The following is a 54,616-nucleotide window of genomic DNA, read 5'->3' as shown; positions in this document are numbered from 1 at the left end:
GTACGAATCGCTTGTACAATCGAGGGAGCCGCTGACTCCCCTTGTACAAGTACCGGAAATACAATAACATTCCCAATTGGATAACGACGTTTAATCGTTGTTATAATATCACGAATCGCTGCTCCTGTTGGCGACGTAATCACACCTATTGTTTTAGCGTAAGGAGGAATCGCTTTTTTATAAACTTGAGAAAAAAGTCCTTCTTCTTCTAAACGAACTTTTAACTGTTCGTACGCTAAATGTAAATTCCCGACTCCGTCAGGCTGCATGTCTTGAATATAAATTTGATAAGAACCACTCGCCTCGTAAACAGAGATTTTCCCTTTCACGAGTACCTTCATCCCATTTTCAGGTTTGAATTTAATATTACGATTATGGCCCGCAAACATAACCGCTGCGATTCTTGCATTTTCATCTTTCAATGTAAAATACATGTGGCCACGGCTATGATTTTTAAAGTTGGAAATTTCACCTTTTAACCAAACAGACTGCAAATGCGGATCATATTCTATTTTTGTTTTTATATAGCGTGTTAACGCTGTAACGGTTAAATATTGCTTCTCCATTTCTCTCTCCTCATAGCCGACTCAAATTATTTACAAACGACACCTGCACGTTTGGCAGATTCAACAGTATTATGAAGAAGCATTGTGATTGTCATTGGACCAACACCCTTTGGCACAGGTGTAATGTAACCCGCAACATCTAACACGTTGTCAAAGTCAACATCACCACAAAGTTTTCCTGTTTCTAAACGGTTAACACCAACGTCAATTACAACCGCTCCTTCTTTAATATAATCCGCTGTTATCATTTTAGGTCGTCCAACAGCTACGATTAAAATATCAGCTAACTTCGATAACTCTTTCATATTTTGCGTCTTAGAATGACAATATGTTACAGTGGCATTTTCATTTAAAAACAATTGTCCCACTGGTTTACCGACAATATTACTTCTTCCAATTACTACTACATGTTTTCCAGAAATATCAAGATTTGTTTCTTTTACTAATTCTACAATACCATGCGGTGTACATGGAAGGAATGTATCTTGTCCCGTCATCATACGTCCCACGCTGATTGGGTGAAATCCGTCTACATCCTTTTCTGGTGAAATTCTTTCAATGATAGCTTTTTCTTCAATATGTTTTGGTAAAGGTAATTGCACTAATATGCCATTAATACGGTCATCTCCATTTAAGCGATCGATTTCAGCAAGCAAACGTTCCTCAGTAATTGTTTCAGGAAGTTCAATTAGCTCTGAGTAAATCCCTACTTGTTCACAGCCTTTTTCTTTTCCTTTCACATAAGAACGAGATGCTGGATCTTCTCCAACTAAAATAACTGCTAATCCTGGTACAATACCTTGCTCTTTCAACTTCACAACTTCTTCTGTTAATTGTGCTCGTTTTTTCTCCGCAACTTCATTTCCTTTGATGATTACTGCTACCATTTTAAGATTCCCCCTTAAAGAATTTACAGTGTATCTTTTATATTAGATAAAACGCCGTTAATAAAACGACGAGATTCCTCATCCCCAAATGTTTTTGCAATTTCAATTGCTTCGTTAATTGTTACGTTGTGTGGAATTTCTTCCATGTACTTCATTTCATACACAGCTACACGTAAAATACTGCGATCAACAATACTAATACGCTCAAGCTTCCACTTTTTTAAGTTTTGACGAATCGCTTCATCGATTGCTTCTTTATTTTCTACAAAACCTACTACAAGTGACTCTAGAAACTCATTTGTTTCTTCGCCTTCATCCAGCGTGTTTTCCACTGCTACTTTCGGTTCTAATTCACCTGTAATATCCATTTGGTATAATGCTTGCATTGCTCTTTCTCTAGCCGTCCTACGTTTCATTGTAACTCTCCTTTATGCTTCAAGTCTTTCCTTATACTTTGTTATATTATTATAATTTATAAGCCGTCAATTCACTTACTCTTACAGTTTTCATTGATTTTCCAACCTTATAATACAATGATAATAACACAATTTATCGTTTCACACACGGGTTACAAGGCTGAAAAATAATAAAAAGATTAACTTCAAGTTCCATATCTTATCACAATGTACGTTTTTTGGAAAAACGACACATTTCCTTGTTTATTTCTTATTTTTTGAAATAGTATAATAATTAGAGGGTTGTAATTTGTGAAGAAATGAAACGATAAAAAAGATGCCTATGTTACTAGGCACCTTTTCATTCTTACACTGGTTCGATTTCTGTTTTTTGTGTTTCGAATGTTACGCCAACGATGTGAACATTCACTTCTTTTGGCTCAAGTCCTGTCATTGTAAAGAGTGCTTGGCGAATATTGTCTTGAATCTTTTGTGCAACAACTGGAATTGCTACACCAAAATACATTACAACATAAAGGTCAACGATAATATCTTCGTTTGCTAATTCAACCTTTACACCTTTACCATGATTTTTCTTACCTAACTTCTCAACAACATCTGTAGCAAAATTACCGCGCATTGCCGCTACACCTTCTACTTCAGCAGCTGCAATACCTGCAATTACTTCAATTACTTCTGGTGCAATTTCTACTTTACCAAGAGTTGTATCTTGACCCATATCTAACATATGTTCAGCCATGAAAAAAACCTCCTTTAATGTATCACTGCGTCACAAGTTCATGCTCTTCCAAAAATTTCGTATTAAACTCACCTTTTACAAAATCAGGATGATCTAGCAATTGCAAATGGAACGGGATTGTTGTATGTACGCCTTCAATGACAAATTCACTAAGTGCGCGCTTCATTTTTGCAATTGCCTCTTCACGTGTTTTTCCGTGAACAATTAATTTAGCAACCATCGAATCATAGAAAGGTGGGATTGAATATCCCGGATATACAGCTGAATCGACGCGAATACCAAATCCTCCTGGTGGTAAGTACATTTCTACTTTACCTGGAGATGGCATAAATTTTTTGGCAGGGTTTTCCGCATTAATTCGACATTCAATTGCCCAACCATTAAATTGTACTTCTTCTTGCTGTAACGATAACTTTTCTCCTGAAGCAACAAGAATTTGCTCTTTAATTAAGTCCATTCCCGTTACCATTTCAGTAACCGGATGCTCAACCTGAATTCTCGTATTCATCTCCATGAAATAAAAGGTTTTCGTTTTATATTCATAAATAAACTCAACCGTACCAGCACCTGTATAATCAACCGCTACCGCCGCTTTAACTGCCGCTTCACCCATCTGCTTGCGAATATCTTCATCAAGTGCAGGTGATGGACTTTCTTCTAGTAGTTTTTGCAAACGGCGCTGAATTGTACAATCACGCTCTCCTAAATGAATGGCATTTCCGTGTGTATCTGCCATTATTTGAATCTCAACATGGCGGAAATCTTCAACGTACTTTTCTAAGTATACACCAGGGTTCCCAAAAGCGGTACTAGCTTCTTGCTGTGTAATTTGAATTCCTTTTATAAGCTCTTCTTCATGGCGTGCAACACGAATACCTTTTCCGCCGCCACCTGCAGTCGCTTTAATAATAACTGGATATCCAATTTGATTAGCAAGCTCGATCGCTTCTTCGGTATTTTTAATAATCCCTTGTGAACCTGGTACAATCGGAACCCCTGCTTCTTTCATTGTATCACGAGCAACGTCTTTTGTGCCCATCTTTGAAATAGCTTCTGGACTTGGACCGATAAAAATCAAGTTACATTCACGGCATAATTCTGCGAAATCTGCATTCTCTGCTAAAAATCCGTATCCCGGATGAATAGCATCGCAGCCTGTTAACTTCGCAACGCTAATAATGTTCGTCAAATTTAAATAGCTTTCTTTCGAAATCGTTGGTCCTACACAATACGCCTCGTCTGCAATCTGTACGTGAAGTGACTCTTTATCTGCTTCTGAATAAATTGCAACTGTTTCAATATCCATTTCTTTACAAGCACGAATAATTCGTACAGCAATTTCCCCACGATTGGCTATTAATACTTTTTTTATCATCACAAAGACTCCCTTATTACGCTTTTACAAGAAATAGCGGTTGTCCATACTCAACAAGCTGTCCGTTATTAACAAGAATTTCAACAATTTCGCCCTCTACATCAGCATCAATTTCGTTAAATAACTTCATAGCCTCGACAATACACACGATAGAATCTTTCGATACTCTATCCCCAACACTTACATATGGAGGTGTATCAGGCGAAGAAGAAGAATAGAATGTACCTACCATCGGTGATGTGATTTTATGTAGGTTTTCATTTTGAACAGCCTTCTTCTCTTCTTGTTTTGGCGCTTCTGCTTGTGCTGCTGCTACTTTCGTTTCAACTTCAACAGGCGCTACTGGTTGCATAGCTTGTTTTGCTGCAGGTGCTTGCACAGCAACAACTTCATTACCACGCTTTTTCATTTTGATTGTTGTACCGTCTTTTTTGTATTCAAATTCATCAATATTAGAGCTATCAATTAATTTAATTAATTCGCGAACTTCTTGAATTTTAAACATGTAAAATCCACTCCCATACTCTTGTTTGTCCCGTTTTTACAGATTCTCGTCACGAAAACTAGATTGACTGTAAAAATACGATGTATTCTATTAGAAAATATATTTCATTAACTAATAGAAATATTTACTATTTCCATCTTACGATAAATTTTTTAAACATTCCAATTTATATTTCTTTATAATAAATCGAAACTCCTGTAAAAATATTATTCCAATAAAAATTTAATACCTAGTAATAATACCAAGTTTCACACGAAATTGGCAAGACCACTTCTTAAAAAACATTCACTACTTTTTCAAAACGTTACACAGCAAACATGCCATTCCCTCTTCACCACACCTATAGTCAATAACATATTTTTACCAAATATTTTTTTTGTTTACACACCGTTCATCATTCCTTCATATAAGAATAGTATGTTCAAAGTGTAGAAAATATATTGTGTCGAGGTGTGGAAATATGATATGGCTCATTCTCTTTTTACCTGCTGTAATCGTTTGGGCATGCGTTCTTTGCATCCACGTCAAATCCGGAAAAAGTAATCATCAGTACCATGAACCATTAATCTTTTACTCACAACGTGTTTCTCCATTCCGAGCTGAACATAGTAAAAATAATTACAAAGACGCAATAGAAAAAAGCTATCGAAAATGATAGCTTTTTTCTATTCACACGTACTTACATACTCTTTTTACTATTTGCATACCCTTTGCTTAGTAAAAGATAATAATCCGTAGGGAAATCCCTACGGATTAAAGTTTCACTTATTTCGCTGGTGGATCAAATTTCACACCTACATCTTTTGATCCGCCTTCACTTCTTACAAGTTGAATAATTTTATTTGCTTCTTTCTGTGAATGTTTTGCCGCTTTAACCGTTACTCTAATATCAGTACCATCAGCTCTTACAAGAGCATCTGGATATCCTCCTTGAGATTTAATTACTGTCTCAAGTAATTCTTGCTTCGTTTCCATTGTCGTAATGGCATCAAAATTTTCTTTCGCTTTATTCTTTTCTGTTGCTGAAGCTTTTGTTGAACTCATCACTTCTTGTAATTTTGCTTTTTGTTCACTACGCTGATCTTCCATTTGCATACGTAAAGCTGTGAAATTCTCATCACTTGATTGAACTGATACATTGCCCTCTTTTTTACTTGTTTCTTTTTTTGCATTTTCTTTTTTGTCTGTTTCTTTATTCGTTGTTTCTTTGCTTGTATTTTCTTTTTTCGGAGTTTCTTTAGGCGCTTCGTTTGTTACTGCTTTATCAGTACCTTGTTTTTCTTGTCCAATCTTTTCACCTGTTGCTGGCGATGCTGTATTCATTTTGTCAGGAGTTGTCACGTAATACACAGATAGTACAACAACTAAACTTAACATCGTTAATAACCAAACTGTTTGTTTTTTTAACACTTTATTTCCTCCCTATCAATTTTTCGGTGAAACTGAAACGCGATGGGCCGGTACATCTAGCAGCCTTATCACAGCTTCTTTTACCATTGCTTTAACTTGTATATTATCCACTCCCTTTGCTACGACAAGAACACCACGTACTTTCGGCTTCTCTGTTCGTAAAACAACAGGAGTTTCTTTATCCCCTTCACGTATAATGACAGTCTTTTCATCAAGAGACTCGTCCTCTACTTCTCTCTTACCGCCTGTTTTATCTGTTTCACCTGTTGTTTGTGAGCGTTTCACTGTATTTTTTTCTAAAATTTTTTCTTCAGATGAATCTAAATTCACTTTAATCGTTACGTCTTTTACTCCTGCTATTTCTTCTAAAGCAGTTTTTAATTCTTGTTCATACGCTTTTTCATATTTTTCTACATTTGACATACTATCATTACTTTTTTGTCCGAAAGTTGGTACGTCTTTTTCTTGGTTTTGAGTTTTTTGTTCTTTAAATACAGGTACTTCTTCTTTTTTACTTGAAAAGAGACTACTAGAAAACATAAGCAAAATTCCAAGTATGAGTAGGACAAGTAAAAACTTAGGTGTTACCTTTTTACCCTTCTCGTTGCTTTCTTTTTGATCCCCATTCAATAAGTTTCGAAAAAATGAGAACTTCGAATTTTTATCTTTATTGTCCATTTACTCTACCTGTCCTCCCTTCCATTTGAACTTGGATTTGTTTACCCTCTAGTTGCCACCTGCTTGAAAAGAAATCTTTCATTTCTACATTCGTTTCTTCCACTTTTTTTGGAGGCTCTTTCGTGTTAATTTCAATTGGCTTTACTGTTTCGATTGCATCATTTTTACTACGTTCTTTTTCTTTCAACGTCACAACAACAGATTGAATATCTTTCGCTGACTTTACTTCTTCTATATTTTCTGCTGCGACTATTTGTATTTCAGAGACAGCCATACCATACTTTTTCTCAAACTCTTTTCCTACTTCTTTTTTCATTTTGGTAGCCATCTCTTCTAAACTATATGCACGTGTTAGAGCTTGTATTTCTTTTTTCTTCGAATCTATTGAATTTTTTACAGATCCTTCTGCTACGTACTTTTCTTCATTAAAATTTGCAATTACTTCATTTACATCTGTCTGCAATAGTTTAAAAAGGGGTGTTAAAATTAATACGACTAACAAAAGACTTACAACAAATTTAACGTATTTTTGCAAATTCGAATTTGGAAGAATAAGATGAATCATTGTCGCTAAGAGCAAAAAAACGATAATATTTCTGATCCACTCTGTAACAAATTGCATACTCTTCACCTCCTACCGCATCATAAGTGTAATATTCCCCGCAGCAATAATAATTGTAATACTTAAAAAGAACATAAATGATACGATAGCTAAGCAAGCAAATACGTAAATGATGCTTCTTCCAATAATGTCTAAACATTGAATAATTGCTCCGCCGCCAACCGGTTGTAATACTGCTGCTGCGAATTTATAAATAAATGCAATACAGAAAATTTGAATCGCAGGAAAAGCAACAATTAAGCATAAAATGACGAGCCCAATAATTCCGACTGTGTTTTTCAATAATCCTGATGCGCTAATAACAGTATCTGCCGCTTCCGTAAACATCCTTCCAACTACTGGAATGAAGTTTCCTGTTACAAATTTAGCAGTTTTCACAGCTATGCCATCAGCAACGGCTGTCGCTGTTCCTTGTACAGATAATACCCCTAAAAAAATCGTTAAGAAGATACCGATAATCCCAACGCTAACGTTTTGCAGAAGCTTGGACAATTTTGTAACTTTATATTGATCACTCATTGTACTTACAATACTTAATATCGTTGCCAGTAATAAAAGCGGTAGAACGATATAATTCATAAGAAGCCCGCTTGTATTCATTAAGAAAATGATAATCGGATGAAAGAAAGATACAGATACAACCCCGCCACCAGTCGCTATAAGCGCCAATAAAATTGGCAATAGCGCTAATATGAAATCTACCATTGTTTGTATCGTTTCTCTTGCATATGTCATAACGACATAAAAACTATTTAAAGCAAAAATAATAAGTACCATATATACAACAGCATCAGCAATTTTACTTACACTACTTTTTGAAAAAGCGGATTGCAGTGATTGCAACAATGCACTAAAGATTGTGAGCATAATGAGTGTGCCAAGCAGTTTTCCATTAGCTGCAAGCTCATGAAATAAATATTTTAATAACCCTATCATCCACTCTTTTAGAGAGAATTCTTTTTCTCCCTTTACAAACTCCATAAAACTCCCTTTTTGACTCTCTGGCAAATAGCCACCATATTTTGTAACAAGCCCGTCCCAAAATTGCTTCACATCTTCAATTCCGAGCTTATCCAATTGTTGATCAACGACGTTTGTTTCTACAGGAGAAGCTTGTACAACAACCGGTAAAGAAAAGAAAAGGAAGCAAGCAAATAGCAGCTTAGCTCCAAACCTCCTCAACATTCACTCCCCCTTATCCCGTCGGTAAAAATCCGAGAATAGTTTCAATTACAACCGTCAAAATAGGAATTGCCATAACGAGAATTAAGATTTTCCCAGCAAGTTCAATTTTCGAAGCGATGGCACCTTGACCAGCATCTTTTGTAATTTGAGCTCCAAACTCGGCAATATAAGCAATTCCAATAATTTTTAGTAACGTTTCCACGTAGACGTTGCTAACTTTCGCTTCACTCGCTACTCTCTCAATCATTTGTAAAATAGAATGAATTTGATCGATTAAAATAAGAAACATCACGCTACCTACGAACACAATAAATAAAGATGTAATACTAGATTTATGCTGGTTCAAAACAGCAGCTAAAAACGTAGCAACGAGGCCTAATCCGACAATTTGTATAATTTCGATTCGAACCGCCTCCTTTACTGGAAGAGAAAGACACTTTTAATCTTGTCGAATAGCGTATTAATTAAAAATGCAACATGAAATAAAATGACGACAAAACCGACAAGGATAACCCAATTTGCAATATCCTCACGCTTCAATTCTTTTAGTACAGTATGAATGAAAGCTAAAACAATGCCGATTCCGGCGATTTGAAATATTAATCCAACATCAATGGACATCGCCTTTCTCCCCCCTATAGCAGTAAAATTACAATAAGTAGCCCTGCTAGTACCCCTAAGCTCTTAATCATTTTTTCGTATTGCAGTTGTAAAGCTTTCGCTTCCTCTTCTTCTCTCTCCAAATGTGTAATACATAAGCGAATATGTTTTTGTTGTGATTCACGATCATGTTGCCCGAGCGTTTCACCAAATTGCTGCAGTATTTCATACTCGGTTTGTTGAAAAGCCGTCAACTTCCAATTCTCTTTCAAACTATCTATCCAAGCTTCCCTTACTGTTTGTTCTCCACTTTCTAGTTTTTTAGCGAAACTTTGAAATATCCAATTTAATGGCTTTGGCATTTGTTTAACTAATCGCTCGGCAGCCTCAGATAAAGGTGTGTGTCCATACATAATTTCTGCCTCTAATGATTGAAGTGCTGATTTTAATAACCTAAGTTGCCTCGGTCTCTCACTGTATCTTTTAGCGTACGAAAACCCGAAAAAGGTGCTGACCGCAACGATTAACACTGCACCAAATATTTTCACCATACGCCCTCAGCCTTTCTATTTGATAACACTGGTTTTCCATATTTATCTTTCACCTGCATAACCGTTCCTGGACCCCTCGCTTTTGACAACTCCACAAACCTATCAAATATACCAAGCTCTAGCACTGCCTTGAGCGATGGACGTCTCACAACATCCTCATAGGAAAATCCGTGTGCGCTTATAAAAAGCTGGACACCTGCATGCACTGCCTCCATAATTGCTTCACTATCTTCTTTACGGCCAATTTCATCTACGATCAAAATATCAGGACTCATAGAACGAATCATCATCATCATTCCTTCTGCCTTTGGACATGCGTCTAACACATCGACTCGGGTACCAAAATCATATTGCGGGATCCCTTTCACACAACCAGCAATTTCTGACCGTTCATCAACGATCCCCACTTTACAGGAAGGAATTTCCGAAGCACTTACCCCTTGACTCATGCAACGTGCTACATCTCTTAAGAGTGTCGTTTTTCCCGTTTGGGGAGGGCCAATTACCATCGTGTTTAACCACCTTTTTTCATACAAATATGGCAAAAGCGGTTCAGCAATCCCTATTTTTTGACGAGCAATACGAATATTAAAGGAAGAGACATCACGAATCATTTTCACTGCGCTTTTTTCTGTAATGACTTTTCCTGCTAACCCGATTCTATGCCCTCCGCGAAGCGTCACATACCCACGTTTTAATTCCTCTTCCATCGTATAAATTGAGAATTGACTTAACTTATTCAATAAGTAAATAGCATCCTCTGCAGTAGTGATATAGTCATAAAAAAACACCTTTCCGTGTGCAATACACTCTAGCGGCCTTCCAATTCGAACGCGAATTTCCTCTAAAGCATCGTATTGCTTACATTCTTCAATTAAGTACTTCATCGTTTTTGGTAAAACTTCTAATACCTCTTTCATCGGCTTCTCCCCACTATACTCGACTTACTATTTCAGTAATGCGATAAAAATACAGCAAATTCCAAGCGCTAGAAAAAAGAGCTTCAAGAAAGAAATTTCACTTGCTACACTCGCTATCCCAATTGTCATTGTTAAAATTAATACGGTAGGTCCAACAAACGCCAACATACCATTTATAAACAACGCTTTCTTCGCATCATTCACATAAAGCATAAGCAAAGCAGCAAATATCTCCGCACTACCTGAAAATAATCGAAGTGCCCCCATAACAAGCACGGATGTTTCCATTGCCGCTAGCCACTGTTTCATTCTTCCACCTTCTCCCGTAACAGTTACTAACTTCGTATTCTAAAAAAGAATATATTTGTACAACCATATGCAGAGGTTGTCTATTTCAGAAGTAAAAACATAATTTTTCTCTAAAGTCTGAATTACAATCTGAATATTCATATTATTTCATGGTATATTATGGTACATTTAGTTTAAAAGAGGTTTAAACCATGCAGCACGTCACTTTATTACCACTAGATTTATGCTATACAAATGTGATTTTCGAGCTATCAAGTGATCCACATATAAAAAATGCATTGGGGATAACGGTAGAAAATATCGAAGACACGAAAACATTTCTTCTTTTCGCAATAGAAGAAGAGCGTCAAAAGAAATCCTTATCGAGAATGATTGTGAATGAAGAAAATGAAATAATTGGCCTCACCACACTTAAACATATTAATAATGAGAAAAAGCAATCTCACATTGGTAGTTGGCTCGGCTATCCGTACTGGGGAAAAGGCTATAACGAGGCTGCTAAAAAAGAAATCTTTAAAATCGCCTTTTTAGACTTACAACTTTCCTACGTATTTGCTGGTGCTAAAACGAATAATATCCGCTCTTTAAAAGCACAAGAAAAACTACCTTATATTTCATTGCATGTGGAAAACAAGTTTCCAGACGAACACGCTGCACTAGAGAAAGAAGTAAAGTCACCTTGCTCTCTGCATGTCGTGTCACGTGAAAATTTTTTAAACTGGTTGAAATTACAGAATGAGGGGGAAAAATATGAAGGCATTGAAAGTTAGTTTAACCGTTGTAGTAGAATTAGCTCTTATTTATCTTTTTTCATTATTGGTCGGTTGGTCATTTATAGAGACCTTTTTCCTTGGTAGTTTAGCAATATTTGCAATTATGTGGTTAATTATTATGAGTAACCATAGAAATAACATTACAGATCACGCAATAAGTAAAACATTAACTGGCGTTGAGACTGGCGAAATAAAACCATTTCAAATTGTTTTGACTCCATCTATTATGGGTACTCTTTCACTTGTTTTAGTCAGTTTTATAATAACAGCTATTTACTATCTACCCTATTTCCTATAAAAAAAGCACTCGTGAATTATCACGAGTGCTTTTTTACTATGCACGAGAAACGTATTTACCTTCACCAGTGTTGATGATAAGCATTTCGCCTTCGTTAATGAAGATTGGTACTTGTACAACAAGACCAGTTTCTAATGTAGCTGGTTTTGTTACGTTAGAAGCAGTATCACCTTTAATACCAGGCTCTGTTTCTGTAACTTGTAATTCAACTGTGTTTGGAAGTTCAACACCAAGTACTTCGCCTTGGTAAGTCATGATTGCTACTTCCATGTTTTCTTTTAGGAATTTAAGCTCGCGCTCGATTTGTTTTTCACCAAGTTCGATTTGCTCATAAGTTCCGTTATCCATAAATACGTGAGCCTCACCGCTTGCGTATAAGTATTGCATACGACGGTTTTCGATGTGTGCTTTTTCTACTTTCTCACCTGCACGGAATGTTTTCTCTTGAACAGAACCTGTGCGAAGATTACGTAGTTTAGAACGAACGAATGCAGCACCTTTACCTGGCTTTACGTGTTGGAAATCAAGTACTTGCCAAAGGGCATTGTCCACTGAAATTGTTAAACCTGTACGAAAATCGTTTACTGAAATCATGTAAAAAAATCCTCCTGTGTATTACAAAATAATAAGTTCTTTTGGTGATTTCGTAATTACTTCATTACCTTCACTTGTCACAATGATATCATCTTCAATACGTACGCCGCCAATACCTGGAATATATATACCTGGTTCTACTGTTACAGCCATACCTGGTTCAAGTACTGTATGAGAACGGAACGCTAAACCTGGTGCTTCATGGATTTCAAGACCTATTCCATGACCAGTAGAGTGTCCAAAGTATTCACCATATCCTTTTTCCGTTATGTAGTCACGCGTTAGCGCATCAGCCTCGCGACCTGTTAAACCAGCTTTAATACCGTTCACACCACGTAGTTGTGCTTCTAAAACGATATTATAAATTTCTTTTAATTTATCAGATGGTTCACCGACTGCAATCGTACGAGTAATATCAGAGCAATATCCTTTGTAATAAGCGCCGAAGTCTAATGTAACGAAATCTCCTGTTTCTATCACTTTTTCAGATGCCACGCCGTGCGGTAATGCCGAACGAAGACCTGAAGCAACGATAATATCAAACGAAGAAGATGTTGCTCCTTGTTTTCTCATGAAAAATTCAAGTTCATTTGACACTTCAATTTCAGATACTCCCGGGCGAATGAATGATAGAATATGCTCAAAGGCAGCATCTGCAATCTGTGCAGCTTCCTTTAATATCTTAATCTCTGAATCAGTCTTTATCAAGCGTAACTTTTCTACAAGTCCAGAAGTCGGGATAAATTCAGCATCAATCGCTTCCTTATGCACTGAATAAGAACTATATGTAAGAGTATCTTGCTCAAAACCAAGCTTTTGAATTCCAAGCTCTTTCACTTGCTTTGCCACTTCATCAATGATCAATCCTGCGTGCTGTACAACCTCATATCCAACCGCTTGTTTACTTGCCTGCTCGACGTAACGGAAATCTGTAATAAATTGAGCACGATCTTTTGAAATAAGAACAACGCCTGCTGTTCCTGTGAAGTTAGCCATATATCTACGACTATGTTCATTTGTTAACAAAATACCGTCAATACCAGCCTCATCAAATGCACTTCGTAATCTTTCAATTTTCTCCATTACTTTATGCCTCCCTCAATTTCTCCATTAATGCAAATAACGCTAACTTATAGCCATAAAAACCAAATCCTACAATTTGACCTGCACAAACAGCTGCCGTCACAGATTCATGACGGAACGATTCACGCTGATGAATGTTAGAAATATGTACTTCAATAACAGGAATCGAAATGCTCGCAATGGCATCACGAATCGCATAGCTATAATGCGTAAATGCTCCCGGATTTAAAATGATCCCTTCATATATATCTTCCGCTTCATGAATAATGTCGATAATGGCACCTTCATGATTCGATTGGAAACATTCTAACTCCACTCCCATTGTTTCTGCTTCTTGCTTCATATCTGCTTCAAGTGTCGTTAGCGTGCCCTTTCCATATACATTTACCTCACGAACACCGAGGCGATTTAGGTTAGGACCGTTTACGAGGAGTAACTTTTTCATATTCTTAAAACTCCTTAATATTAAATATCTATACAATATTTTAACATAGGAGTTACTTATTTGAATAGTTCGTCTTCTCTTACCCTTCTTGTTCTGCTTTATTGCTATTTACTGCGTAAGAAACAGAATATGCTATAAACACACCATACAATATAAAAATACATATTGTCGTCACAATTGTCTCTTTTGGTAAATGGAGCGCACTTTTAATAACAGGAGCCATTAAACCCATCCCCAAAAACAGTAGTGCCCACCAAAATAGCCCATAAATAATTCCCGCTATAATCCCTTCAAACTTTGCAAAAAATGCTTTATACAAAAAGGCAATCAAAATTGAAAGAAGTCCCATACACACTATTCCGAACACATTGCCCCATACACCCTCTTTCCAACTTCCAAACGCAAATGGTAAAAGGAAATAATTCGGGCCCGCCTCCGTGAATGAAAATATATGAAGGAAATACCATACCCCGCCCCAAAAGATTCCACCAAACAAACCAATCTGCACAAAATTCCTTGTTCCTAATTGTTCTTGACTCACATCGACACCTCCGCTCAATAGTATGCCCGAAACTATTTTGAAGCATGTTTAAATCCTGCGAAATTTGTCTATAAAAAGAATAAGAAATGTCCGACTCTCATAACATTTTCCCTTGTCATCTACTTGTATTTGCCGATAAAATAAAGGAAACTCGGTGATTGTCTTATTTCAAAACGACAGAACCCAGTATGACAATTGCCTCTTTTTCTACATAAGAGAGAAACAAATACAGGTTGGTGTTAACATGGCAGAAGAGTCAAAACAAATATATGGCGGGCAAGCGGTCATAGAAGGAGTTATGTTTGGCGGTAGAGAATATACTGTTACAGCGGTTCGTCGTAAAGATAAATCGATTGAATTTTATCGATTACCACGCGTTCGTAATAAAGTACTATCTACCCTAAAAAAAATTCCATTTTTACGAGGGATTGCCGCTATTGTGGATGCAAGTGCGAATGGAGCAAAGCATTTAAACTTCGCTTCAGAACGATTTGACGTCCACCCAGAAGATGATGAACAAATTGCAAATAAAAAAGAAGAACAATCAAAATTAACGATGGTATTAGGAGTTGCAGCTGTTGGCGTTTTATCTTTTATATTCGGTAAAGTCATTTTCACAGCAGTTCCTGCACTATTAGCTGAATTAACAAGACCGATTTTCCCGTCTCATACTGGGCAAATCATTGTCGAAAGTGTCATTAAGCTCATGCTATTATTGAGCTATATATACTTTATTTCTTTAACCCCACTTATTAAGCGGGTATTTCAGTATCACGGTGCAGAGCATAAGGTAATCAATGCTTACGAGAATAACCTTCCTCTGACTGTAGAAAACGTTCAAAAGCAAACTCGTCTCCATTATAGATGTGGCAGTAGCTTTATTATATTTACAGTCATTATTGGAATGTTCGTTTATTTCCTAGTCCCTACAGATCCTCTTTGGGCACGAGTTATAAACCGAATTTTATTAATTCCAGTTGTACTTGGTATTTCTTTTGAAGTACTACAATTCACAAATCGATTACGAGATATTCCCGTATTACGCGTACTTGGATATCCTGGATTATGGCTACAACTATTAACAACGAAAGAACCAACAGATGATCAAGTGGAAGTAGCAATTGCATCGTTTGAAGAATTATTACGTTTAGAGAACAAACAATAATTATTTAAAAATGGTGTTCAACTCCTTTCCTCATCGTTAATATACTAATTTTAATATACGTTTTTAGGAGGTGTCCCTTATGAACGGTCGTTCGTTTACTTTCGCTATATTTGTGCTTATTATCGGATTGGCAATATTCGGCCTTGTTTCATCTGTTATTACAAATCCCATGGGTGTATTAAGAAATATCGGGTACATGTTACTTGTTGTTGGTATCTTTTACTTGCTATACAAGATGTTTACAAATTCCAGTGGTTCTGCAAATTCACAAAGCTCATATAAGCGTGCGGCAAAACAATCGAACCGCAAACATGGGAAACAAAATGTAGCACCCCTAGGCAATTCTCTCTTTAAGTCAAATACTTCTAATGACAAAAGTAAAAAAGGGAATTCTTCCACTTTGAAACGAAAAAGAAAACAGTCTCATTTAACTGTCATTGAAGGCAAAAAAAGCAAAAAGAAAGACCGTGCTTCCTTTTAGGAAATACGGTCTTTTTTTATACTTTGAAGCACTTCTTTTAAACTTTTCTCTCTCATACTTTCAATTCGAAGATGATGATTTTCAAATGGTAAATTCCGTGTCACATCATTAGGTACAACAACGCACGTTAATCCCGCTGCAACTGCTGCTCTCAATCCATTTAATGAATCTTCAAATACAACAGCTTCAGACGGCTTAATTCCTAATTCTTCTATTGCAACTCGATAAAGAGCTGGATCTGGTTTTACCTTCTCAACATCTTCTCTCGTTTTAATCACTTCAAAATATTCTCGAATCTGTAGCTCTTCTAAAAAATGAATAACCCATTCTCTAGACGAACTAGAAGCCAGTGCGATTTTCAATCCCATTTCTTTCGCTTCTTCTAAATATTCTTTTACCCCGTCACGAGCTTCTGGTATTCTCATTTTCTCTTTATGTAAAGTTGCCACTTTTTCTTTTAATGCATTTTTGTTAAACTTCTCTTTTAATTGATCATTTAAATATGTATAAAGTACCTCATCTGTTGTTCCAATACATTTCGCAAATTCCTCTAAAGGTAGTTCCCCGCCGTATTCACGAACAGCATCTCTGAAAGAGTGAAACCATATCGTTTCTGTGTCCACAATTAATCCATCAAAATCAAAAATAATTGCTTTCATAATTCTCCCATCCTTTTCGAATTGAAATAAAAAAGGAAACGCCATACGTTCCCCTTAATTACTTTTCTCTTCATTTGCTCTTTGAACACCACGAAGTGTTTCCACTCGGACTGCATCTTGTTCAAAGTATTCCACTAAATCACCAATGCGATCAATTGCTTCCCAACTTAAATGATGTTCAATTCCTTCTACATCATTGTAAATTTTACTTTCATCCACACCGATAATACGCATAAATTGCTCTAGCAAGTCATGACGATATACGAGACGTTCTCCGATTTTTTTACCTTTTGTTGTTAATACAAGCCCTCTATATTTTTCATAAATTAGATATTCATCTTTGTCTAATTTTTGCACCATTTTTGTTACAGAGGATGGATGTACACTAAGCGCTTCAGCAATATCAGATACGCGGGCGTAACCCTTTTCATCAATCAACAAATAAATTTGTTCAATATAATCTTCCATACTAGGGGTAGGCATCGGTTTCCTCCATCCAAGTTCATTTTGCTTATTCCGTACGAAGCAATCAATAAAATGATACACCAGAAAGAATAACGTGACAAGTTGAAAACGAGCCTAAATATATAAAACAAAAAAGAATCTGTATTTGCATACAGACCGCCCTTAAGTAAAATATTGTATTTCTGCATTAGGAAAAAACTCATTTATATAACCTCTTATCGTTTCTTCCAATACTGCTGCATCATCCTTTTTATATACATATTTTCCGATGGTTTTGGAAAACGATGCTGAATCAATTCAAACGTTAAATTTGGTATTGTCATATCTTTGTCGCTCAAATAGTTTACGGTTCCTTCTTCCCATTCTTCATGCATTTAAATTGGCGCAACTATAAAATCAAGTGGATATTCAAGTGCCTTTCGTTCAAAGTAAACGAGCTTTGGCATAAATGGTCTCATATGCTTTTCGCCCTCTCGTTAGTATGGGGGACATTAAAGTTTTCCCCCCAGTAACTTGCGTTGCAAGTTACTGGGGGTTATAATTTGGATAACAGCTACCTTGCAACGCAAGTTACCTGAGTAAAAGGTGGTGAAATCATGCACAGCCAAATGTTAAAAGGTGTACTAGAAGGTTGCATCCTATACATCATTTCACAAGAAGAAGTGTACGGATATGAACTGAGCACAAAATTAAATAAACATGGCTTTACATTCGTAAGCGAAGGAAGCATCTATCCGTTATTATTACGTATGCAAAAAGAAAAATTGATCGAAGGCACATTAAAAGCTTCCTCACTCGGTCCGAAGCGAAAATATTATCACGTAACCGATAAAGGATTAGAACAGCTTGAAGAATTTAAACAAAGCTGGGGGATGGTTTCAACGACCGTAAACAATTTATTACAAGGAGAGTGATGGGGATGAAGGCGAAAGATTTAATCGAATTAAATAACCAAAAGCGTAAATTATTAACTACAGAAAATGAAATTGCCTATAGTGACATGTTAATATACATCCGCTTAGCTAAAGTGCCAGAATACCACGCAGAAGAACTGCTAATTGAAATTCTAGATCACCTTATTGAAGCCCAGCAAGAAGAAAAAAATGCTTATGATATTTTTGGAGACGACTTACAGGCGTACTGTGACGAGTTAATTGCCGCCCTACCGAAGCAAAGTTTATGGGAACAATTATCAATTCCTTTATTTATAACTTGTTACCTGCTAGCAATATACTTTGCTATTTCGTCCGTAATTGCATTTGTATTACCCTTATTTGCAGATAAAGCACGTTTTAAATTTGTACACATTGATTTCATTTATCTGCTTGTATTTACATTATCCGTACATCTTATGATACGTTTTGTCTTCGATTTTATTAACACTGATTTATTTAAAAATAAAACAACTATTTGGAGGCATATAGGAAGCTTTTTAATACGTCATAGCCTATGGATGCTATTAATCGGTATTTCCTTTTTATTTATAAAAAATCCCTATACTACATTACAAGTTTCACCTTGGACCGGTACTTTGCTTGCCATCTCTTGCTATGTACTATATAAACTTTTCTTCAAAAAAGAATACTTGGACTTTAAAAAGGAGTGACGAGGTCATGACTGAAAAAGAAATGGTTCAGTTAAACAATAAAAAAAGAAAGTTATTAACACCTGAAAACGAAGCTGCTTATGGTGATATGCTTATTTATTTACGCCTTACTAGCGTTCCACAAAAACAAATGGAAGAATTACTTTTAGAAATATTGGATCATCTTTTAGAAGCGCAAGAAGACGGTAAAACTGCGCATGATATTTTCGGAGAGGATTTAAAAGCTTACTGCGATGAATTAATTAACTCTTCGGAACATCAAAATTCTTTCCAACAAGCTGCCGTTATTGGGTTTGCAGTTAGTTTATTATTAGCTGTTCAAATTGGATACGATACATTCACTACTCTTATGCAAAAACTATTTTCAAATACAAACACTTCAGGAATTCCATTTAGTATTCCCGGAACAATATTATCTGCTATTGTTTTAACAATTGGTGCTTTCATAACTTTTTCTTTATTTAGACGTTTCTCTTTTACAATATTAGTTTCCTGGAAACAAAAAGCACTTCTCTTATTATCGGTATTTATACCTTTTGTCTTATCAGTTTTTGCAAACGTATTTTTCAAAACAAAACCATACTTATTTTATAACTTGTCTATTTTGCAAGGTGCTCTTATTACACTTTCTTTTTATATTTTGTACAAATTTTTATATAAAACATCTAAATTTTAACAGCCCTTCAAAAGGCTGTTTTTTCTTCTGTCTAATTTTACAAATTGAAAAATTTCATAAAGAAAATAAGAAAAATGCAAAATAATTAAAGTTAATTGTTGACGTGATGCTTTTATTATCGGTATCATAAATCTTCGTGAGCAATTATTTTTCGTTATACGATTTTTTTATTATTACTGAATTTTTGAGAGGAGAAATTAGATGTCAGTTAAGAAGAAAACGCAAGTACGCACCGGCAAAATGGTACGTGAACTAATGTTAGCAGACGAAGATGTAAATGCTTCGCTAATTATGGTATATAGTGAAAACGGTGTAAACGCAGAAATTAAAATCGAGGGCTTAACGCCGAAATGTAACGAAGAATTATTTTTGAGCGGAAACGTGGATTGGAACAAGAGTGTTATTTATAAAATTGTTGATTTCACTGGAAACGCTGAAGTTGGTAAAGTTACATTAACAGCGATGAACAAAAACAATGTTTCTCTAGAAATTGAACGCGTTATGTGGAGTAAAGAAAATAAAGAAGCTGCCGAGCAAGAAGAAACACAGGTAGAAGCAGCACCGAAAAAAGAAGTAGTTGTAGAAGCTCCAAAAGCAATTACGCCTGCTCCTAAGCCTGTTACGCGTGTGGAAACACCTGCTATGGCACCTAAGCCTACTCCGGTACCGACACCGAAGCCAGTAAGCGTAGAAGCAGCTGTAGAACTAGTTACTCCAGCGCCTGTAAAAAAAGCAGTCCCTACTCCAGTTACAAAGCAAGAGACAGCACCGGTTGCTCCTGCAAAACCGAAGCAGCCTGCTTTGACTGAAACAAATTCAAAACTACAAGAAAATTATGTTAAACTCGTGAAAAAGACAATTGAAGTTTGTCAAGATTACGAGCTTGGCATCGACATAGATGATTCTATTGAAAGCTTAAAAGAAGAACTACAAAGCCAAGGTATTAGCGTTACATTTGACAAAGAAATTATGGACGTTGTAAGTCGCCTTCGTTCTTTACAAGATAAAGGAATCAAAGTAGAAAAAGTACTTAATTTACTATAAAAAAATAAGAGGTGGCTATCGCCACCTCTTATTTTTTATAATTCCACTCATTACTTTCATACTTTTCTTTCGCTAACGTTTGAACTTCATGTAACTGTTCTTCTGTTAATTCATATGGAACAAGTTCTACATCCAATCCTTTTTCAAAGCCAACTTCAAACGCTTTAATTAACTGTTCTATCGTAAATGTACGGTCTGTTAATTCATTAATTGCTACTGCTTTAGAAGAGAACATACTCTTCATACGTTCCTTAACACGTTCATTTGGGAATAAAAATAGATCATATAGTTCATCTAAATCAATTTCTAATGGAATCGATCCATGCTGTAAAATAACACCTTTTTGACGTGTTTGAGCACTACCAGCAATTTTTCGTCCTTCCACTACAATTTCATACCAAGATGGTGCATCAAAACATACGCCTGAACGTGGATTTTTTAAATTTTCACGATCTGCTTCTGTTTTTGGAACTGCATAATATGCTTCTAACCCTAATGCCTTAAAACCATCTAATAAACCTTGCGAAATAACACGATACGCTTCTGTAACTGTTTTCGGCATATTCGGATGATCTTCAGACACAATAACACTATACGTTAACTCTTTGTCATGTAGTACACCCCTGCCGCCTGTTTGACGACGAACGAATCCATATTTCTTTTCGTTAACTACATCCATATTAATATCTTTTTCAACACGTTGAAAATACCCAACTGTTAATGTTGGTACTTCCCATTCATAAAAACGAATTGTTGGTGGCATTTTCTTTTCACTTTGCCAATTTAATAAACATTCATCTAACGCCATATTAAATGCCGGTGAACATTGACCAGAGTTAATATAACACCATTTTTCTTTTCCCATCCTGCACCTCATATAACCAATTATTTTTCACATTCTCTAGTCTACCAAATTCGACAAAATTTGTGAAAGAATACGAAATTTCTTCTTATATGCAAATGAATCTGTTGCATAAATACATAAGGGCATTATAATATTGAAAGTAGGATAAGAAAAAAGGGAGCGATAGAATCGTGTCAACAACTTGGATTATTTTATTAGCCGTAATCGTAGCATTTATCGGCTACACTGTATGGATGTACTTCTATCAGAAAAAATTAATTAAAACTCTTACAGAAGAAGAATTTCGCGCTGGCTACCGTAAAGCACAGCTTATCGATATTCGTGAAGCAGACGAATATAACGCAGGGCATATTTTAGGTGCACGTAACATTCCGTTATCACAAATTCGCCTTCGCCATAAAGAACTTCGTCAAGATCAACCTGTTTACTTATATTGCCAAAGCGGATTCCGTACAGGTCGTGCAGCGCAATACTTAAAAAAACAAGGCTACAAAGATTTCTACCAATTACAAGGTGGATTTAAATCTTGGACAGGCAAAATTAAAAAGAAATAATAACATACAAAAAACTAGCTGAATAAATCAGCTAGTTTTTTCATTTCATCTTATTCGCAATGTATAATAAATTCTGCTTGATTACCTTTTCATCGTTCTCTTCTACATTCCGATACAGCAGTTGATATTCAATTCCTTTCTCTTTCCATATAAGCGTAGCAAATTCGTCACCACGTTCATAATCATCTTTATTTTTAAAATAAGCAGACGTTCCATTATTCAGTTTCATTTGTTCTTGAAATCGCTTCTCTTCCACAAGATCCGGAAAACTATAAGGAAAGTTCGCGACATTTAACTCAATATACTCATTTCTACCTGACTCCTTCTGTTTATATTTAATCGTTAAGACAATGTTCTTTTTCCCAAGCGTTCTTACTTCCCCCTTCACATCACTTGTAATGTCGTACGGTAAAAACGTTGGAACTTTAAACTTCACCGGAAAATATTTTGGAAGTTCCTTTAGCGGAATAGGATCCGTAACACGATCCATAGCTCCTCCTGTTGTTCCCACAAAGTGTTTTTCTTCTTGCATCGTTTGCTGAAACGAACACGAACTAAGCATGAAACTAGAAAACACGAAACAAATGATTCTTTTTTTCAATTTGTTTCCGCCCTTTCATACCGCTCTCTTAACGAACGAAGCGTTGATATTCTCTTCATATTCGCTTTGTCACCAAACTCCACCTTTGAAAACTTTCCACGTTATTCTCACACATTTTGACAACACTTTTTGCAAACAAAAAAGACCCCTATCATTCTTACGCCCAAGTGAAAAGGTTACGCGAATAAAAAGAAGTCTTATTAATACCATAGTTTGTGAAAAGCTTTTCAGGTCAAGATTTTTTCTTTCTTATTATTTTCCCTTTATAATAAGGGAAAGAGGTGATACATATGGCCAATATAAAACAAATTGCTAAAACTGCTGGTGTATCGATATCAACTGTTTCTCGTGTCCTGAATAATCACCCTTACGTAAAAGAAGAAAAGCGTAAGCGTGTTCTAGATGCTGTTGAAGAATTAAACTACGCAAAAAATATAAATGCTGTCCATTTAATAAGAGGGAAAACATATACAATTGGCGTTATGCTTCCTTTCATTAACCTCCCCTACTTCAGTACGATTATTGAAGGAATCGGAAACGAAGCGTTAGCTGCCGGATATCACATTAATTTATGTCAAACGAATTACGATAGCATTGAAGAAATTCGTGTTCTTGAAATGATGAAAATGAAACAATTTGATGGGATGATTATTTGCTCCCGAACGAGCTCTTGGGAACAAATCGAACCTTTTGCAAAATTTGCCCCTATTATTTCATGTGAAAAAATGAAGCATCCCCTCATTTCATCCATCTACGTAGATCATTATGAAGGTTTCCGTCTCGGTACTACCTATTTACTAAGTAGAGGCCATGAAAAAATCGGAATTTGTTTAGCAAGAAAAACAAGTGTAAATTCCATGGAGCGCGAAAAAGCGTTCGCCGATACACTTCGTAACGAAGGGAAAACGTTGCATCCTGAATGGATTTTCCACCAATGCTATACAATGCAGGACGGAGCACAAATACTCCATCATATTTTAAATATGAAAAATCGTCCAACTGCTATTTTCACAGCGAACGATCAAGTTGCAGCTGGTTTATTAACAGAGGCTCGAAAACATGGTATTCGAGTACCTGAAGACCTTGCTATCCTTGGATTTGATAATCATGAAATTTCAAAGGCATTAGAAATTTCCACAATTGAACATCCCGGTCTCGCAATGGGCTCACATGCTTTTTCTTTATTCCATAAGCAGATCCAAAGCGAGCAAATTGTCGGCAGTGCAAAAGAACTTTCATTCCATTTAATTGAGCGAGAGACTGTCTAAAAAGAGCGTTACCTATAACGCTCTTTTTCAACTCTTCACCTATTGACATTATATTTTTCATCCCCTACCTAACGAACGGTAGGTAGGGGATGAAAATGACAGCAAACCGCATTAAAGCTGTAGCACTTTCTCATTTCGCACGCTACGGCTATGAAGGAACTTCATTGGCAAATATTGCTCAAGAAGTTGGGATTAAAAAACCATCGATTTACGCACACTTTAAAGGAAAAGAAGAGCTATATTTCATATGCTTAGAATCTGCTCTTCAAAAAGATTTGCAGAGCTTCACAGGCGATATCGAAAGCTTTTCCAATTCGTCCACTGAAGAATTGCTTTTAAAATTATTAAAAGGGTATGCAAAACGATTTGGTGAAAGTGAAGAATCAATGTTTTGGTTACGAACTTCTTATTTTCCGCCTGATGCATTTCGCGAACAAATTATTAATAAAGCAAATGTACACATTGAAAACGTCGGAAAACTTTTATTCCCTGTATTTAAAAGAGCAAGCGAACAAGATGAGCTGCATAACATTGAAGTAAAAGACGCCTTAGAGGCTTTTCTATGCTTACTCGACGGTCTTATGGTTGAACTATTATACGCAGGTTTAAATCGTTTTGAGACACGTTTAGACGCTTCTTGGAAAGTATTTTGGCGCGGACTTTCAAACTGACGGATTGCCCTTTGCAATGCGTCGTTTTTAAGCCCTTTACCTAACGACTGGTAGGAAGGAGAAATGACATATGGCATGGATTTATGTAATCATCGCTGGTATTATTGAAATCTTTTGGGTGATTGGACTAAAAAAAGCAGAGGCACCACTTGAATGGGCTGGTGTTGCTCTATTAATTACAATTAGTTTCGTCTTATTATTTAGAGCTTATAAAGATTTACCTGTCGGCACTGTATACGCAGTCTTTACAGGAATCGGAGCTGGTGGAATCGTTCTTACAGAGATTTTCATCTTCGGAGAACCTTTCTCTATCGTAAAAGTTTTATTAATCGGTTTAATCTTCTTCGGAGTAATTGGTTTAAAACGAGTAACAGAAGAAAAAGAAGCGAAGGAGGCCGCATAAAATGGCTTGGGTATTTTTAATTCTAGCTGGTATTTGTGAAATTATTGGTGTACTCTTTATGAAAGTAGCCACTGAAAAGAAAGGCTGGGCACCAAAAGTTATTTTAATCGCTAACTTCGGCGTAAGCTTCTTCTTATCTCTTGCGATGAACACATTACCGATGGGAACTGCTTACGCAATTTGGACTGGAATCGGAACTGCTGGAAGTGCACTTCTAGGCATTCTCATTTTCCGAGAATCAGCGGATTGGCGTCGTCTTGCTTTCTTAAGCTGCATTTTATGCGGCGCTGTTGGCTTAAAACTATTAAGCTAACGTGAGGTGAATGTCATGTGGAAAGAACAAGGAAAGAAAATATTAGCATGGATCACACTTTGTATCGTCATTCTATTACAAATAAGTTTTCATATAATAGAATCATTGTTTCATAAAGTATTATCCATTCTCACATTCCTTCCTAACATGACACTTGAAATTATATCGATTGTTTGGTCCATTATCGCCTCCATTGCAATCGTCATTATATGGAGTATCGCCAAACTATGGAATAAGTTATTTAAAAAGGACAGTACTTCTGAAAAAGAGTAACTGTCCTTTTTTATATTCATTCAGACTTTCTGTAGAAGTTAGATGTGATAAGACAAAACAGACCAATTATAACAATACTTATACCAATTCCTTTATGCAAATTAGGAAACGGTGATGGTATGTCTGAATAAAAATTTGATAACAAAAGACCTATTGACAAAAATAATACTCCTATTTCAAATAACAATTTTCGTTTCCCCATTGTTCCCCCTCCAATTTTTTTCATACATTCCTTTCTTTTGGACATACTACCCAAAAAAAGGAGTGGATAATATGCAAAATTCTATACATAAGCAAATCCTATTTTTATTTTTCCTATTTCTTATTCTCATCATCGTTTTCAGCTTTATATTACATACTCCGAAAGATGTGCCAAATAGCGTTTCTTTTTATAAACTACTGCTCTCGTATTGTCGTTATTGAAGAAGGTGCCTTTTATAGGGCACCTTTTAAAATTCTCTCTTCTCATACAATTTCACTGAAACGAAGATAGATGCTATGAGCATACATATTGAACCAATGAATAACAAGGTATTATATAATTGAATTTGTTCCAAGTTGATTTGAAACAAAGTTTCTAAAATAACAATCGGCGCCATGAATATTACTATTGTAATAAGAATAGTTTTTTTATATCCTAACCAAAAAGATATTGGTAGAACAAAGCTTAAATACACTAAAATAAAGCTAATACTAGCAAGCAATGTCGTTTCAATAAATTCAAATAGGTTAATCCCATTCTTCATTCCCATCGTGAAACAGCTGACCGTTACACTTATAAAAAGAATAATAATTGCTACTATATATTTCGCATACACAATTTGTTTTCTCAATATTGGTAAACTATTTACTATAACTTCACTCTCATTTTTACTATCTGCTTCAAATGTTTTTACTGTTGCCCCAATTGTAATAATTACTGACATAATGATGAATAAATTTTCCGTATCTGTTAAGGCCATATAAAAGAAAACAGGATACAGTATGTACCAAATTAAAAATTTCCATTGAATGATGAAATCTTTTAAAATTAGTTGCTTGATCATGTATTACACCTCCTAATATGAAAATGTCCCTTCTATAACTCTGCCTCCTGAAACATTTTCATTGAGAGGAACAATGATACGAATATACTCACTAATACTCCGACACCAAGAACACCCATTGCTTGTGTAGCCTCTTGAGAGTGAAGTACTTTTAACATAATTGTTTTATCACCAAAAATATTGCACATAAGACCAATCATACCCATTAAAGGAAAAAGCATAATCAAATTCAAGACAGTAATAACTTTATATCCCCCAATGTAATTAGTCGGTATCGTTACTGCACAATAAATCAAAGTTGCTACTATTGCTGAAAATATTGCATATCCAGGCATAACTATATCTCTGTTCAATAAAATATTTCCTAATATTACGACTATAAAAGTTACACTCAAACCAGCCATAATAAATAATGTGCTTGAAATATATTTAGCTATAATTATCTCTTTTCTCGTTATAGGCAAACTCACTAATACTTTTTCTGCTTTACTTTTCTCGTCATAATAAAAAGAAATATATATAATCGTACTACATGTTATAAATACTCCTATTGCAATCCCCATTGGTTCGACGGAATTCTTAAAAATAGATAAAATGGGGATTAAAAAATAGAAAGGAAACATCTTCTTCTGTAAAAAAAACTCCTTCAAAATCAACTGTTGCATATGAATTCTCCTCTCTATAAATCACGCGTTTCATAAATTTTAATTGTAAGAAGCATAGAAACGATATAGACACTAGCTAGTGTGATTAATCCAACTATAAATATGCCAAAATGTAATGGATTCATAATCCAATCAATGAATGATGCCGTAGCACTTTCTCCGTCACCAATAAACATTCCAACAATAACACCTATTCCAGCGGCTCCACCTGTAAATATTCCACGTACTACTTTTGATTTTGTCCCATAATAACTCGGGAATAATGCTGTAATATAAACTAAAGAATATACAGCACCTCTGACTACTACATACCAAGGAATTTCAATATACAAATTGGGATGATAAGCTCCAATATCACCAATGACAGCGATACCTCTTATAAGAAAAACAACTAGCGTAGTAGAAATCATGCCACCTACAATAAATATTACACCCGAAATATATCTAGCAATAATGATATCCTTTCGTCCAACAGGTAAACTATTTATAATAACATCACTTTTATTTTTTTCATCCATCGCTATTAGTATCATAGAAGATGATATCGTTATGAGTAAGCAACTCATTGGAAATAACAATTCACCATCTGGATCTAATCCAAAGAAAACAAGAGGCATAATAAAATACACTAACCACATAACCCGAAAAAAGAACAAATCTTTATAGATTAGCTGACGCATAGACACCTCTCCCTTTCGCAGTGTAAACGATAATGTCATCTAATGTAGCCTTTTCTAGTACAACCTCATTTCCAAACCAATCGATAATTCCTTGTTTATCCTTCGCTAAACCTTCAAAACCAAACTTATTTTTTCGTAATCCAACAAATAGTTCTTTTCCTTCTCGGTCTAATAAATCATTACTTCCTTTTACGATTACGTAGTTCTCCATTAAGTCTTCTTTTTCACCAGTAAATATAATTTCTCCATCATTGATGAACGTAACATAATCTGCAATGCGCTCTAAATCTGTTGTAATGTGCGTTGAGAATAATACGGATACTTCATCTTCCATTACAATTTCTTGCAACATATCAAGTAATTCACTTCGAACAACTGGATCTAACCCTGCTGTCGGTTCGTCCATAATAATAAACTCTGCGTGGTGCGAAAGTGCGATTGCAATCGCAAATTTCATTTTCATTCCTTTTGATAATTCTTTAATTTTTTTATACTTTGGAACTTGTAATCTATGCATATACGATTGATACTGCTCTTCGTCCCACTTTTTATATAACGGTGCAATAATACGCTTCATTTGTTCACACGTTAAATCTTCGTAATAATGATTTTCATCATATACAAAGCCGATATTTTGTTTTATTTCCTTTTCAGCTTTCTTATTGTCCTTGCCAAAAATTTTTATATCTCCGTTATCTTTTTTAATTAAATTCATAATCATTTTGATCGTCGTACTTTTCCCGGCCCCATTCGGTCCGACAAACCCCATAATATATCCGCGTGGTAACGTAAAACTTATATTTTTCACTGCGAAACCTTCATAACTTTTACAAACGTTTTTTAACTCTAACATCTCTCTCATTCCCCCTTATATAAAAACGCAATCATCTGCTGTAATTCTTCAAGTGAAAGCTGCAACGCTTTACTTTCATTCACAATCTCTTCCGCTTTACTTTCCAATAGGCGAAGCCTTTGTTCTTTTAATAGTTCATTATTTTTACGTGAAACATAAGTCCCCTTCCCAGCAACAGTTTCTATATATCCTTCTTTTTCAAGCTCCTCGTATGCACGCTTCGTTGTAATGACACTAATTTGTAATTCCTTCGCTAAGCTACGAATAGACGGTAATTGATCTCCACCCTTTAAACCGCCATTTAAAATAAGCTGGCTTAATTGTTTTCTTATTTGCACATAAATAGGGTCTTGGGAAGAATTCGAAATAATAATATTCATGTTTTCCTCCAGTTTGTGTATATACTGTGTATACCTTATATATACAGTATATACACACCATCCTATTTTTGGCAAGAAAAAAAGACCAACATTTTCCTGTTGGTCTTTCGTATATGTATCACTTTTCAAAGCGATCTAACATCTCGTCTCTCATTCCGAAACTTACTACTGCAATTCCTATATACATAAACAGAAGGAATGCCGGATGAACTGTGTTGTACCAGCTGCTGTCAACGATTAAGTAAATCGTTAATGCCACAACAAGAACAAACGCTAAGATAAACATATAAAAGTGTCTTGTACTACCCATGATAAACTCCTCTCTTCTCACTTCACCATTCAACAGTTTATTTTATCGAATAATTCGATATGACTCAAGGTTAACTTTCTGTTATGTAATCAAGTTCCACCTTTACAATGTCCTCACATGCTATTGAAATGATTGTTCCTTGTTTATCAATCGCCGTCACTTCTCTATTATCCATTACACGATTTGCTACTCTTTCTAACACTTTTCCTTGGTCTCGATAGCAAAATTCTTTTACATCTTTAATTGTTTCTCCATTTTCTAAATGGTATACCATTCTATAACATCGATATCCCACACTTTCACCCCCGTCTTGTTCGTTTTTTCACATATACATAAAAATGAGTAATCTTTGCCTCATCACATCTTCTTAATTTCAATAAAATTCTAACAAAAATAAATACTTTTATCAAACCGACTTTTTCAACAAAACTACCTATAAAACTACACCTTTACACCATTAGGAAACAAAAAACATATTTTTTTAACATTTTCTTCACTATTTCTGCATAAAGTGAAACTTTAATCAGTGGGGATTTTTGTTCATCCCCACTGATTATTAGTTGAACCAATCGGGCATTTACGGACAGTTTATCTCCCACCTGTCTTCTTTGCAGCAGCTAAGTTTTAAGTTGAGAGTTTACTGTCCGTTAATGCGGGACAAATTATCCATACAAAAAAAGAACCCGCCTCAGCGAGTTCTTCTTTTGTTATTTTAATCAAACTTGTACAGGAGCTGGCTTCGCATAACGTAAAACTGGTTTACGTGCAGCCATCGTTTCGTCTAAACGTTTAATGACTGTCGTATGCGGTGCTTCTTGTACAACTTCTGGATTTTCTTCTACTTCTTTAGCGATTTGAATCATCTTATCAATGAAACCATCTAATGTTTCTTTTGATTCTGTTTCTGTCGGCTCAATCATAATACATTCTTCCACATTTAATGGGAAGTAAATTGTTGGTGGATGATAACCGAAATCAAGCAGACGTTTTGCAATATCTAATGTACGTACACCAAGTTTCTTTTGACGACGACCTGATAATACAAATTCATGTTTACAATGTCTATCGAATGGAAGATCGTAGAATGGCGCTAATCTTCTCATCATATAGTTCGCATTTAATACAGCATACTCAGTTACTGCACGCAATCCATCTGGACCCATAGAGCGAATATACGTGTATGCACGAACGTTAATTCCGAAGTTACCATAGAATGGTTTCACACGACCAATTGCTTCTGGACGGTCGTAGTTGAAGTGATAACCATTTTCGGTTTTCTCTAAAATCGGTTTTGGTAAGTACGGAATTAAATCAGCTTTCACACCTACTGGACCAGAACCTGGGCCACCACCGCCGTGAGGACCTGTAAATGTTTTATGAAGGTTTAAATGCACAACGTCAAATCCCATATCTCCTGGGCGTGCTTGGCTTAATACCGCATTTAAGTTTGCACCATCATAGTATAATTTACCGCCTGCATTATGGACGATTTCTGCCATTTCTAAAATATTTTCTTCGAATAGACCTAATGTATTAGGATTTGTTAACATAAGTGCTGCTGTTTCTTCGTTTACAACACGTTTTAAGTCTTCTAAGTCAACAAGGCCATTTTCATTTGATTTTACTGTAATTGTTTCAAAACCAGCTACAGTTGCAGATGCTGGGTTCGTTCCGTGAGCAGAGTCAGGCACAATTACTTTCGTACGGTTAAAGTCACCATTCGCTTCATGGTATGCACGAATTAACATTAAACCTGTCCATTCTCCGTGTGCACCAGCTGCTGGTTGTAAAGTAACAGTATCCATACCTGTAATTTCAATTAAATGCTCTTGTAAGTCGTACATTAATTCCATTGCACCTTGTACTGTCTTTTCATCTTGCAACGGATGAATATTTGCAAATCCTGCGAAACGAGCTACACTCTCATTAATTTTCGGATTATATTTCATCGTACAAGATCCAAGTGGATAGAATCCAGAATCCACACCGTGGTTACGGTTTGAAAGTGCTGTATAGTGGCGCATAATATCAAGTTCAGATACTTCTGGTAGCTCTGCATCTTCTACTCGAATATAATCGCTCTCAAACACATCTTCTAGTTTCACTTCTTCTACATCTAATTTGGGTAAGCTATATCCTATGCGTCCTTCTTTACTCACTTCAAAGATAAGTGCTTGGTCTTGGTTCTTCATTGGATAGCCCCCATTTCGTTTACAAGTGTGTCAATTTCCTCTTTTGTACGAAGCTCAGTTACTGCTACAAGCATATGGTTTTCATGCTCTTTATAATCACGGCCTAGATCGTAACCACCGATAATATTCTTTTGTAATAATGCATCGTTTACTTCTTTCACTGGACGTTTGCAATCTACAACAAACTCATTGAAGAATGGTCCAGCAAATGTTACTGTGAAGCCTTTCGCTTCAAATTGACGTTTTGCATATTGTGCTTTAGAAATGTTTTGACGTGCCATTTCTTTCACACCTTGTTTGCCAAGTGCCGTCATTGCAACAGAAGCTGCTAGTGCATTTAACGCTTGGTTTGAACAAATGTTAGATGTCGCTTTATCACGACGAATATGCTGTTCACGTGCTTGTAACGTTAATACAAATCCACGTTTACCATCTGAATCTACAGTTTGTCCAACAAGACGTCCTGGAATTTTACGCATAAATGCTTTCGTTGTTGCAAAGTAACCACAGTGCGGTCCACCAAACTGCGTTGGAATACCGAATGGTTGTGCATCACCGATTACAATATCAGCACCAAATTTCCCTGGTGGTGTTAATGCGCCTAATGATAATGGATTTGAAGAAACGATAAATAATGATTTTTGTTGATGAACGATTTTTTCAATATCAGCTAATTTTTCAACTTGTCCGAAGAAGTTTGGATATTGAACGATTACACAAGCAACTGTATCATCTACTTCACTTTGTAATACGTCTAAATCTGTTACACCATCTTTATGATTAATTTCAACAACTTCAAGATTTTGACCTTTTGCATACGTTTCAAGTACTGCTCTTGATTCTGGATGAACCGCGCTAGATACAAGAATTTTCTTTTTGCGAGTATGGCCAGCTGCTAACATTGCCGCTTCAGCTAAAGCTGTCCCCCCGTCATACATAGAAGAGTTTGCTACATCCATTCCTGTTAATTCACAAATCATTGTTTGGAATTCAAAGATTGCTTGTAATTCCCCTTGTGAAATTTCCGGTTGGTATGGTGTGTAAGCTGTATAAAATTCTGAGCGAGAAATAACATGATCTACAATTACTGGAGCATAATGATCGTATACGCCTGCTCCTAAGAAAGAAGCGTATTCTTTTAAGTTAGCATTTTTACTAGCCATTTGAGATAGCTCTTTTAAAAGCTCTGGCTCTGATTTTGCTTCTTTAATTTTTAAATCCCCTTTAAAACGAACACTCTCTGGAATATCAGAGAATAATTCATCGATCGTTTGAACGCCGATCGTTTGTAACATTTCTTTTTTGTCTTCTTCTGTCATTGGAAGATAACGATGCAACATGAAATCTACCCCTCTCCCCGTTACTTTGAACGTTTGTAAAATGGTGTTGGAACAACTACTGCTTTGACGCGTTTATTACGAATTTCAATTTCTACTTCTGTATCAACTGCTGCGTATTTTACATCAATTAGTGCTAAACCAATGCTTTTCTTTAACGTTGGAGATTGTGTACCACTCGTTACTTCCCCAATTTTTTCTTCACCAATAAATACAGGGTAATGCGTACGAGGAATTCCACGTTCGATTACTTCGATGCCGACTAATTTACGAGGCGCACCGTTTTCTTTTTGCTCTTTTAACGTTGCTTTTCCAAAGAAGTCTGCTTCTTTATTTGTTTTTACCGCAAAGCCAATTCCAGCCTCAATCGGTGTAATATCTTTTGATAATTCTTGTCCATAAAGTGGTAATGTTGCTTCGAATCGAAGTGTATCACGAGCACCTAAACCACATGCTTTTAAGCCCTCTTCTGCTCCAACTTCAAGAAGTTTCTCCCAAAGTTTTGCAGCATCTTCACTCTTACAGTAAATTTCGAATCCATCTTCACCTGTGTAACCTGTACGAGATACAAGTGCTGGAATTCCATCTACAAGAATATCGTTTTTAAATTTAAAGAACTTAATTTCTTTCAAATCTTCTGACACAACTTTTTGTAAAATGCCTTCTGCTTTTGGTCCTTGAATTGCAAGCTGTGCAACTTCACTAGAAACATTGACTACTGTCGCATCGCCAATTACATGACTTGCTAACCATTCGTAATCTTTCTCGATATTTGATGCATTGATTACTAATAAATAGTCTTCTTCACCACGTTTGTAGATTAATAAATCATCTACTGTACCACCATTTTCGTAGCACATAGCTGTATATTGTGCGCCCCCTACCTTTAAGGTAGATACGTCATTTGTAACAACACGTTGTAAAAATGCTAAACTATCTACACCTTTTACTTCAACTTCTCCCATATGAGACACATCGAACAAACCTGCAGCTGTACGTACAGCTTCGTGTTCTTCTTTAATGCTTGAAAATTGAACTGGTAATTCCCAACCACCGAAGTCGATTGTTTTTCCACCATACTTCGCGTATACATCAAATAACGGTGTACGTTGTAATGTAATCATGCTCTCTCCCCCTTATGCTTTGACAAATCAATAAAAGTTGCTTCCCTTTTCTAAACATTTTCATTCTGAAAAGATAGGATATACGGAATCTCATTATATTTTTTTATGAAAGCGTAAATAAAAAATCACTTTCTTGGATAAAATACGAAAGATTCCACACATTTCACACCATTATCCTAACATCATTCGCTATATTTCATCAATATTCTAGCATAAAAAATAATTTAGAATTTTTTATGTTAAAACACAATAAATACAGCTTTTGAGATTTAATACTTTATTATTGTCTATCATATAGCCTTTAATAACGATAATTATGCCTTCTTTTAAGGCAAATCATCATACATTAAAAAATAATTACTTTAGTTTATAAAAGGTGGGAGAGTTGTAATGAATGTCGATATTTCCGTAGATCGGACATGGCAAAACAATTTTTTAAATAGAATTGACGAAGATGGTCCTTGGACAAACTGGGATTTATATCACTTAGCTTATGAAACAGAAAAATCGTTACTTGTTCCTACTTTTGATGGACTACAAGCACCGAAACATTTATCCCATTTCACACCGCTTCCGCATCAATTAGAAGTCGCTCAAAATGTGATTGAACAAATGAACGGTAAAGCGATTCTAGCAGATGAAGTAGGCCTTGGAAAAACAATCGAAGCTGGACTTATTTTGAAAGAATACATGGTCCGCGGGCTTGTGAAAAAGGTACTTATACTTGTCCCAGCTTCTCTCGTATCACAATGGGCATACGAACTGAATACAAAGTTTTTCATTCCCGCTGTAGCACAAAAGAAAAGCTACTCATGGGAACAAGCTGACGTAATCGTATCATCAATTGATACTGCGAAACGTTCACCACATCGCGATATCGTGTTGAACTTGGAATATGACCTTATTATTATCGATGAAGCACATAAACTGAAAAATAATAAAACAAAAAACTATGAATTTGCACAACGATTAAAAAAGAAGTTTTGTTTATTACTAACCGCTACTCCTGTTCAAAATAAGATTGATGAAATTTTTAACCTTGTTTCTTTATTAAAACCAGGACATTTAGGCAATCAATCCAACTTTGAAGAATATTACGCTTCCAAAAATCGCTCAGCCGAATCAGATGAAGACTTAAAAGCTCTCATTAATAAAGTAATGGTGCGAAATAGACGACATAATACCGGTATCGATTGGCCGAAGAGACATGTACGTACAATTTTTGTTGAGTTTAATGAACAAGAACAAGCTCTATATAATGATATCGAAAATTGGCGAGGACAAGACGCCTTCACATCTGCTTTCTCATCGTTAACTTTAAAACGGGAAGCGTGTAGTAGTCGTGAGGCTGTTTACTATTCATTGAAAAAGCATGTAGAAAAAAAACAGAAAGAAAACGAACATTATATAAAAGATCCACATATCGATGTGCTAATGGACAAAATTAATCATATTCCTTTCAACTCAAAAGCAAATAAAGCTCTTGAGCTTATAAAAGAAATTGACGATAAAGTCGTTATCTTCACAGAATATCGAGCGTCACAAATGTACTTACAATGGTTTTTACAACAACACGGTATTTCTTCCGTTCCATTCCGCGGCGGGTTTAAACGCGGGAAGAAAGATTGGATGAAGGAGCTTTTCCAAAACCACGCACAAGTATTAATTGCAACTGAAGCTGGTGGTGAAGGGATTAACTTACAGTTTTGTAGCCATATGATCAATTATGATTTGCCATGGAATCCAATGCGTCTTGAGCAAAGAATCGGACGTATTCACCGTCTCGGTCAAAAAAATGATGTTCATATTTATAACTTAGCTACAAAGCATACTGTTGAAGAACATATTCTGAAACTGTTATATGAAAAAATCAACTTATTCGAGCGTGTTATTGGTGAACTCGATGAAATTTTAACGAGAATTAATATGAAAAACATCGACGCGCACATTCAAGAAATTTTCGCGCAATCAAAGAGCGAAGGTGAAATTAGAATTAAGATGGAAAACTTAACATCTATTATCGACTTTGCGAAACGAAATGAAGCTGAGGTGCAAGGCTATGCAGCAACATGAAATTCATAATTACTTATACAATTTCTTTGAGGCGAATAACTGTGAAATTTTAGAACGTTCTCCTCATTTATTAGATGTACAGTTAACAATTGAGATGGATAAATTATTAATGAATCGCCCTTTTTATTGGCACTATCTTGAGAAAACAGGAGGCGTACCGAATCCGATGCGCCTTACTCTTATTACAAATCCAGAAAATGAAGAAAATGATGGTGAGCTTATTCACTACGGTTCACCACGTCTACATCAAATTTTCCAAACGACAAAAGAATTAGGCTCATACATACGTTTATATGAGGATGTAAGACATAATGGGTCAACACATACACCGCTCCACCCTTGGCTCGGTATTAATATAAAAGTTTCCTATCAATGTGATCGAAAAAAAGACATCCTTCACTCGATTGGTATTCATCTCATTTCTGGAACAATGATGGCAAACTTTCATGAAACATTAACAAACATTAAACTTACACCAAAAATACCTGATTTTTGTTTTACGCTCTCGCCCATCATTAAACCTCAAAGTGGTTTACAACGCATAGAAGACGCTTTAAAAAATATAATTGCAGAAGATGACCATACGTGGGCAAAAGAAGCAAGAGTGCGTTGGAATCATGATTTAGACCTTTTAAACCGTTTTTATGAAGAAAGTGACGAACTTCCTGAGAGCTATGAAATTGAAAAACAAGCTCTGCAAGAACAGTATGAACCACGTATTACAGTGCAAATTATTAACGGTGGACTCTTTTATGTTACCGCGAATCATTTTCTATCGAAATAAAGCTCCTTCTGCTTTAGAAGGAGCTTTATTTCGAGTTATTCTCTATCCTCATTACGCTCTTGTTGTTTTTGCTTTGCCATGCGTTTTTGATACGCACGATCCTTCGCGCTCACATGATTTGCATCAGTTGGAAGATTTTCTTTCGAACGTCCAATTCCATTGCTCATCTTTCCCACTCCTTTTTACGTTTTTCAGAATACATGTTTATTTTCAGCTAGAGTTACAATCCTTATACAAAAAAATAAGAGCAGCCATTGGCCACTCTTACTCGCTCACATATTTTTGAAACATATCATGGATGCCTTTATTTACTAGGTTCGAGATCTGCTCGTCAGATTTATTCGGATAACGATCACGCAATCTGATAGATGCCTTCACCATTAAATTTTCTAATACAGAACGGCCACCTTCTCCATAAATAATTTCAGCATATTTAACAAGCCTTCCATCCTCTACTGTTGCTGGATTATGATTGAAGAAAAATTTACTCATTGTCTCCACCTCTCTATTTTGATAACGTTTACATTTATATAGATTATTTATGTTATTTATTTCACAATATTGTATGCATGTATATTTAATTAGTTTCATTATAAAGCAACATATCGATAGTAAATATGTGATTTTCCGTCCATTTTGTGAACAAATTAAAAATGAAAGCGTTTCCTTTATTATATACTAAAAAAACTTACTACGCTAGGGGCAATTTTTTTCAATCTACTCTCCCCTCGAAAATTGATATATTTTTTCTTTTCCCATTAAACCTTATACAATTTTCAGAAATTATATTATAAAATATATGTATGACTTAAGGAGGCTTTGTATGAATCAAAATAAAAAAGCTATATTAGATCTTGTCTTTTATCTCGTAATCCCATTCCTCATTTGGAAATTTGCAAAACCTTATATCGATCCTTATTACGCGATGTTACTTTCCTCTGTTCCGGGGATTATTTATACACTGTATACCTTTAAAAAAGAAAAACAGTTTAACGTGACAGGGTTCTTTATTTTAATTACACTCATTTCTAATACAACGGTAGATTTATTATCTGGGTCAGCTGAACGAATGTTGTGGAATGATGCATATTATCACATCGTACTCGGTATTATCGTCATATGTACAATTTTTATAAAGAAACCACTTATGTTATATTTCGCTGCGGATATTGCCGCACTGCAAGGCCATGACCGTGATAAAAGTCGTGAGCTTTATCGTGATAGTCGTATTTATCCAGCACTACAATATTTAACGCTATTTTTCGGTCTACAATTCATATTAAAAAGCTTCTTAAAAATTTATTTCATCTCTGTTTTCGGTGTAGATGGCTATGGTGAAATGAGAGCGATTATGACCGCTGTTGGATGGGGCATTTCCATTTGTATCGGAATTGGATTTGTTTGGGTAAATAATAAAATACATGCCGTTACGGAAGAACAAGAATCCGTGCAGTAAATAAAAATCCCCTAGTGTAATACGACACTAGGGGATTTTTGGTTTGTTAAACATATGACTAAAATTTAACTTGATTTTTTTCTTTTACTTTTTACATTTCGGTAAAACAAAGCAGCACTCAGCGGCATAACACCAAACCACTTATTCATAAATGGCTCTTTTTCAGCACGGCGTTGTTCTTTCTTTTGTTTTCGATCTTCTTTTGGAGCATCCATATACGACACAAACTGCTGCGTCACAAAGCGAACATAATCATTAGTAGACATATTATCATCACCTCTACTTGATTAGTATGTCCACTTTTTTATACATTAATCTTTTCCTTTAATTCATTCATAATTTGCTTTACAGACTTATTTGTCGTATCGATATGAATATGAGCCTCTTCATAATAAGCTCGGCGTGATTCAAATTTCTTTACGAATGCATCTATATCTTTCTTTTGAAATAGTGGACGTGTCGTATCTTCACGAAGCCTTTCTGCAATTACATGCGGATCACAATATAAATACACGACAGTTCCGTTCTCTTTCATCCACTTGCGATTTTCCGCTCGTTCAATAATTCCCCCACCAGTTGTAATAATAACATTATGGACTGGTAGCGCACGTAACATTTCGCTTTCATATTCCCGAAAAGCCATTTCGCCTTCTTCGGCAAAAATTTTTCGAATTGCCTTCTCTTGCTTCTCTTCGATTTTTTGATCAGTATCTACAACATCCATTTGAAGTTCTTTACTTAACGCTTTTCCAATTGTTGTTTTCCCTGCTCCCATGTAGCCGGTTATGTATATAGATTTCATTTCTTGTCCTCTCAATCGTCATTTATTAATTGTTATTATAACGAAAGATGCTACTTTGTTTAATAAAAAAACGTTTTGTTCTTATACTATGAAGAACAAAACGTAACACTCGCTTTTACTTATAAGTGCCTCTTCTCACCCACTGCGTTGCAATCCATTTCTCGCCTTTCGTTACAGGTGCCCCTCCGTGTAACGTAAGCTCGTTTAATGATTGATCTTGATAAAAATACTCAAAGTATACTGCCATTCCCTTTCTAGGGTGTACAGAAAGATTTAATTTTGGGAAGTACGTTTCTCCGCCTTCTTCTACATCATTTAAATACATTACAAGCGTACTAATACGATTGTTAGCAGCTGATCTACTATGTTCCGCAAAATAATCATAGTGTGCTTTATATTGTTGATCCACTTCATAATTTAAAATGTGCAATCCTTCACCATGCGACGCAGGAACATTCATGATAGATGAAATTCGTTTTTCAATCTTTGAAGTAAGTTCATTGTCTTCCAAAAATGCACCGCTACTTGTTCGAATATCATTTACATCACGTGCTGAACCAACTTTAGAACGTTTCATTTTATTTTTAGACATTTCAATTAATTCATCACACTCTTCATCACTTAGTACATTTGCTAATACGACAATAAGAGGTTCTTCGAATTTTGAAATAATGTGTATTTCTCTATCTTCTGTCATAATCGTATTTCCTTTATGATCAAAAATAGTTTGTTCCTTATTTTCACCTATTTGATTGTTGTTTGTCATTTCCCTATTCTCCCTAAAAATAATGATTGGATAGCATGAATATATCATATTCTTTCTACCTTTCTCTTTTTTGAGAAAATTTAAACTTTTAATCATTATATTTATCCATTTCTTCTAAAAAATCAATTCAATTTACAATAGGAAATCCTGGTTTATCTATATATATATTTTACATATTATCCTTCTATCCAATCGACTATTTTCCCATCCTTTTTTCTATACCGAAAACTCACCGTATAGAAAGCTTCCTGTTTGAGTGTACACTGCAAAGCAACGAGAATTAAATCATTTTCAAAGACATAATTTCCACTCGCTTCTCCCTTTTCATACTGAAAGAAAAATGTACCTTCTTTTTCTTTTTGCTGTAAGTCTTTTTTTATATCTGTAATAGATCGGTTAAGTAATTCATCCAATAAAAATTTTTGTTCTATTCCTATATAAAAATTTTTATCTGTAAACAACATATTTGTTTCGTATATAAAAAAAGAAGTTAATAAAATAAGAAAGATAATCGTTCCAGGCATTGTAAATCCCTTTTGCTTTCTCATACGTTTATTCCTATTTCGCTATATCGCATAACTACACCTTCATATATTTTCCCACTAGTATCTTTCACATTTATAATGAGTACATGAGGTGTTAGTTTGTAAGAAACCGTTCCAATATTTTGTAAAACGACTTCCCTCCCGCGCCTATTTACCTTTCTTATAAGACGACTATTCTCTTTTTCATACGATACTTCACTCCCATTACGCGATCGGAATTGTAAAATACTTTCTCCATTTTCAAATGCTAGCTGTTCTCCAGATGATACTTCACGAAACTCCAATTGCATTTGCCCTAAATATAGATACATCCCTTTTATTTGTTTTTTTATCCTTGTAAGTACCTTGTTATATCAGTGTTTTCCTTCATAACCTTTTCTAAATGTTTTATATCTTTTTCTACAAAGTGGGGCAAAGGTGGGGCGCAACTAAGAAAAAGGGGGCAAAAGAGCTGGGTTTTCATTCAGCTCTTTTTTATTGGAATTCTGGGACAACATACACTTTCACATAAACACCATTCTTCATTGCAAACTGTTCTAAAGTTTTTTGCCTGTATTCCGTTACGGTAAAAAAATGAACGATTGGCACCTTACCATTATACTTCTCCTTATAATAAGTAGTAAATTCACCATACCTATTCATTTTCTCACTGTTTATGTTCATCATTTGAGTGCGATCTATTTCCACAGCATTTAAAATTCCTTCTTCATCTCGGAATTTAACATCTGGAATAATTGTCTTCTTTTTATCATCTATTTTATAACGTATAGGTGTTTCTATCTGCCAGTCATCCGGACAGAACAGATAGAGCCAAGCTTCATTTCTCATAAGGCTGTGTGCTAGTCGAATTGTTGGTACTATTTTTTCTGTATCATCGAATAGCGCACGTCCTTTTTTATTTAAGTAATATACATATTCTTTTTTATACACTGTACTATTAACGAACGAGCCTAAATCCTTTAATATACGGTTTGCATTTCTAATGCCCCCTAAATCATGTATAGCCATTAAATGCCTACGTGTAGCAAATTTCAACTTTCTAATCGAGGTCAGAATCATCATCTGACGATTCAATTTGATGTGTGTTTGTATGTTCATGTTTCTCCACCTCATATTGTTTTAGTACATTCCACATCGTTTCATTAGAAATATAAGGCACTTGAATTTCTGTTAACCTATCCGTTTTAAACAAAGCGCGTCCAGGTATACTTTTAATCGATTCCAATCCACATTCATCTATAACCACTTGAGAAGCTGTCTGTGTTGGCAATCTAAACCCTAACTTCGCATCTGAATTTTGCTTAACTTGTCGCGGTAATGTGTCTCCAGTTGGATATTGTGTACAAAAAATCAATCTGAAGCCAAGCGCCCCGCCAATTCTTGCAATATAAGAAAGCATTCTCTGACAAGCAATTAACAACTTTTGTTGCTCTTTACTCATACTCTTATCTGGACAAAGCTCAGCACCTTCATCAACTATGATAAAATGTCGTTCTTTTATATTTGTTTCTACAACGTTTGTATAGTGCCTTTCCTTCATATAGCACATTTTTTCTTCCATCTTTTCAAGAATTGTATTTAAAACTTGAAACGCTTGAATCGGCTTTTCTGCTATAGACTCAACTTGCTTTAAATTTTGATATGGCCCGAATTCTAATCCACCCTTTAAATCAACAATGTATAAATGAGTATGGTCTGATTGTGCTGTAATAAGAGATGTCATTACATTCTTTAGAAAAACGGTTTTCCCCATACGTGTCAAACCACCTAAAGTCATGTGTGGTGTTTTATCAAAATCATGATAAATTAATTCTTCTAAACTTTGCCCTATAGGTACAAGCCATTTCCCTTGTTCAATTAATGTTTCAGACCATCTCCACTTATTAGGTATGTCTTTATGAAATACTCGAATGCTTAATTTATAATTATCGTAATGGATCCGAACAGGTTTGTTTAATCCCTCGCTTACAACGTCCTCAACCTTTTGAATAATTTTGCTTGGCATACCTACAGGTAAAGTGTAAATATATGTTGTGCTGCGATCATCATCAATTTGTTTTTGAAACGTAGGATAATGCAACTTATCGTCCCTTTTAATAGCAATCCCACTCACCTCAAAAAAGACTTGAATCTTCTTTTTGTCATCATCTTTTCGTTTGAACTTATCGCTTACTAATGCATAAGTTAGTGCTGCCGTGGGAACCAGTAGTAACTCCAACATAAACATTTCCCCCTTACATATCCTATAAGGATATCATTGCACTCTTTTGGAATATGACGGGACAAGGCTTTCTTTATACCTTCTCTGTTGTCCCACCCTTCCATATTGTATTCCTTCATAGAAACACCATTAGCACATAACGTAGAAGATATAAGAACGAGCCTGTGAGCGTTGTGTACAAGGTAATACGTGGAAGCCAATGTGGAACACTCTTCCCCATTTTTTCTGCTGCCTTCATCGCGATTACTGACAAGCCTGTTGCTGTCCAAATGATTACCGCTTCCCCTGCAAGAGTCATGTTTATTCCTCCTCTTCCTTTTCACGAAAGGCAATACCTTTTCTCGTTAGGACGACATCATAACAATCCATTAGAATTTCCCAGTTTAAAACATCTTCTTCCTCTCCATATAGATCTTCTTCTAATACCTGAGACAAACTGAAATATCCTTTATATTCTTTTCGATCATAAACTTCATGGTTTTTCATGTGAGTTAAAATTGATTCTGTCTCTGCTCTTGATCTGGATTCATTGTACATTAAGCGTAATTCCTTTGACGGATGAAGATATGAAGTTGTGTTCAGATGATTATACTGCCAACGCATGTAATTCTCTCCCTTCTTGATGTCCTTAGTTCCACTTGGTATTCCTCGTGGTCTTGATATAGGTATATGAACTAGAAGCAAATACATTGCCTGTCCACCTTAAATTTATTTTTTAAAAGGACAAAAATGATTTCAGACGAATATACATATAGGAGGTGGTATAATGCTCCATAGTAATTTGAAACAAATTGTAGATGAGAAAGGATTAAGATATGGATTCATTGCGAAGAAAGTAGGCATAGCAAATTCCACAATGACAAATTTATTACAAGGTGGATCGCCTACGCTTTTAGTAGCAATTAGAATAGCAAAGGTTCTTGAAAAGAAAGTCGAAGATATTTGGTTTGAAGAAAACATTTAATACAAGAAGGTGGAATCTTTCATGAAAAAAGGACAACAAATTGTATTATGTCCACAATGTGGAGGGAATAAGGTAAAGAGTCCTGCATTAGCATTCAAAGAAATGCTTTGGATAGCTGTATTTTCATGCATTACCATTATAGGAATACCTATTGGAATAATTTTATTTTTCGTAGCTTTGAGATTTAAATATACAAAAATGAAATTAAAATTCAGATGTGTTGAATGTACACATGAGTTTCGAGTTGAAGAGAGTACCTTTAATGAATATATCAAGGCCATTAGTTGATTTCTATTCCCAATAAAAAATTTTGTCCATTTATATAGGGGGAACTATTATGAAGGTCATTCGATCTATTTTTAACGCATATCGTATATTCGGTAAAATATTGAAACCTGTATTACGCGCATTGAATAAGAAGTAAATTAAAAAAATCATAGAAATAAAAAAAGAACCGTCAAAATGACGGCTCTTTTTGTTTACAAAATTATTCTTTTGTATAGTAATACTTTAATCCTTTAGCATCTAACCACGCTGTTGCTTTATCTAGCTCGCTACCTTGACGATAATCCGACTCAAAATAAACAAGCCCTTGACGATCTCCGCGAGAAACAATTTTTGAAGTGTATCCAAGCTTATCCATCATTTGAATCATTTCAGGAATTAAATTCACACCAAATTCGTAAGTAACCACCTTATTATGTTTGTTCACGATAATCTCCACTCCTTCTTCTTTATACGATTTATTTGTAAACCAATCTAACGACTTACTTCCAATTAATTCATTTAAATCACATTTTCCAATACCAGGGACATTTCCTGTTTCAGTGTATTGCCAAATATCACATGGATAAGCTGGTCTATTTCCACCATAACGAGGAATCCACACAAAGTCTGATTTTACATTTGCCATTCCGAATGGAGCATACATATGATGGCCAACATATAAACCAACTTTTTGAGCACCTAATCGGCGTAGTTCATCGATAAACGCTTGCGTGCCCGCTCTCATATCATCCATTGTTTTTACTTCCACGTCAGCGACCCAGACTGTTGCACTCTTGTCTCCACGATTCCAGAAGTCTCGAGCTTCTACACGTGCGTCATTTTCAGAAACGAAACGACAGAATGCATAGTTCCCAAAAGGAATCCCATGTTGTTTCATGGCTTGTACATATCCTTTATATAATGGATCTACATAATTCGAACCATCTTGTACGCGCGCAATTATGAAATCAATGTATTGTTTTGCCACAGGCCAATTAATATCACCATTCCATTTTGAAATATCTACAATGTGTCCCATTATTGAACATCTCCTTTTTTCTCTTCTTGTTTTTGTTTGCCACCTAAAATTTCAACTGCATTTGTTAATGGTTGTGGGAGTGTTGTACCCATTCGTCCAGCATTTTCTAAAAGTGAAAGCAATTCATTCCCCATGAAAAAAAAGATTGTCGCTTCACGAATTGCATTGTTACTTCCAAGTACTGTATCGAGCTGGGCGGCCGCACCGACCAAAATAAAAAGCACCACCTTTTTGGCGATGCCTTTGAAACCAACTTTGCTTTTTAATTCTCCGTTATAACCTGCTGCAATCATGCCAGTTAAATAATCAATAACTGCCATCGTCACTAAGACTTTCAATGTTGCATCCCATCCTCCCAAAAAATACCCACAGAAGCCACCAAACGTAGCTATAAATGTTTTCAATAATACATCAATACGATCCATCTTTCCCTCTCCTTTTTAAGCTGCAAAGCAACTTGGGTCCATTCCAAATATCTCTGCAATATCTTCCTCACTTCTATCTTTTAAATAAGATTCAGTTGTGGAAATATCAGAATGGTTAGCGAGTGATTTTAGTTTTTCAAGTGGTACTCCTTGTACTTTCAAATTATCTAATCTGCTATGTCGGAAACAGTGAGGATTCATTTTAAATTCCTTCCCTTCCTTTTCGTTTAGCATCTTAGCAAATATGTCGCACCAATAATTAAATACACTCTTGTTCAATCTTTTTCTCTCCCCATTCTTATAAACACGCACAAACAAATCTGGAATAGTATCCTTACCTCGCTGATTTATATATAAACGAATGCATTTCTGCACCCGGTGATTGTAATATAATCTAAACTTCTTACCGCGTTTTCCTCGTACCACATTTGTATAATATTGTTCTGTCAGCCCTTCTTTTTGAACCTGGTATACCTCATTCTTTCTAGCCGCACTGTAATATGAAAGTGCTAAATACGTTGCCAACATATATTTTTCTTGCTCAAGTAATTCATCGATTAACCAATTAATCTGATCCTCAGTAATAAATGTAATTTCTCTAATCGGGTTCTTAGGTAAACCACGGACCCGTGAACCTACATTAAATTCATAATCATAGTCATCATCATCTGCACAAAACTCAAGTGCTGAACGTAAAGCGCTCATCAATCCATTTACACGCGCATTAGACATTCCCATCTCTTGAAAAATAATAGATAAGTTTCGAATGTCTTTACGTGTTAATTCAACCAGATTTTTATTTTCAAAGTGTTGATGTATTAGAAACAAAATAATTCGCAAATCCCAATTGTATTGCTGTAAAGTGCTTGCCGCTTTCCCTTGTGCTTTCTTTTCAATAAGAAAATCTTTGACTAGGTTTTTATTTTCTTGGCTAACATGCTTTTCATAAATTACTTGATCTACTATTCGTTTCACACTGATCATCTCCTCAAAATAAAAAGAGAAGTGAAATCACTCCTCTTGATTGATGAATTGAATCAAAGCCCTATTTTATACAAAATAAAAAAGCCTGCTTATGCACGCTTAATCTGTAATATCTAAATTAAAAAGCTCATCGCAATATGAATGACATTTCCATTTTGAACACCATTTAAGAAAATTCCACCATCACTTTTCTGTAACTTCACAAACTGTTGGTCCATTGCCATATGCAAGTGCTGGGAAAGCAATATTTTGTACAGGGCGAAATCCAGCCGGAAGGGTTGCAAATATTGTTGTATTTGCTAGATATTTAACTGATCCAATAACAGATATTTGTTCCCCACTTCTCTTGTACTTCATTATCCTATCAGCAATGGTCTCTACACCAGTTGTAGGAAGGTTAATCCAATCTGTATCGGTTGCTTGTCTAATGGTTCCATCGGTTCGAATTTCAACTCGCTTTGTCCAATCCCACGATTCTTCTTGTTCTTTAGTTGAAGGGGCAATAACAAGTTGTCCTTGTGCGCCTTTATGGAGAACTGTTTTGAATGAACGACTTCCAATGACAATAGCATTATCAGTATTAAAATGAGTTGTTCCCGTATACGCCCCACCTGTTTTAGGTACAACCTCTTTCTCTAATACCATACGAGACCACTCAGACCACTTACCACCGTTATTAATTCGAATGTATGTATCATTCCAATTTCCTAACAGAGTAGCTTTTTGAACAAGAGCTGCATTTGTGGCGGATTCTACAGCAACAAAAAACGTATAGATGGAGGCGTTAGGTGTATTTTTAAGTTGACTTCCAACATAAGTTCCAGTTTTTAAAATGGTATTCAAGTCCGTATTAGCAGCTAAATCAATAGAAGTTCCATCATCATCCGTAACCTTCCATAACTGATACTTCTGTCCTGTAACCGCTGCTGTTAATTCATTTACGCGTTTATTTGCTTCATCAATTTGCTTTTGATACCCTTTAATCATTTCAAGAGCCTTATCAAACTCAGAAATATAGTTTTCTATTTTGATATTACCTTCTTTCACATCTCGCCTTAATGTAATACGAATGTCTGGTGTACTCATTCGTTCTGTACTTTTTTCCATCACAAAATAAGCTGTCCAATCATCCGATATGGAAACAGCTTGCGAGGACAATGTGTATGAAAATACGCCATTCTTTGCATCAACTATTTGAGCATCATCTCGAACAAACAGTCCGACTTGATTAATCGCTTCGTACTTCACTGCATACCCTGTTAAATCAACAATTTGCCCCTTTTCTCTTACGTATACTGTAATTTTCAAGCCGTTTTTATCATTTTGTCTCGAACGAATTGTTTTGGTAAACACAGGATCTGCTAAATCTATAATAATTTCCTCATTTCGCATGACTACACCTCTCTCTAACTATTCCTTTTCACGCGTCTAGGCGGTCTTCTTTGACGTTTTACTTTGTTCCTGTGTTTTATATTTCCTTTAGGCTTTATTGGCTCTAATTCTTCGATTCTAGCATCTGTTTTGGCTACATACTCCTGAAATGCTTTAACAGTCTGCGCAATCATCCCATATAAGCCAACACCATTTTCTTTTGATTCATCCGGAAGCACAACTCCATAATGAGTTGTAATATCATTTGTTGTAAGGATTGGATCTCCTTCTTTACGTTTCATACGCATATCATACAACTCGGCTACTTCTGTCTTAAGGTTGTACTGTTTAATTTCCCAGCCCATTACCTTCTCTAACGCATCAAATTTAATATCACGTATATTTGTTTTATATTTCTTTTTAGAAGATACTTTAAAATCTGCTGCTAAAACACCGTTGAAATAAGTTCCCCCAGCACTTTTCACTTGCACATAGGTATTTTCATAATTTCTGTTGTTCCGTAATAAGATGTTCTGAAATACGATGTCACTATCTCCACCAGGTGTCAACTTCAAATCAACAACTCGATCTCCATTTTGGCGGAAATTAAACCCTTCTTTTGCAGTGAAATAAGCACCACCTGTTCTGCTTTCCAGAAAAAGATTATTTTGGCTTCTCAAAGAAGCATAGGATGCTTTTGACTCTAGTTCTAGGCTTTGATCCGCTCTTAATTCTGCATGTCCATTTTGATTAAACGCAAGGGCCGCTGAAAAATAGACTCTGTTTGGATCACCATTTAGGTATCCATTCCATTTAGATATTCCGATTCCTCCTGACTTGGGAGAACCTTCGAGTTGGTAAATTAACACTGCACCCTGCGTTGCTGTTATATCATTGTTGCCACCTAATACAATAGTGGGTTGCATGATATTACTTTGATTTATATAATAGCCCATGAAAATCCGAGTGATATACGATTCCATTAACCTAATAAACTGTTTGGAAATAGAGACATAGTTAGAATCATTGGCAGTTCTAAGAGTAGTTCCTGTTATTTCTCCGCCTCGAATCAAATTTCCATTCAATACTCCAGTGGTAATAAAATCCGCAACAATACGCCCATCTTTTGTCATTGCTATTTCATACGGACCATTTACCCCGTTTGATGAATACCCTAATCCGTTTATGTTCCACTGCCACACTTTTGAAGCTGTCATTTCATTTTTGGTATCCATAATTAAAATTCGGTCTGGATATACACGTACATTTCCACCAAATCCCGAATTGATTAATTTTGTGGCATTTTCTTTCGCTGCATCCAGTAAAGATCCTGGCATATTGGATAAATCTTGTTGGATTTGATCTACCTTACCAGCCATATCTGTAAAAGATTCTTTAAAGTTTCCAATGGTTACATTGATATATTCCTTTTTAATCGGATCATATTTATACGCAATAACTTTTGCTTGAATATCAATACCATCTTCCTCATGTTTAACTGTAACAATATCGCCCATCCAGACACGCTGCAAAATTTTATATTCTTTATACTCCTCTGTTTGAGACAACTCTTGAAATTCAACCTTATATGTCGCTTTTGGTTGATCGACCATCTGAATATCAAACATAGCTTTAGCGGCTTGACGTAACCTGTTATACGCTTCTTCTACAGGTAATGCGTCTTCATCATTTGCATTTTTACCAATAGCTGCTTTTATATGATTAAATTCAATAACTCGTATTCTCGGATGTGGATACTTATGAATCAGTGGACTATCTACATATTTTTCTGGTAATAACAATCCGTCAAACCCTTGTGGCAAATTCTGGTAGTAGGGCTTTTCCAGTCCACACTTCCTTCATAACCTAACAAATCTTTTTTATGCCTGATAACTACCCCACGGTTAGCTCCTCGGTTTTTCAACATCTTCACATCAAAGTTATCCCTTTTTAATTCACCACCCCATCGATTTACGAATGAATTATCTTGGCTCGTATCCAACATTGCTTCAACTGGATTCTTTCGAACAATACGCGCGGTGGATATATTGGTTATATCTGAATAAAAAGTAAAAGGATGCTTATATTGACACCCTGATGACAACCTAGCCATAGCTGCACTACCATTTGTGGGCTGAATAAATATATCTTCAATCAAATTTTCTGTTAAATCATAAAAAATATGGTAACAAACCGCTTTGATTTCTCCCATACTCACTTTAGGAGTTACCACGCGAAATAACTGATCCCCATCAGGAGTAGGAACTTTTATGATGCTCATCCCGTCAATTTTCGTTCCATATGGAGCAAATAAAGGATAATTAAAATTAAAAACAAATAAACCGTTGAGTTCCTCCTCAACAGTTGCACTATAAATATGTTTATCTAAAACACCAATTCCATTATGCGTAAAATCTGTTTCATTTGGTTTATATAAAGTAATCATTATTTATATCTCCATCTTGGCTGAATTGAAATAAATTGAATAGCCCCTGACCACTCTATTTTATTTACTCCTATTTGAAATTCTGGAAAATCACCAATCATTTTATCATTCATTGGCACTGTACCACTGTATGCCTCTAATAATTCTGAATCTACTACAACAGAACCATTTACATCTTTAATCTGAAAAGAAACATCATTAATGGAAATTCGAAATGTACCATTACCTGCAACGAACAACATTGGAGCCGATTCCATTGTACCCGGATTATAAATAGATCCAGGAGTACTCAACATTATGTTTACATCTTCTGTATACTCAAAAGGATCAAGCGTAAAGTCGACTTCAAACTCACCGTGTTCTTCAATTTCATTTGCAATATCACCTATTACAACATGTTTAATTTTTCGATACACATCATCATCTGTAAAATATAGTGTCTTGCCATTCATCAACCAAGCCTTCATGCGCCGAACTAGTGGCTTAATATTCTCTTCTTCAAGCATATTGAACTTTATTTTTAAAGGGACGTTTTTAAACGCCCCTTTTTTTGTAAGTGAACCATGTCTACCCGGCACTTCAATATGTTCTACTTCCTGTTCTGCTGTAGGAATAATAGGGCGTTCTACCATACATATTCCATAGTCACTTGCTAACTGATTATCGATACCTATGTCTAGCAATTTAAGTCCTCCCTATTCCTATTTTTACATTACGACCACGCTCAGCAAACCAATCATTTGCTTTTTCAAACATACGATCCACATCACGTTCATTATTAATTGTGTTATAAAAATTAATTTCTACAGGACCACTGTCAATTTGTTGAACAATCGGTTGGACTGCTCTTGTCGCTAGCGTAGACAGATTAGAAGCAATGTTATCTTGTTTATTTATTCCATATAAATTTAACTTTTTAAAAGTATCATCAACCATATTTGAAATGTTATTAAGTGCGGATTGTAACACATTACCTTTGGTTGACTTTTGGTTTGGAGCATTATAAAAATCTTTAAAAATCTGCTCTCTGAAACCAGCTACTTTCTTACCTATCTCCAACCACTTTCCAGACTCTACAAATTCCTCTTCTAATATCTTTTGAAAAGGATCTCCACTCTCTAATACACTACGAATATAACGAGCAACAGGATTATTTTCGCTCATACCACTATTAACATCATAACCTTCAAGCTCTTTACCAACTTGTTTAAGTGCATCCCTCATGTCTACGGGTAAATGGGTAATCCAATCATTAAGATAGTCACCATCTTCCAATATTGCCTCAAAATAACTCCGAAGAGGATTATTATTATTCATGTCGTTTAAAGTGGAGCTATTGAAAGTATTTAACGTAGTTTCTAATACCGTATACACTGAATTTGCTAAGTTTTTAGCTGCCGCAAGAACTGTTGACATTGATTGTTCCATACCAACAGCAAGCCCGGCACCAACTTGTTTACCAACCTGATCCCTCATTTTTCGAGATGGACTATGGATGTCGAAGAAGGAAGTAAAACCGTCAAGAATATCGTTACCAATAGATTTCACCTTATTTAACACTTTACCAGCCATGCTACCTAGACCATCTATCAATCCACTTATGATATCTTTACCTATCTTGAATAAATCAATCTTCTTTAATGTATCAACAATCTTCGGTACAATATCTGTCACGATTGTAGAACCTAATTTTCCAACCATACTCACAATACCTTTTATTAAAGCCCAGATCAGTTGAACACCAGCTTCAAGGATTTTAGGTAGATTCTTAATTAACTCTCCTGCTAAAGTAACAATTAGCTTTAATGCTGCTGCAATTAATTCCGGTATCACCTTTACGATCCCAGCAATCAACATAAGTAAAATTTTCACTCCAGCTTCCAGTATCTTCGGCAAGTTTGCAATTAATGTGGATGCATTTTGACAATTAAATCTAATGCTGCATTAATAAGCTGTGGTAACACTTGTACGATACCATCAATAATGGCCATTAAAATCTTTACACCGGATTCAATTATTTTAGGTAAGTTTGTTAATAAAGTATCCGCCACTTTGGTGATAAGATTTATCGCTAAATCAATAAGTTGCGGTAGCATTTTAATGATTCCGTCTATCAAGCTAGTTAAAACCTTAACACCAGCTTCAATTATCATAGGTAAATTCGCTGTAATGGCTTCAATTAAAGTTGTAATGACTGTAATAATTGCTAAAGCAATCATAGGTAAAGCTTGTGTGATTCCTGTGATTAATGAAACTAATAAATTTATTCCCATTTCAATTAGCTGGGGTAAAAATGACATAATTCCATTAATAATAGTTTGAATAATCGTTACAGCTATTTGGATTAACTGTGGAAGCATCTGCATAATTCCATTTATTAAAGTTAGAATCAATTGAAGTCCTGTTTCTATCAGAGTAGGTAAGACTTGTACAATCCCAGAAATTAAAGTTTGAATAATTTGTATTCCCGTTTGTATAATCATAGGGAGATAGGTAGCAATCATCTGCGAAATTGTATTTATAATCCCAACAATGGCTTCAAGCACAATTGGAGCCGCTACAACCAAACCATTCACAAGGCTTGAAATCATTTGTGATCCGGCTTCAAGAAATTGCGGTAATGCTGTTGTTACGAAATTGGCTATATTAGTAAAGATATTCGTAATAGTTTCAAGGATAATTCCTGAGTTTGCATTCAAATACTCTGCAATCGCTGGCAAATAACGAGATACAGAGATGAGAACACCAGGAAGCCCACCAATAATCGCTCCCGCTATAGTAGGGCCAATGGTCTTAAAAATTTCACCTAACTGGCTAAAATCTCCCGAAAAAACAGCTTTTACTGCATCAAAAAGATGAAGGCACGCTTCGCGTATCTTACTGACTGCCAATCCTATTATTTCAGCCGCATTTTGAAATCCTTTTGGTAAATGAGTAATCCAATCATTTAAATAATCTCCATCAACAGCCGTATAAAATAGATATTTACCTAGTGAAGATAATGCGTGCCCAAAGTTTTGAACACTTTCAATTACACCATTTATGCTATTTTTGAATCCTTCATTGGTCTGCCACAAATTCCGCATCCAAATAACCAATCCGGTAATAGCTGCGGATGCGGCTATTACTCCCCCAACTACCAATGCAACTGGACCAGCAACAGCCCCCATACTTACGCCAAATATACCAGCTATACTGGATAAGGTGACAAACACTGGGGCTAAAGCCATGCATGCTCCAACAAGTATTCCAAGCGCTGTTACAATTGTTGTAATAGCTGCTGCTAATGCTGGATGTTCTGAAACAAAGCCCGCAAAAGCACTAATTACATCAGCAATGACTCCCAAAACAGGTTCAAGTGCCATTTTCAAGTCGTTCATAGCTTTTTGAAACTTTACAGCTGGGCTGGCATCCATTTTCTTAATCATTTCATTTAGCTGTTCTTGATTCTTGTTCAAATCTATAACTTTATCTTGAGCACCAATAAGTGTATTGGTTATATTCTGGCCTTGATCTTCATACATCGTTCCGAAAAGCTTAACACCAATCTCATTTCGCTTTGTTTCATCTTCAATACTAACTAGCGCTTTCGCAATCTCTGTCATAGCTGCCGAACCTTCTTTACCGCCTTTAGCGACAGATTGCCCCCACTTTTCTAACTGATCAGCCGAAATTTTAGTGCCTTCAAGAGCTTCTTTCATAGACTTGTCGACACCTTGACCAAATTCAGCCGCTTTAATACGCCCTTCTTTCAGTCCATCTAAGAGATTATCAATCATTTGTATTCAACGTGATTCGCAACGTCACGCCCGTTCTTATGAACTGCTATACGTCACCGTATAGATTAGACTATATCTTCAACTACTTGAGTTGCTCCCCGTTTCGAGTGTCATTTGCTTACACCCTACGTCTCTCGACTAGTCGTTGCACGTTCCTTAATTAAAAGGCTTCGCTCAGTATTGTCTCATTTGAGAGTTCCACTGAATTAAAGGAGTTTTTCATTGTATGTCGCCATACAAGGGAACTATAATCTAATTCCAGGTACCTGTATCAACACCAGCCTCCATAATCGCTTGTACTTCTTCAGCATTGTAACCTGCTCGTGTTAGCTGCCCGCCATATTCAGCGATAATGTCCAATTGCTCAGGAGGAAATCCGATTTTTAACAGCCGATTCGTTAACCCTAAGGCCGTATCACTAGTTATCCCTAATTCATTACCAATTTCATTCGCTTCTTGAATTAACTCAGTAAAATCTATTCCTGCATAAGCACTTGCAATGGCTCCTGCTCCTTTTACAATGGAAGCATTAGCCTTATCGCTTACAGTTTGATTTAATGCCCATT

General features: G+C 35.7%; 70 protein-coding genes and 5 pseudogenes (1 of these 75 cut by a window edge). 21 read left to right on the top strand and 54 right to left on the bottom strand.

Annotated features, from left to right (window positions below; all coding sequences use genetic code 11):
• The 6 genes from xseA to accB all read right to left on the bottom strand — a co-directional run.
• Positions 1–566: the 5' portion of an exodeoxyribonuclease VII large subunit gene (xseA, locus tag QCI79_RS30170; protein WP_000415249.1), read on the bottom strand. The gene continues 793 nt to the left of window position 1, outside the view; only the first 566 of its 1,359 coding nucleotides appear in the window; its start codon is at positions 564–566; its stop codon lies off the left edge, out of view.
• A gap of 26 nt (positions 567–592) precedes the next feature.
• Positions 593–1,453: a bifunctional methylenetetrahydrofolate dehydrogenase/methenyltetrahydrofolate cyclohydrolase FolD gene (folD, locus tag QCI79_RS30165; RefSeq protein WP_000226732.1), complete on the bottom strand. Its 861-nt coding sequence runs from the start codon at positions 1,451–1,453 to the stop codon at positions 593–595.
• Between the two features lie 23 nt (positions 1,454–1,476).
• On the bottom strand, positions 1,477–1,869 hold the full coding sequence (gene nusB, locus QCI79_RS30160) for a N utilization substance protein NusB (protein ID WP_000830247.1): 393 nt from the start codon (positions 1,867–1,869) through the stop codon (positions 1,477–1,479).
• A gap of 346 nt (positions 1,870–2,215) precedes the next feature.
• Entirely contained in the window at positions 2,216–2,608 is a 393-nt protein-coding gene (locus QCI79_RS30155; RefSeq protein WP_000807630.1) for an Asp23/Gls24 family envelope stress response protein, read from the bottom strand.
• Between the two features lie 22 nt (positions 2,609–2,630).
• Positions 2,631–3,983: an acetyl-CoA carboxylase biotin carboxylase subunit gene (accC, locus tag QCI79_RS30150; RefSeq protein WP_000592870.1), complete on the bottom strand. Its 1,353-nt coding sequence runs from the start codon at positions 3,981–3,983 to the stop codon at positions 2,631–2,633.
• 16 nt (positions 3,984–3,999) lie between these two features.
• The gene (accB, locus tag QCI79_RS30145) at positions 4,000–4,488 is read right to left on the bottom strand and encodes an acetyl-CoA carboxylase biotin carboxyl carrier protein (protein ID WP_000472859.1); all 489 of its coding nucleotides are present in this window, start codon (positions 4,486–4,488) and stop codon (positions 4,000–4,002) included.
• 460 nt (positions 4,489–4,948) lie between these two features.
• Here accB and QCI79_RS30140 point away from each other — a divergent pair, with 460 nt between their 5' ends.
• Positions 4,949–5,143, top strand: coding sequence for a hypothetical protein (locus tag QCI79_RS30140; protein WP_002101315.1), 195 nt, complete (start codon positions 4,949–4,951; stop codon positions 5,141–5,143).
• Between the two features lie 110 nt (positions 5,144–5,253).
• On the opposite strand, the gene QCI79_RS30135 is transcribed toward QCI79_RS30140, so the two are convergent.
• From QCI79_RS30135 to QCI79_RS30095, 9 genes are read right to left on the bottom strand one after another with little or no spacing between them, the layout of a single operon-like run.
• Positions 5,254–5,898 carry a SpoIIIAH-like family protein gene (locus QCI79_RS30135; RefSeq protein WP_000914710.1) on the bottom strand — a complete coding sequence of 215 codons (645 nt, stop codon included), beginning with the start codon at positions 5,896–5,898 and terminating at the stop codon, positions 5,254–5,256.
• 15 nt (positions 5,899–5,913) lie between these two features.
• The gene (gene spoIIIAG, locus QCI79_RS30130) at positions 5,914–6,576 is read right to left on the bottom strand and encodes a stage III sporulation protein AG (RefSeq protein WP_000368890.1); all 663 of its coding nucleotides are present in this window, start codon (positions 6,574–6,576) and stop codon (positions 5,914–5,916) included.
• Entirely contained in the window at positions 6,566–7,198 is a 633-nt protein-coding gene (gene spoIIIAF, locus QCI79_RS30125) for a stage III sporulation protein AF (protein WP_001161026.1), read from the bottom strand. The genes spoIIIAG and spoIIIAF overlap by 11 nt, the downstream gene beginning before the upstream one ends.
• A gap of 12 nt (positions 7,199–7,210) precedes the next feature.
• A complete protein-coding gene (gene spoIIIAE, locus QCI79_RS30120; RefSeq protein ID WP_000946110.1) occupies positions 7,211–8,383 on the bottom strand; it encodes a stage III sporulation protein AE in 1,173 nt (390 codons plus the stop codon).
• A 10-nt stretch (positions 8,384–8,393) separates the two neighbouring features.
• Complete coding sequence (gene spoIIIAD, locus QCI79_RS30115; protein WP_077393170.1) at positions 8,394–8,777, bottom strand: stage III sporulation protein AD; 384 nt, start codon at positions 8,775–8,777, stop codon at positions 8,394–8,396.
• A gap of 23 nt (positions 8,778–8,800) precedes the next feature.
• Complete coding sequence (gene spoIIIAC / locus QCI79_RS30110; RefSeq protein WP_000020914.1) at positions 8,801–9,004, bottom strand: stage III sporulation protein AC; 204 nt, start codon at positions 9,002–9,004, stop codon at positions 8,801–8,803.
• Between the two features lie 14 nt (positions 9,005–9,018).
• Positions 9,019–9,534 carry a stage III sporulation protein SpoIIIAB gene (gene spoIIIAB, locus QCI79_RS30105; RefSeq protein ID WP_000238702.1) on the bottom strand — a complete coding sequence of 172 codons (516 nt, stop codon included), beginning with the start codon at positions 9,532–9,534 and terminating at the stop codon, positions 9,019–9,021.
• Positions 9,528–10,454, bottom strand: a complete 927-nt coding sequence (gene spoIIIAA / locus QCI79_RS30100) for a stage III sporulation protein AA (RefSeq protein ID WP_000665905.1) — start codon at positions 10,452–10,454, stop codon at positions 9,528–9,530. The genes spoIIIAB and spoIIIAA overlap by 7 nt, the downstream gene beginning before the upstream one ends.
• Before the next feature lie 27 nt (positions 10,455–10,481).
• Positions 10,482–10,763, bottom strand: a complete 282-nt coding sequence (locus QCI79_RS30095) for a YqhV family protein (protein ID WP_000816050.1) — start codon at positions 10,761–10,763, stop codon at positions 10,482–10,484.
• 191 nt (positions 10,764–10,954) lie between these two features.
• On the opposite strand from QCI79_RS30095, the gene QCI79_RS30090 reads away from it, so the two are divergent.
• Positions 10,955–11,533 (top strand): GNAT family N-acetyltransferase, encoded by a 579-nt coding sequence (locus QCI79_RS30090; protein WP_001164991.1) that lies wholly within the window; start codon positions 10,955–10,957, stop codon positions 11,531–11,533.
• On the top strand, positions 11,514–11,834 hold the full coding sequence (locus QCI79_RS30085; RefSeq protein WP_000645695.1) for a hypothetical protein: 321 nt from the start codon (positions 11,514–11,516) through the stop codon (positions 11,832–11,834). The genes QCI79_RS30090 and QCI79_RS30085 overlap by 20 nt, the downstream gene beginning before the upstream one ends.
• 36 nt (positions 11,835–11,870) lie before the next feature.
• On the opposite strand, the gene efp is transcribed toward QCI79_RS30085, so the two are convergent.
• The 4 genes from efp to QCI79_RS30065 form a co-directional block, all read right to left on the bottom strand.
• Positions 11,871–12,428: an elongation factor P gene (gene efp / locus QCI79_RS30080; RefSeq protein ID WP_000626516.1), complete on the bottom strand. Its 558-nt coding sequence runs from the start codon at positions 12,426–12,428 to the stop codon at positions 11,871–11,873.
• Between the two features lie 21 nt (positions 12,429–12,449).
• Positions 12,450–13,511: a Xaa-Pro dipeptidase gene (gene pepQ, locus QCI79_RS30075; RefSeq protein WP_000411041.1), complete on the bottom strand. Its 1,062-nt coding sequence runs from the start codon at positions 13,509–13,511 to the stop codon at positions 12,450–12,452.
• A gap of 4 nt (positions 13,512–13,515) precedes the next feature.
• A complete protein-coding gene (gene aroQ / locus QCI79_RS30070; protein WP_000735147.1) occupies positions 13,516–13,956 on the bottom strand; it encodes a type II 3-dehydroquinate dehydratase in 441 nt (146 codons plus the stop codon).
• Positions 13,957–14,035: 79 nt separating this feature from the next.
• Positions 14,036–14,497: a YqhR family membrane protein gene (locus QCI79_RS30065; RefSeq protein ID WP_000076893.1), complete on the bottom strand. Its 462-nt coding sequence runs from the start codon at positions 14,495–14,497 to the stop codon at positions 14,036–14,038.
• Positions 14,498–14,741: 244 nt separating this feature from the next.
• Between QCI79_RS30065 and QCI79_RS30060 the strand changes: the two genes are divergently transcribed.
• Together QCI79_RS30060 and QCI79_RS30055 are read left to right on the top strand one after the other, a co-directional pair.
• Positions 14,742–15,662 carry a DUF1385 domain-containing protein gene (locus QCI79_RS30060; RefSeq protein ID WP_000807121.1) on the top strand — a complete coding sequence of 307 codons (921 nt, stop codon included), beginning with the start codon at positions 14,742–14,744 and terminating at the stop codon, positions 15,660–15,662.
• Positions 15,663–15,741: 79 nt separating this feature from the next.
• Complete coding sequence (locus QCI79_RS30055) at positions 15,742–16,143, top strand: SA1362 family protein (protein ID WP_021727700.1); 402 nt, start codon at positions 15,742–15,744, stop codon at positions 16,141–16,143.
• On the opposite strand, the gene QCI79_RS30050 is transcribed toward QCI79_RS30055, so the two are convergent.
• From QCI79_RS30050 to QCI79_RS30040, 3 genes and pseudogenes are all read right to left on the bottom strand, one after another.
• On the bottom strand, positions 16,140–16,802 hold the full coding sequence (locus QCI79_RS30050) for an HAD family hydrolase (RefSeq protein WP_021727699.1): 663 nt from the start codon (positions 16,800–16,802) through the stop codon (positions 16,140–16,142). The genes QCI79_RS30055 and QCI79_RS30050 overlap by 4 nt on opposite strands.
• Positions 16,803–16,856: 54 nt before the next feature.
• The gene (mntR, locus tag QCI79_RS30045; protein WP_001143083.1) at positions 16,857–17,285 is read right to left on the bottom strand and encodes a transcriptional regulator MntR; all 429 of its coding nucleotides are present in this window, start codon (positions 17,283–17,285) and stop codon (positions 16,857–16,859) included.
• Between the two features lie 144 nt (positions 17,286–17,429).
• A pseudogene (locus QCI79_RS30040) lies at positions 17,430–17,674 on the bottom strand (spore photoproduct lyase family protein); the annotation flags it as partial.
• Between the two features lie 189 nt (positions 17,675–17,863).
• Here QCI79_RS30040 and QCI79_RS30035 point away from each other — a divergent pair.
• The 4 genes from QCI79_RS30035 to QCI79_RS30020 all read left to right on the top strand — a co-directional run bounded on the left by QCI79_RS30035 (position 17,864) and on the right by QCI79_RS30020 (position 20,593).
• Positions 17,864–18,181, top strand: a complete 318-nt coding sequence (locus tag QCI79_RS30035) for a PadR family transcriptional regulator (protein WP_000556083.1) — start codon at positions 17,864–17,866, stop codon at positions 18,179–18,181.
• Between the two features lie 5 nt (positions 18,182–18,186).
• Complete coding sequence (locus QCI79_RS30030; protein ID WP_002101316.1) at positions 18,187–18,873, top strand: DUF1129 family protein; 687 nt, start codon at positions 18,187–18,189, stop codon at positions 18,871–18,873.
• Between the two features lie 7 nt (positions 18,874–18,880).
• On the top strand, positions 18,881–19,549 hold the full coding sequence (locus QCI79_RS30025) for a DUF1048 domain-containing protein (protein ID WP_000136527.1): 669 nt from the start codon (positions 18,881–18,883) through the stop codon (positions 19,547–19,549).
• 201 nt (positions 19,550–19,750) lie between these two features.
• Positions 19,751–20,593, top strand: a complete 843-nt coding sequence (locus QCI79_RS30020; RefSeq protein WP_000111900.1) for a hypothetical protein — start codon at positions 19,751–19,753, stop codon at positions 20,591–20,593.
• Between the two features lie 28 nt (positions 20,594–20,621).
• Here the strand turns inward: QCI79_RS30020 and QCI79_RS30015 are convergent, their stop codons facing one another.
• Entirely contained in the window at positions 20,622–21,458 is an 837-nt protein-coding gene (locus tag QCI79_RS30015) for a lipoate--protein ligase family protein (protein WP_000514081.1), read from the bottom strand.
• A gap of 170 nt (positions 21,459–21,628) precedes the next feature.
• Between QCI79_RS30015 and QCI79_RS30010 the strand changes: the two genes are divergently transcribed.
• Positions 21,629–22,012, top strand: coding sequence for a rhodanese-like domain-containing protein (locus tag QCI79_RS30010; protein ID WP_000108653.1), 384 nt, complete (start codon positions 21,629–21,631; stop codon positions 22,010–22,012).
• A gap of 40 nt (positions 22,013–22,052) precedes the next feature.
• On the opposite strand, the gene QCI79_RS30005 is transcribed toward QCI79_RS30010, so the two are convergent.
• A complete protein-coding gene (locus QCI79_RS30005) occupies positions 22,053–22,589 on the bottom strand; it encodes a hypothetical protein (protein WP_031303141.1) in 537 nt (178 codons plus the stop codon).
• A gap of 314 nt (positions 22,590–22,903) precedes the next feature.
• Here QCI79_RS30005 and QCI79_RS30000 point away from each other — a divergent pair, with 314 nt between their 5' ends.
• From QCI79_RS30000 to QCI79_RS29980, 5 genes are all read left to right on the top strand, one after another.
• On the top strand, positions 22,904–23,881 hold the full coding sequence (locus tag QCI79_RS30000; protein ID WP_021727697.1) for a LacI family DNA-binding transcriptional regulator: 978 nt from the start codon (positions 22,904–22,906) through the stop codon (positions 23,879–23,881).
• Between the two features lie 89 nt (positions 23,882–23,970).
• Positions 23,971–24,552 (top strand): TetR/AcrR family transcriptional regulator, encoded by a 582-nt coding sequence (locus tag QCI79_RS29995; protein WP_002005730.1) that lies wholly within the window; start codon positions 23,971–23,973, stop codon positions 24,550–24,552.
• Between the two features lie 70 nt (positions 24,553–24,622).
• Positions 24,623–24,955, top strand: coding sequence for a DMT family transporter (locus QCI79_RS29990; RefSeq protein WP_000312339.1), 333 nt, complete (start codon positions 24,623–24,625; stop codon positions 24,953–24,955).
• 1 nt (position 24,956) lies between these two features.
• On the top strand, positions 24,957–25,268 hold the full coding sequence (locus QCI79_RS29985) for a DMT family transporter (protein ID WP_021727696.1): 312 nt from the start codon (positions 24,957–24,959) through the stop codon (positions 25,266–25,268).
• Between the two features lie 15 nt (positions 25,269–25,283).
• Positions 25,284–25,541, top strand: coding sequence for a DUF3975 family protein (locus tag QCI79_RS29980; protein ID WP_000265427.1), 258 nt, complete (start codon positions 25,284–25,286; stop codon positions 25,539–25,541).
• Between the two features lie 16 nt (positions 25,542–25,557).
• On the opposite strand, the gene QCI79_RS29975 is transcribed toward QCI79_RS29980, so the two are convergent.
• From QCI79_RS29975 to gcvT, 11 genes are all read right to left on the bottom strand, one after another.
• Positions 25,558–25,743 carry a hypothetical protein gene (locus QCI79_RS29975; protein WP_000518066.1) on the bottom strand — a complete coding sequence of 62 codons (186 nt, stop codon included), beginning with the start codon at positions 25,741–25,743 and terminating at the stop codon, positions 25,558–25,560.
• Positions 25,744–25,990: 247 nt separating this feature from the next.
• A complete protein-coding gene (locus tag QCI79_RS29970) occupies positions 25,991–26,587 on the bottom strand; it encodes an ABC-2 transporter permease (protein WP_000595346.1) in 597 nt (198 codons plus the stop codon).
• Positions 26,588–26,619: 32 nt separating this feature from the next.
• A complete protein-coding gene (locus QCI79_RS29965) occupies positions 26,620–27,252 on the bottom strand; it encodes an ABC-2 transporter permease (RefSeq protein WP_001186565.1) in 633 nt (210 codons plus the stop codon).
• 14 nt (positions 27,253–27,266) lie between these two features.
• The gene (locus QCI79_RS29960) at positions 27,267–27,932 is read right to left on the bottom strand and encodes an ABC-2 transporter permease (RefSeq protein ID WP_001249425.1); all 666 of its coding nucleotides are present in this window, start codon (positions 27,930–27,932) and stop codon (positions 27,267–27,269) included.
• Positions 27,913–28,785 (bottom strand): ABC transporter ATP-binding protein, encoded by an 873-nt coding sequence (locus QCI79_RS29955; RefSeq protein ID WP_000891304.1) that lies wholly within the window; start codon positions 28,783–28,785, stop codon positions 27,913–27,915. Before QCI79_RS29955 ends, QCI79_RS29960 begins: the two co-directional genes overlap by 20 nt.
• 5 nt (positions 28,786–28,790) lie before the next feature.
• Positions 28,791–29,165 (bottom strand): GntR family transcriptional regulator, encoded by a 375-nt coding sequence (locus QCI79_RS29950; RefSeq protein WP_001021353.1) that lies wholly within the window; start codon positions 29,163–29,165, stop codon positions 28,791–28,793.
• Positions 29,166–29,283: 118 nt separating this feature from the next.
• Entirely contained in the window at positions 29,284–29,475 is a 192-nt protein-coding gene (locus QCI79_RS29945) for a hypothetical protein (protein ID WP_000535933.1), read from the bottom strand.
• Positions 29,476–29,545: 70 nt separating this feature from the next.
• Positions 29,546–29,749, bottom strand: coding sequence for a DUF3929 family protein (locus tag QCI79_RS29940; protein WP_000262496.1), 204 nt, complete (start codon positions 29,747–29,749; stop codon positions 29,546–29,548).
• A 442-nt stretch (positions 29,750–30,191) separates the two neighbouring features.
• Positions 30,192–31,667, bottom strand: coding sequence for an aminomethyl-transferring glycine dehydrogenase subunit 2 (gcvPB, locus tag QCI79_RS29935; protein WP_000795702.1), 1,476 nt, complete (start codon positions 31,665–31,667; stop codon positions 30,192–30,194).
• The gene (gcvPA, locus tag QCI79_RS29930) at positions 31,664–33,007 is read right to left on the bottom strand and encodes an aminomethyl-transferring glycine dehydrogenase subunit 1 (protein WP_000903240.1); all 1,344 of its coding nucleotides are present in this window, start codon (positions 33,005–33,007) and stop codon (positions 31,664–31,666) included. The genes gcvPB and gcvPA overlap by 4 nt, the downstream gene beginning before the upstream one ends.
• Before the next feature lie 20 nt (positions 33,008–33,027).
• A complete protein-coding gene (gene gcvT, locus QCI79_RS29925; protein WP_000631769.1) occupies positions 33,028–34,128 on the bottom strand; it encodes a glycine cleavage system aminomethyltransferase GcvT in 1,101 nt (366 codons plus the stop codon).
• A 390-nt stretch (positions 34,129–34,518) separates the two neighbouring features.
• Here gcvT and QCI79_RS29920 point away from each other — a divergent pair, with 390 nt between their 5' ends.
• Both QCI79_RS29920 and QCI79_RS29915 read left to right on the top strand, forming a co-directional pair.
• Positions 34,519–36,201, top strand: coding sequence for a DEAD/DEAH box helicase (locus QCI79_RS29920; RefSeq protein ID WP_001100036.1), 1,683 nt, complete (start codon positions 34,519–34,521; stop codon positions 36,199–36,201).
• Positions 36,188–36,985, top strand: a complete 798-nt coding sequence (locus QCI79_RS29915; protein WP_001183966.1) for a YqhG family protein — start codon at positions 36,188–36,190, stop codon at positions 36,983–36,985. Before QCI79_RS29920 ends, QCI79_RS29915 begins: the two co-directional genes overlap by 14 nt.
• Before the next feature lie 35 nt (positions 36,986–37,020).
• Here the strand turns inward: QCI79_RS29915 and QCI79_RS29910 are convergent, their stop codons facing one another.
• A complete protein-coding gene (locus QCI79_RS29910) occupies positions 37,021–37,152 on the bottom strand; it encodes a hypothetical protein (protein ID WP_000064668.1) in 132 nt (43 codons plus the stop codon).
• A gap of 97 nt (positions 37,153–37,249) precedes the next feature.
• Complete coding sequence (locus QCI79_RS29905) at positions 37,250–37,477, bottom strand: hypothetical protein (RefSeq protein WP_000032702.1); 228 nt, start codon at positions 37,475–37,477, stop codon at positions 37,250–37,252.
• A 73-nt stretch (positions 37,478–37,550) separates the two neighbouring features.
• Here QCI79_RS29905 and QCI79_RS29900 point away from each other — a divergent pair, with 73 nt between their 5' ends.
• A complete protein-coding gene (locus tag QCI79_RS29900) occupies positions 37,551–37,667 on the top strand; it encodes a hypothetical protein (RefSeq protein WP_001987222.1) in 117 nt (38 codons plus the stop codon).
• Positions 37,668–37,808: 141 nt separating this feature from the next.
• Positions 37,809–38,441: a VC0807 family protein gene (locus tag QCI79_RS29895; protein ID WP_001073111.1), complete on the top strand. Its 633-nt coding sequence runs from the start codon at positions 37,809–37,811 to the stop codon at positions 38,439–38,441.
• 65 nt (positions 38,442–38,506) lie between these two features.
• Here QCI79_RS29895 and QCI79_RS29890 read toward each other — a convergent pair whose 3' ends face one another.
• The 9 genes and pseudogenes from QCI79_RS29890 to QCI79_RS29850 all read right to left on the bottom strand — a co-directional run bounded on the left by QCI79_RS29890 (position 38,507) and on the right by QCI79_RS29850 (position 43,378).
• Positions 38,507–38,707 (bottom strand): YqzE family protein, encoded by a 201-nt coding sequence (locus QCI79_RS29890; RefSeq protein ID WP_000106083.1) that lies wholly within the window; start codon positions 38,705–38,707, stop codon positions 38,507–38,509.
• Between the two features lie 38 nt (positions 38,708–38,745).
• Positions 38,746–39,243 (bottom strand): shikimate kinase, encoded by a 498-nt coding sequence (locus QCI79_RS29885; protein WP_000836650.1) that lies wholly within the window; start codon positions 39,241–39,243, stop codon positions 38,746–38,748.
• 115 nt (positions 39,244–39,358) lie between these two features.
• Positions 39,359–40,009: a 2OG-Fe(II) oxygenase gene (locus tag QCI79_RS29880; RefSeq protein WP_000183862.1), complete on the bottom strand. Its 651-nt coding sequence runs from the start codon at positions 40,007–40,009 to the stop codon at positions 39,359–39,361.
• Between the two features lie 176 nt (positions 40,010–40,185).
• Positions 40,186–40,557 carry a competence type IV pilus minor pilin ComGG gene (gene comGG, locus QCI79_RS29875; RefSeq protein WP_001231273.1) on the bottom strand — a complete coding sequence of 124 codons (372 nt, stop codon included), beginning with the start codon at positions 40,555–40,557 and terminating at the stop codon, positions 40,186–40,188.
• Positions 40,554–40,880 (bottom strand): annotated as a pseudogene (locus QCI79_RS29870) (competence type IV pilus minor pilin ComGF); the annotation flags it as partial. The gene comGG and the pseudogene QCI79_RS29870, both read right to left, overlap by 4 nt.
• Before the next feature lie 148 nt (positions 40,881–41,028).
• Positions 41,029–41,652, bottom strand: coding sequence for a replication-relaxation family protein (locus tag QCI79_RS29865; RefSeq protein ID WP_023901143.1), 624 nt, complete (start codon positions 41,650–41,652; stop codon positions 41,029–41,031).
• Positions 41,594–42,775: an FtsK/SpoIIIE domain-containing protein gene (locus QCI79_RS29860; RefSeq protein ID WP_021727693.1), complete on the bottom strand. Its 1,182-nt coding sequence runs from the start codon at positions 42,773–42,775 to the stop codon at positions 41,594–41,596. Before QCI79_RS29860 ends, QCI79_RS29865 begins: the two co-directional genes overlap by 59 nt.
• 115 nt (positions 42,776–42,890) lie before the next feature.
• Positions 42,891–43,073, bottom strand: coding sequence for a hypothetical protein (locus QCI79_RS29855; RefSeq protein ID WP_021727692.1), 183 nt, complete (start codon positions 43,071–43,073; stop codon positions 42,891–42,893).
• 2 nt (positions 43,074–43,075) lie between these two features.
• Complete coding sequence (locus QCI79_RS29850) at positions 43,076–43,378, bottom strand: hypothetical protein (protein WP_023901502.1); 303 nt, start codon at positions 43,376–43,378, stop codon at positions 43,076–43,078.
• A 163-nt stretch (positions 43,379–43,541) separates the two neighbouring features.
• On the opposite strand from QCI79_RS29850, the gene QCI79_RS29845 reads away from it, so the two are divergent.
• Together QCI79_RS29845 and QCI79_RS29840 are read left to right on the top strand one after the other, a co-directional pair.
• On the top strand, positions 43,542–43,739 hold the full coding sequence (locus QCI79_RS29845; RefSeq protein WP_021727690.1) for a helix-turn-helix transcriptional regulator: 198 nt from the start codon (positions 43,542–43,544) through the stop codon (positions 43,737–43,739).
• Positions 43,740–43,760: 21 nt separating this feature from the next.
• Positions 43,761–44,027 carry a hypothetical protein gene (locus tag QCI79_RS29840; protein WP_021727689.1) on the top strand — a complete coding sequence of 89 codons (267 nt, stop codon included), beginning with the start codon at positions 43,761–43,763 and terminating at the stop codon, positions 44,025–44,027.
• A gap of 199 nt (positions 44,028–44,226) precedes the next feature.
• On the opposite strand, the gene QCI79_RS29835 is transcribed toward QCI79_RS29840, so the two are convergent.
• The 8 genes and pseudogenes from QCI79_RS29835 to QCI79_RS29800 all read right to left on the bottom strand — a co-directional run.
• Positions 44,227–45,045: a GH25 family lysozyme gene (locus QCI79_RS29835; protein ID WP_021728191.1), complete on the bottom strand. Its 819-nt coding sequence runs from the start codon at positions 45,043–45,045 to the stop codon at positions 44,227–44,229.
• Positions 45,045–45,470, bottom strand: coding sequence for a phage holin family protein (locus QCI79_RS29830; RefSeq protein WP_353842265.1), 426 nt, complete (start codon positions 45,468–45,470; stop codon positions 45,045–45,047). The genes QCI79_RS29835 and QCI79_RS29830 overlap by 1 nt, the downstream gene beginning before the upstream one ends.
• 15 nt (positions 45,471–45,485) lie before the next feature.
• Entirely contained in the window at positions 45,486–46,445 is a 960-nt protein-coding gene (locus QCI79_RS29825) for a tyrosine-type recombinase/integrase (protein WP_021728192.1), read from the bottom strand.
• A gap of 192 nt (positions 46,446–46,637) precedes the next feature.
• Positions 46,638–47,846, bottom strand: coding sequence for a BppU family phage baseplate upper protein (locus tag QCI79_RS29820; RefSeq protein WP_483298935.1), 1,209 nt, complete (start codon positions 47,844–47,846; stop codon positions 46,638–46,640).
• Positions 47,847–47,860: 14 nt separating this feature from the next.
• Positions 47,861–50,271: pseudogene (locus QCI79_RS29815) on the bottom strand (phage tail spike protein).
• Entirely contained in the window at positions 50,271–50,954 is a 684-nt protein-coding gene (locus tag QCI79_RS29810) for a phage tail domain-containing protein (RefSeq protein ID WP_023901438.1), read from the bottom strand. Before QCI79_RS29810 ends, QCI79_RS29815 begins: the two are co-directional and overlap by 1 nt.
• Before the next feature lies 1 nt (position 50,955).
• Positions 50,956–53,795, bottom strand: a pseudogene (locus tag QCI79_RS29805) (phage tail protein).
• 507 nt (positions 53,796–54,302) lie between these two features.
• A pseudogene (locus QCI79_RS29800) lies at positions 54,303–54,616 on the bottom strand (hypothetical protein); the annotation flags it as partial.

Source organism: Bacillus cereus group sp. MG1, from assembly GCF_040460035.1.
Lineage (GTDB): Bacteria > Bacillota > Bacilli > Bacillales > Bacillaceae_G > Bacillus_A > Bacillus_A cereus.
The sequence above is the reverse complement of the archived record's forward strand: the minus strand, read 5'-3'. Positions and strand labels throughout refer to the sequence as shown.

Excerpts from the sequence above, each read along its gene's own strand:
- folD (WP_000226732.1), bottom strand. The coding sequence starts at position 1,453 with ATGGTAGCAGTAATCATCAAAGGAAATGAAGTTGCGGAGAAAAAACGA.
- nusB (WP_000830247.1), bottom strand. The coding sequence starts at position 1,869 with ATGAAACGTAGGACGGCTAGAGAAAGAGCAATGCAAGCATTATACCAA.
- QCI79_RS30155 (WP_000807630.1), bottom strand. The coding sequence starts at position 2,608 with ATGGCTGAACATATGTTAGATATGGGTCAAGATACAACTCTTGGTAAA.
- accC (WP_000592870.1), bottom strand. The coding sequence starts at position 3,983 with ATGATAAAAAAAGTATTAATAGCCAATCGTGGGGAAATTGCTGTACGA.
- accB (WP_000472859.1), bottom strand. The coding sequence starts at position 4,488 with ATGTTTAAAATTCAAGAAGTTCGCGAATTAATTAAATTAATTGATAGC.
- QCI79_RS30140 (WP_002101315.1), top strand. The coding sequence starts at position 4,949 with ATGATATGGCTCATTCTCTTTTTACCTGCTGTAATCGTTTGGGCATGC.
- spoIIIAG (WP_000368890.1), bottom strand. The coding sequence starts at position 6,576 with ATGGACAATAAAGATAAAAATTCGAAGTTCTCATTTTTTCGAAACTTA.
- spoIIIAF (WP_001161026.1), bottom strand. The coding sequence starts at position 7,198 with ATGCAATTTGTTACAGAGTGGATCAGAAATATTATCGTTTTTTTGCTC.
- spoIIIAE (WP_000946110.1), bottom strand. The coding sequence starts at position 8,383 with ATGTTGAGGAGGTTTGGAGCTAAGCTGCTATTTGCTTGCTTCCTTTTC.
- spoIIIAC (WP_000020914.1), bottom strand. The coding sequence starts at position 9,004 with ATGTCCATTGATGTTGGATTAATATTTCAAATCGCCGGAATCGGCATT.
- spoIIIAB (WP_000238702.1), bottom strand. The coding sequence starts at position 9,534 with ATGGTGAAAATATTTGGTGCAGTGTTAATCGTTGCGGTCAGCACCTTT.
- spoIIIAA (WP_000665905.1), bottom strand. The coding sequence starts at position 10,454 with ATGAAAGAGGTATTAGAAGTTTTACCAAAAACGATGAAGTACTTAATT.
- QCI79_RS30095 (WP_000816050.1), bottom strand. The coding sequence starts at position 10,763 with ATGAAACAGTGGCTAGCGGCAATGGAAACATCCGTGCTTGTTATGGGG.
- QCI79_RS30090 (WP_001164991.1), top strand. The coding sequence starts at position 10,955 with ATGCAGCACGTCACTTTATTACCACTAGATTTATGCTATACAAATGTG.
- QCI79_RS30085 (WP_000645695.1), top strand. The coding sequence starts at position 11,514 with ATGAAGGCATTGAAAGTTAGTTTAACCGTTGTAGTAGAATTAGCTCTT.
- efp (WP_000626516.1), bottom strand. The coding sequence starts at position 12,428 with ATGATTTCAGTAAACGATTTTCGTACAGGTTTAACAATTTCAGTGGAC.
- pepQ (WP_000411041.1), bottom strand. The coding sequence starts at position 13,511 with ATGGAGAAAATTGAAAGATTACGAAGTGCATTTGATGAGGCTGGTATT.
- aroQ (WP_000735147.1), bottom strand. The coding sequence starts at position 13,956 with ATGAAAAAGTTACTCCTCGTAAACGGTCCTAACCTAAATCGCCTCGGT.
- QCI79_RS30060 (WP_000807121.1), top strand. The coding sequence starts at position 14,742 with ATGGCAGAAGAGTCAAAACAAATATATGGCGGGCAAGCGGTCATAGAA.
- QCI79_RS30055 (WP_021727700.1), top strand. The coding sequence starts at position 15,742 with ATGAACGGTCGTTCGTTTACTTTCGCTATATTTGTGCTTATTATCGGA.
- QCI79_RS30050 (WP_021727699.1), bottom strand. The coding sequence starts at position 16,802 with ATGAAAGCAATTATTTTTGATTTTGATGGATTAATTGTGGACACAGAA.
- mntR (WP_001143083.1), bottom strand. The coding sequence starts at position 17,285 with ATGCCTACCCCTAGTATGGAAGATTATATTGAACAAATTTATTTGTTG.
- QCI79_RS30035 (WP_000556083.1), top strand. The coding sequence starts at position 17,864 with ATGCACAGCCAAATGTTAAAAGGTGTACTAGAAGGTTGCATCCTATAC.
- QCI79_RS30030 (WP_002101316.1), top strand. The coding sequence starts at position 18,187 with ATGAAGGCGAAAGATTTAATCGAATTAAATAACCAAAAGCGTAAATTA.
- QCI79_RS30025 (WP_000136527.1), top strand. The coding sequence starts at position 18,881 with ATGACTGAAAAAGAAATGGTTCAGTTAAACAATAAAAAAAGAAAGTTA.
- QCI79_RS30020 (WP_000111900.1), top strand. The coding sequence starts at position 19,751 with ATGTCAGTTAAGAAGAAAACGCAAGTACGCACCGGCAAAATGGTACGT.
- QCI79_RS30015 (WP_000514081.1), bottom strand. The coding sequence starts at position 21,458 with ATGGGAAAAGAAAAATGGTGTTATATTAACTCTGGTCAATGTTCACCG.
- QCI79_RS30000 (WP_021727697.1), top strand. The coding sequence starts at position 22,904 with ATGGCCAATATAAAACAAATTGCTAAAACTGCTGGTGTATCGATATCA.
- QCI79_RS29995 (WP_002005730.1), top strand. The coding sequence starts at position 23,971 with ATGAAAATGACAGCAAACCGCATTAAAGCTGTAGCACTTTCTCATTTC.
- QCI79_RS29990 (WP_000312339.1), top strand. The coding sequence starts at position 24,623 with ATGGCATGGATTTATGTAATCATCGCTGGTATTATTGAAATCTTTTGG.
- QCI79_RS29985 (WP_021727696.1), top strand. The coding sequence starts at position 24,957 with ATGGCTTGGGTATTTTTAATTCTAGCTGGTATTTGTGAAATTATTGGT.
- QCI79_RS29980 (WP_000265427.1), top strand. The coding sequence starts at position 25,284 with ATGTGGAAAGAACAAGGAAAGAAAATATTAGCATGGATCACACTTTGT.
- QCI79_RS29975 (WP_000518066.1), bottom strand. The coding sequence starts at position 25,743 with ATGGGGAAACGAAAATTGTTATTTGAAATAGGAGTATTATTTTTGTCA.
- QCI79_RS29970 (WP_000595346.1), bottom strand. The coding sequence starts at position 26,587 with ATGATCAAGCAACTAATTTTAAAAGATTTCATCATTCAATGGAAATTT.
- QCI79_RS29965 (WP_001186565.1), bottom strand. The coding sequence starts at position 27,252 with ATGCAACAGTTGATTTTGAAGGAGTTTTTTTTACAGAAGAAGATGTTT.
- QCI79_RS29960 (WP_001249425.1), bottom strand. The coding sequence starts at position 27,932 with ATGCGTCAGCTAATCTATAAAGATTTGTTCTTTTTTCGGGTTATGTGG.
- QCI79_RS29955 (WP_000891304.1), bottom strand. The coding sequence starts at position 28,785 with ATGTTAGAGTTAAAAAACGTTTGTAAAAGTTATGAAGGTTTCGCAGTG.
- QCI79_RS29950 (WP_001021353.1), bottom strand. The coding sequence starts at position 29,165 with ATGAATATTATTATTTCGAATTCTTCCCAAGACCCTATTTATGTGCAA.
- QCI79_RS29945 (WP_000535933.1), bottom strand. The coding sequence starts at position 29,475 with ATGGGTAGTACAAGACACTTTTATATGTTTATCTTAGCGTTTGTTCTT.
- QCI79_RS29940 (WP_000262496.1), bottom strand. The coding sequence starts at position 29,749 with ATGGTATACCATTTAGAAAATGGAGAAACAATTAAAGATGTAAAAGAA.
- gcvPB (WP_000795702.1), bottom strand. The coding sequence starts at position 31,667 with ATGAAGAACCAAGACCAAGCACTTATCTTTGAAGTGAGTAAAGAAGGA.
- gcvPA (WP_000903240.1), bottom strand. The coding sequence starts at position 33,007 with ATGTTGCATCGTTATCTTCCAATGACAGAAGAAGACAAAAAAGAAATG.
- gcvT (WP_000631769.1), bottom strand. The coding sequence starts at position 34,128 with ATGATTACATTACAACGTACACCGTTATTTGATGTATACGCGAAGTAT.
- QCI79_RS29920 (WP_001100036.1), top strand. The coding sequence starts at position 34,519 with ATGAATGTCGATATTTCCGTAGATCGGACATGGCAAAACAATTTTTTA.
- QCI79_RS29915 (WP_001183966.1), top strand. The coding sequence starts at position 36,188 with ATGCAGCAACATGAAATTCATAATTACTTATACAATTTCTTTGAGGCG.
- QCI79_RS29910 (WP_000064668.1), bottom strand. The coding sequence starts at position 37,152 with ATGAGCAATGGAATTGGACGTTCGAAAGAAAATCTTCCAACTGATGCA.
- QCI79_RS29905 (WP_000032702.1), bottom strand. The coding sequence starts at position 37,477 with ATGAGTAAATTTTTCTTCAATCATAATCCAGCAACAGTAGAGGATGGA.
- QCI79_RS29900 (WP_001987222.1), top strand. The coding sequence starts at position 37,551 with ATGCATGTATATTTAATTAGTTTCATTATAAAGCAACATATCGATAGT.
- QCI79_RS29895 (WP_001073111.1), top strand. The coding sequence starts at position 37,809 with ATGAATCAAAATAAAAAAGCTATATTAGATCTTGTCTTTTATCTCGTA.
- QCI79_RS29890 (WP_000106083.1), bottom strand. The coding sequence starts at position 38,707 with ATGTCTACTAATGATTATGTTCGCTTTGTGACGCAGCAGTTTGTGTCG.
- QCI79_RS29885 (WP_000836650.1), bottom strand. The coding sequence starts at position 39,243 with ATGAAATCTATATACATAACCGGCTACATGGGAGCAGGGAAAACAACA.
- QCI79_RS29880 (WP_000183862.1), bottom strand. The coding sequence starts at position 40,009 with ATGACAAACAACAATCAAATAGGTGAAAATAAGGAACAAACTATTTTT.
- comGG (WP_001231273.1), bottom strand. The coding sequence starts at position 40,557 with ATGAGAAAGCAAAAGGGATTTACAATGCCTGGAACGATTATCTTTCTT.
- QCI79_RS29865 (WP_023901143.1), bottom strand. The coding sequence starts at position 41,652 with ATGAACATACAAACACACATCAAATTGAATCGTCAGATGATGATTCTG.
- QCI79_RS29860 (WP_021727693.1), bottom strand. The coding sequence starts at position 42,775 with ATGTTGGAGTTACTACTGGTTCCCACGGCAGCACTAACTTATGCATTA.
- QCI79_RS29855 (WP_021727692.1), bottom strand. The coding sequence starts at position 43,073 with ATGACTCTTGCAGGGGAAGCGGTAATCATTTGGACAGCAACAGGCTTG.
- QCI79_RS29850 (WP_023901502.1), bottom strand. The coding sequence starts at position 43,378 with ATGCGTTGGCAGTATAATCATCTGAACACAACTTCATATCTTCATCCG.
- QCI79_RS29845 (WP_021727690.1), top strand. The coding sequence starts at position 43,542 with ATGCTCCATAGTAATTTGAAACAAATTGTAGATGAGAAAGGATTAAGA.
- QCI79_RS29840 (WP_021727689.1), top strand. The coding sequence starts at position 43,761 with ATGAAAAAAGGACAACAAATTGTATTATGTCCACAATGTGGAGGGAAT.
- QCI79_RS29835 (WP_021728191.1), bottom strand. The coding sequence starts at position 45,045 with ATGGGACACATTGTAGATATTTCAAAATGGAATGGTGATATTAATTGG.
- QCI79_RS29830 (WP_353842265.1), bottom strand. The coding sequence starts at position 45,470 with ATGGATCGTATTGATGTATTATTGAAAACATTTATAGCTACGTTTGGT.
- QCI79_RS29820 (WP_483298935.1), bottom strand. The coding sequence starts at position 47,846 with ATGCGAAATGAGGAAATTATTATAGATTTAGCAGATCCTGTGTTTACC.